This window comes from Streptomyces sp. NPDC088124, from assembly GCF_040685895.1.
Classification (GTDB): domain Bacteria; phylum Actinomycetota; class Actinomycetes; order Streptomycetales; family Streptomycetaceae; genus Streptomyces.
Map to the genome: position 1 here is coordinate 1 of NZ_JBFBJB010000015.1, position 57,671 is coordinate 57,671.

General features: G+C 69.9%; 43 protein-coding genes (1 of these 43 running past the window's edge). 14 read left to right on the top strand and 29 right to left on the bottom strand.

The window, feature by feature from the left end; genetic code table 11:
• The first annotated feature begins 224 nt into the window (after positions 1-224).
• From AB0P17_RS14370 to AB0P17_RS14385, 4 genes are all read left to right on the top strand, one after another.
• A complete protein-coding gene (locus AB0P17_RS14370) occupies positions 225-1,214 on the top strand; it encodes a hypothetical protein (protein ID WP_365810795.1) in 990 nt (329 codons plus the stop codon).
• Positions 1,215-1,762: 548 nt separating this feature from the next.
• Positions 1,763-2,662, top strand: coding sequence for a hypothetical protein (locus tag AB0P17_RS14375; protein ID WP_365810797.1), 900 nt, complete (start codon positions 1,763-1,765; stop codon positions 2,660-2,662).
• Positions 2,663-2,708: 46 nt separating this feature from the next.
• Positions 2,709-5,009: a hypothetical protein gene (locus AB0P17_RS14380; RefSeq protein ID WP_365810799.1), complete on the top strand. Its 2,301-nt coding sequence runs from the start codon at positions 2,709-2,711 to the stop codon at positions 5,007-5,009.
• Positions 5,010-5,053: 44 nt separating this feature from the next.
• Positions 5,054-8,419, top strand: coding sequence for a hypothetical protein (locus tag AB0P17_RS14385; RefSeq protein WP_365810801.1), 3,366 nt, complete (start codon positions 5,054-5,056; stop codon positions 8,417-8,419).
• A 528-nt stretch (positions 8,420-8,947) separates the two neighbouring features.
• Here AB0P17_RS14385 and AB0P17_RS14390 read toward each other — a convergent pair.
• Both AB0P17_RS14390 and AB0P17_RS14395 read right to left on the bottom strand, forming a co-directional pair.
• The gene (locus AB0P17_RS14390) at positions 8,948-9,406 is read right to left on the bottom strand and encodes a hypothetical protein (RefSeq protein ID WP_365810803.1); all 459 of its coding nucleotides are present in this window, start codon (positions 9,404-9,406) and stop codon (positions 8,948-8,950) included.
• Positions 9,407-9,538: 132 nt separating this feature from the next.
• Positions 9,539-10,099 carry a DNA-binding protein gene (locus AB0P17_RS14395; protein ID WP_365810804.1) on the bottom strand — a complete coding sequence of 187 codons (561 nt, stop codon included), beginning with the start codon at positions 10,097-10,099 and terminating at the stop codon, positions 9,539-9,541.
• Between the two features lie 555 nt (positions 10,100-10,654).
• On the opposite strand from AB0P17_RS14395, the gene AB0P17_RS14400 reads away from it, so the two are divergent.
• The 3 genes from AB0P17_RS14400 to AB0P17_RS14410 all read left to right on the top strand — a co-directional run bounded on the left by AB0P17_RS14400 (position 10,655) and on the right by AB0P17_RS14410 (position 12,939).
• Complete coding sequence (locus tag AB0P17_RS14400) at positions 10,655-10,972, top strand: hypothetical protein (protein ID WP_365810806.1); 318 nt, start codon at positions 10,655-10,657, stop codon at positions 10,970-10,972.
• Between the two features lie 1,228 nt (positions 10,973-12,200).
• On the top strand, positions 12,201-12,383 hold the full coding sequence (locus AB0P17_RS14405; protein ID WP_365810808.1) for a hypothetical protein: 183 nt from the start codon (positions 12,201-12,203) through the stop codon (positions 12,381-12,383).
• Between the two features lie 184 nt (positions 12,384-12,567).
• The gene (locus AB0P17_RS14410) at positions 12,568-12,939 is read left to right on the top strand and encodes a hypothetical protein (RefSeq protein WP_365810810.1); all 372 of its coding nucleotides are present in this window, start codon (positions 12,568-12,570) and stop codon (positions 12,937-12,939) included.
• 73 nt (positions 12,940-13,012) lie between these two features.
• Here AB0P17_RS14410 and AB0P17_RS14415 read toward each other — a convergent pair whose 3' ends face one another.
• On the bottom strand, positions 13,013-13,969 hold the full coding sequence (locus AB0P17_RS14415; RefSeq protein ID WP_365810812.1) for an ROK family protein: 957 nt from the start codon (positions 13,967-13,969) through the stop codon (positions 13,013-13,015).
• A gap of 188 nt (positions 13,970-14,157) precedes the next feature.
• Here AB0P17_RS14415 and AB0P17_RS14420 point away from each other — a divergent pair, with 188 nt between their 5' ends.
• Positions 14,158-15,201: a LacI family DNA-binding transcriptional regulator gene (locus AB0P17_RS14420; protein ID WP_365810814.1), complete on the top strand. Its 1,044-nt coding sequence runs from the start codon at positions 14,158-14,160 to the stop codon at positions 15,199-15,201.
• 12 nt (positions 15,202-15,213) lie between these two features.
• Here AB0P17_RS14420 and AB0P17_RS14425 read toward each other — a convergent pair whose 3' ends face one another.
• The 5 genes from AB0P17_RS14425 to AB0P17_RS14445 form a co-directional block, all read right to left on the bottom strand.
• Complete coding sequence (locus AB0P17_RS14425) at positions 15,214-16,521, bottom strand: aldolase/citrate lyase family protein (protein ID WP_365810816.1); 1,308 nt, start codon at positions 16,519-16,521, stop codon at positions 15,214-15,216.
• Between the two features lie 186 nt (positions 16,522-16,707).
• On the bottom strand, positions 16,708-17,670 hold the full coding sequence (locus tag AB0P17_RS14430; RefSeq protein WP_365810817.1) for an electron transfer flavoprotein subunit alpha/FixB family protein: 963 nt from the start codon (positions 17,668-17,670) through the stop codon (positions 16,708-16,710).
• Between the two features lie 124 nt (positions 17,671-17,794).
• Positions 17,795-18,598 carry an electron transfer flavoprotein subunit beta/FixA family protein gene (locus AB0P17_RS14435; RefSeq protein ID WP_365810819.1) on the bottom strand — a complete coding sequence of 268 codons (804 nt, stop codon included), beginning with the start codon at positions 18,596-18,598 and terminating at the stop codon, positions 17,795-17,797.
• Positions 18,599-18,821: 223 nt separating this feature from the next.
• Positions 18,822-19,328, bottom strand: coding sequence for a flavin reductase family protein (locus AB0P17_RS14440; protein WP_365810821.1), 507 nt, complete (start codon positions 19,326-19,328; stop codon positions 18,822-18,824).
• Between the two features lie 195 nt (positions 19,329-19,523).
• Complete coding sequence (locus AB0P17_RS14445) at positions 19,524-19,814, bottom strand: thioredoxin family protein (protein ID WP_365811024.1); 291 nt, start codon at positions 19,812-19,814, stop codon at positions 19,524-19,526.
• 440 nt (positions 19,815-20,254) lie between these two features.
• On the opposite strand from AB0P17_RS14445, the gene AB0P17_RS14450 reads away from it, so the two are divergent.
• From AB0P17_RS14450 to AB0P17_RS14460, 3 genes are all read left to right on the top strand, one after another.
• Positions 20,255-20,983 carry a lysophospholipid acyltransferase family protein gene (locus AB0P17_RS14450; RefSeq protein WP_365810823.1) on the top strand — a complete coding sequence of 243 codons (729 nt, stop codon included), beginning with the start codon at positions 20,255-20,257 and terminating at the stop codon, positions 20,981-20,983.
• An 831-nt stretch (positions 20,984-21,814) separates the two neighbouring features.
• On the top strand, positions 21,815-26,008 hold the full coding sequence (locus tag AB0P17_RS14455) for a hypothetical protein (protein WP_365810825.1): 4,194 nt from the start codon (positions 21,815-21,817) through the stop codon (positions 26,006-26,008).
• Between the two features lie 11 nt (positions 26,009-26,019).
• Complete coding sequence (locus AB0P17_RS14460) at positions 26,020-26,658, top strand: hypothetical protein (RefSeq protein ID WP_365810827.1); 639 nt, start codon at positions 26,020-26,022, stop codon at positions 26,656-26,658.
• Positions 26,659-26,884: 226 nt separating this feature from the next.
• Here the strand turns inward: AB0P17_RS14460 and AB0P17_RS14465 are convergent, their stop codons facing one another.
• Positions 26,885-27,811, bottom strand: coding sequence for a Scr1 family TA system antitoxin-like transcriptional regulator (locus AB0P17_RS14465; RefSeq protein WP_365810828.1), 927 nt, complete (start codon positions 27,809-27,811; stop codon positions 26,885-26,887).
• Between the two features lie 109 nt (positions 27,812-27,920).
• On the opposite strand from AB0P17_RS14465, the gene AB0P17_RS14470 reads away from it, so the two are divergent.
• The 3 genes from AB0P17_RS14470 to AB0P17_RS14480 all read left to right on the top strand — a co-directional run bounded on the left by AB0P17_RS14470 (position 27,921) and on the right by AB0P17_RS14480 (position 33,682).
• The gene (locus AB0P17_RS14470; protein WP_365810830.1) at positions 27,921-28,181 is read left to right on the top strand and encodes a hypothetical protein; all 261 of its coding nucleotides are present in this window, start codon (positions 27,921-27,923) and stop codon (positions 28,179-28,181) included.
• Between the two features lie 633 nt (positions 28,182-28,814).
• Positions 28,815-33,038 carry a hypothetical protein gene (locus AB0P17_RS14475; protein ID WP_365810832.1) on the top strand — a complete coding sequence of 1,408 codons (4,224 nt, stop codon included), beginning with the start codon at positions 28,815-28,817 and terminating at the stop codon, positions 33,036-33,038.
• Positions 33,035-33,682, top strand: a complete 648-nt coding sequence (locus AB0P17_RS14480) for a hypothetical protein (RefSeq protein WP_365810834.1) — start codon at positions 33,035-33,037, stop codon at positions 33,680-33,682. Before AB0P17_RS14475 ends, AB0P17_RS14480 begins: the two co-directional genes overlap by 4 nt.
• Here AB0P17_RS14480 and AB0P17_RS14485 read toward each other — a convergent pair.
• The 20 genes in view from AB0P17_RS14485 to AB0P17_RS14580 are tightly spaced (at most 27 nt apart) and all read right to left on the bottom strand, a layout consistent with a single transcriptional unit that may run on beyond the window.
• Positions 33,670-33,990 (bottom strand): hypothetical protein, encoded by a 321-nt coding sequence (locus AB0P17_RS14485; RefSeq protein ID WP_365810835.1) that lies wholly within the window; start codon positions 33,988-33,990, stop codon positions 33,670-33,672. The two genes, AB0P17_RS14480 and AB0P17_RS14485, sit on opposite strands and share 13 nt — an antisense overlap.
• A 6-nt stretch (positions 33,991-33,996) precedes the next feature.
• Entirely contained in the window at positions 33,997-36,153 is a 2,157-nt protein-coding gene (locus AB0P17_RS14490) for an AAA family ATPase (protein ID WP_365810837.1), read from the bottom strand.
• A gap of 5 nt (positions 36,154-36,158) precedes the next feature.
• Complete coding sequence (locus tag AB0P17_RS14495; RefSeq protein WP_365810838.1) at positions 36,159-38,006, bottom strand: hypothetical protein; 1,848 nt, start codon at positions 38,004-38,006, stop codon at positions 36,159-36,161.
• Positions 38,003-38,539 carry a hypothetical protein gene (locus AB0P17_RS14500; RefSeq protein WP_365810840.1) on the bottom strand — a complete coding sequence of 179 codons (537 nt, stop codon included), beginning with the start codon at positions 38,537-38,539 and terminating at the stop codon, positions 38,003-38,005. Before AB0P17_RS14500 ends, AB0P17_RS14495 begins: the two co-directional genes overlap by 4 nt.
• Positions 38,540-38,541: 2 nt before the next feature.
• On the bottom strand, positions 38,542-39,681 hold the full coding sequence (locus AB0P17_RS14505) for a hypothetical protein (RefSeq protein ID WP_365810842.1): 1,140 nt from the start codon (positions 39,679-39,681) through the stop codon (positions 38,542-38,544).
• The gene (locus tag AB0P17_RS14510) at positions 39,678-41,678 is read right to left on the bottom strand and encodes a hypothetical protein (protein WP_365810844.1); all 2,001 of its coding nucleotides are present in this window, start codon (positions 41,676-41,678) and stop codon (positions 39,678-39,680) included. Before AB0P17_RS14510 ends, AB0P17_RS14505 begins: the two co-directional genes overlap by 4 nt.
• Before the next feature lie 2 nt (positions 41,679-41,680).
• Positions 41,681-43,093 carry a hypothetical protein gene (locus AB0P17_RS14515; RefSeq protein WP_365810846.1) on the bottom strand — a complete coding sequence of 471 codons (1,413 nt, stop codon included), beginning with the start codon at positions 43,091-43,093 and terminating at the stop codon, positions 41,681-41,683.
• Between the two features lie 13 nt (positions 43,094-43,106).
• Entirely contained in the window at positions 43,107-45,101 is a 1,995-nt protein-coding gene (locus AB0P17_RS14520; RefSeq protein WP_365810848.1) for a phage tail protein, read from the bottom strand.
• The gene (locus tag AB0P17_RS14525) at positions 45,098-47,128 is read right to left on the bottom strand and encodes a putative baseplate assembly protein (RefSeq protein ID WP_365810850.1); all 2,031 of its coding nucleotides are present in this window, start codon (positions 47,126-47,128) and stop codon (positions 45,098-45,100) included. Before AB0P17_RS14525 ends, AB0P17_RS14520 begins: the two co-directional genes overlap by 4 nt.
• Positions 47,125-49,089, bottom strand: a complete 1,965-nt coding sequence (locus tag AB0P17_RS14530; RefSeq protein WP_365810852.1) for a putative baseplate assembly protein — start codon at positions 49,087-49,089, stop codon at positions 47,125-47,127. Before AB0P17_RS14530 ends, AB0P17_RS14525 begins: the two co-directional genes overlap by 4 nt.
• Positions 49,086-49,499, bottom strand: a complete 414-nt coding sequence (locus AB0P17_RS14535; protein ID WP_365810854.1) for a GPW/gp25 family protein — start codon at positions 49,497-49,499, stop codon at positions 49,086-49,088. Before AB0P17_RS14535 ends, AB0P17_RS14530 begins: the two co-directional genes overlap by 4 nt.
• A complete protein-coding gene (locus AB0P17_RS14540; protein WP_365810855.1) occupies positions 49,496-50,197 on the bottom strand; it encodes a phage baseplate assembly protein V in 702 nt (233 codons plus the stop codon). The genes AB0P17_RS14535 and AB0P17_RS14540 overlap by 4 nt, the downstream gene beginning before the upstream one ends.
• Entirely contained in the window at positions 50,194-51,375 is a 1,182-nt protein-coding gene (locus AB0P17_RS14545; RefSeq protein ID WP_365810857.1) for a type IV secretion protein Rhs, read from the bottom strand. Before AB0P17_RS14545 ends, AB0P17_RS14540 begins: the two co-directional genes overlap by 4 nt.
• Positions 51,376-51,385: 10 nt before the next feature.
• Positions 51,386-52,057, bottom strand: coding sequence for a LysM peptidoglycan-binding domain-containing protein (locus AB0P17_RS14550; RefSeq protein WP_365810858.1), 672 nt, complete (start codon positions 52,055-52,057; stop codon positions 51,386-51,388).
• A complete protein-coding gene (locus AB0P17_RS14555; protein ID WP_365810860.1) occupies positions 52,054-52,248 on the bottom strand; it encodes a putative phage tail protein in 195 nt (64 codons plus the stop codon). Before AB0P17_RS14555 ends, AB0P17_RS14550 begins: the two co-directional genes overlap by 4 nt.
• Entirely contained in the window at positions 52,245-52,775 is a 531-nt protein-coding gene (locus AB0P17_RS14560; RefSeq protein ID WP_365810862.1) for a phage tail protein, read from the bottom strand. The genes AB0P17_RS14555 and AB0P17_RS14560 overlap by 4 nt, the downstream gene beginning before the upstream one ends.
• Positions 52,772-54,265 carry a phage tail sheath subtilisin-like domain-containing protein gene (locus AB0P17_RS14565; protein ID WP_365810864.1) on the bottom strand — a complete coding sequence of 498 codons (1,494 nt, stop codon included), beginning with the start codon at positions 54,263-54,265 and terminating at the stop codon, positions 52,772-52,774. Before AB0P17_RS14565 ends, AB0P17_RS14560 begins: the two co-directional genes overlap by 4 nt.
• Before the next feature lies 1 nt (position 54,266).
• The gene (locus tag AB0P17_RS14570) at positions 54,267-54,722 is read right to left on the bottom strand and encodes a phage tail protein (RefSeq protein WP_365810865.1); all 456 of its coding nucleotides are present in this window, start codon (positions 54,720-54,722) and stop codon (positions 54,267-54,269) included.
• Positions 54,723-54,749: 27 nt separating this feature from the next.
• Positions 54,750-57,014 (bottom strand): phage tail sheath C-terminal domain-containing protein, encoded by a 2,265-nt coding sequence (locus AB0P17_RS14575; protein WP_365810867.1) that lies wholly within the window; start codon positions 57,012-57,014, stop codon positions 54,750-54,752.
• Between the two features lie 10 nt (positions 57,015-57,024).
• On the bottom strand, positions 57,025-57,671 hold the 3' portion of the coding sequence (locus AB0P17_RS14580) for a carboxypeptidase-like regulatory domain-containing protein (RefSeq protein WP_365810869.1). 82 nt of this gene lie beyond the right edge of the window; the window shows 647 of its 729 coding nt (coding positions 83-729); its start codon lies off the right edge, out of view; the stop codon is at positions 57,025-57,027.

The window sequence follows — 57,671 nt, forward strand, 5'->3', positions numbered from 1 at the left end:
GCAGCAGCGCCGAGGCGTCCACATCGGGCACCCCGGCGCCGGGCGACCAGCGCAGCACGGCTCGTACGGCCATGGCGTCGAGCGCAGCCGGACCCGGACCTCGGGGCTCGCTGCCGCCTTTTCACGACAGCGACAGTATGAGGACGCGATGGGGGCGACCGGAGTCGTCGTTCAGCCCATGCGGGCAGATCCGTTACCACACTTAGGATCGCTAGAGTTCTGGGGTGACGAATGCCCCGCACCGCCACTCGACCTGCTGTGGACCCGAGCGCCTGGCCCCGTGCGACGATGCCCACGACGCCTACCGGCAGCTCGCCGCCTGGACCGCCGTGGGGTCCCCGTACAAGCTGACCTCCGGCGGCTTCTCCGCCGAGGCCCGCCGCCACTACCGTGCCTACACCACGGCCTGGCTCAACTGGTGTGACCTCCGAGACAGACTCGACCCCTACGCCTGCGCACGGGCCAACATCGGGGTGTGGATCTCTGACGAGCACGAGAGCGCCACTCTTGCCACCCGGGCCGTGATGGCCTCCGCCGTCACGAGCTTCTACCAGCACCTGCTCGCTCTGGGCGTCACCGACGGGGTCGACACCGAACTCACCAGGGCCCGCCTCGCCGGGGCCCCTGTGCCGACCGACCCCAAGCGCACCGGCTTGAGGGGCGACGGCCCGAGGTGGATGATGCACGCTGCCGACCGTCTGACCGGCCGCGACGCACTGCGCGACCGAGCTCTGATCTACCTACTGCTCAACAGTTACTTCGGGCACGAAAAGCTGCGCCCGGGCACGATCCTCAGCCTCGACCTGGAAGACCGGGTCAACGAGGGCTTCCGAACCAGCTGGAAGGTGCGGCCCAAGAACGCCGAGGACACCGCCCTGACCACCGTCACCGTCAACCGGGACGCCGCCCGCGCGCTGGACGCCTACGTCGGGTGCACCGTCGCCGGGACGTACGAGCCCGACCCGCTCACCGGCCGTGTAATCAGCCCCGCCCACGGCACCTACCTCTCCCGGGGCGCGCTGCTGACCGGGTCTTCCAACCGGGCCCGGGGCGCTCGCCTGGCCCGCTCCGACACGATCAACCGGATCGTGCGCGCCGTGGTGGCCTCCCACGAGGAGTTGGCCCCCTACGCGGACGTGCTGAGTGCCGACTTCATCGCCGCGACCCCGCCACCGGGCAAGTACCCCAAGGACTGCGAGGGAGACAACGGGTAGGGAGGCCGGGGCCATTTGAGGCCGAGGGCGCCGGCGGCGTGCTGGGCATCGAAGTCGCGCCGGGCGATCAGCCGCCCCATGGTCATCTTTGGCCGGACCGGGGCCTCGGAGTTCGGCGGGGTGAGCCGCGTCGCCCACGGCTAGAACCTGCGGCCGTCATAGCCGGGCGGGGCGGACCTCTCCACCACTGACTTCCCCCAGGGATGCGCGACACCCCCAACAGACGCCCCTGCCGCCCCACCAAAAGACTCTCGACCAGGACGACTGAGCCGATGCACTGGCCGCGCTCACCCTGGACGACGACGTCCCGCGCTTCGAAGCGGTAGTGGTGGGCTGAGCACCTCAGCTCCCGCGGCGCGACTGGCCTGTCAGCCATCCGACGACTAGAACCCGTTAGTCTAACTGGCCACACATCGCTATTCTTGAGCCTTTAGTGCCCGATGAGAATAGCTTCTCTGAGATAAGATGCCATCCACGCGCCTCGCATTTGAGGTCTTTCGGATAGGGCGGTCACTGGTCATTGAGATCGCAGGGGAGATGAGAGGTTCATGGCGAAACTGTCCTACAAAGTGCCGAGTTCGCTGAACAGGAGCTTCCTCGACCACGAGATCACGCTGAGCAAGGGAGGTTGGGCGGCGAAGCCCTCGCCGATCAAGCAGCTGCTCTTCTTCGGCGGAGGCTTCCTCGCTCTTCTGTGGCTCAGCACGTCGACGTTCGTCGCGAGCTCGGGCCCAGTCGCCATCACGTTCTTTGTCCTCTGGGGACTGGCGGCGATCGTCTATTTCGGTGGGCTGATGGAGACGAAGGAGCTGCGCATCATGCGGGTGCCGGCCTTCCTGGCGTATCTGCCTCGCAAGGCCCGGCACGTCCTCGCCCGTCGTAGCTCGAACCCGACGGACTTCTACTCGATCGTCGGCATCGACGGGATCGACGAGGACGGGCTGATCCACTTCTCCGACGGCGGCCAAGGCCGGGTCTACGTGGTCGTCGGCTCGGCGAGCTATCTGCTCTTCGACGAGGACCGGATCGGGATCCTCGACCGGGTCGACTCCTTCTGGCGCAAGGTCGAGACGACCTGCGAGCACACCTTCATCACGACGAAGGAGCCGCAGCGGGTCTACCACCAGGTGGCGAACCTGGAGCGGCGCAACCAGGCGCTGGAAGTCCGTGACCCCGACCTGATCGAGCTGCAGAACGAACAGTACGACATCCTCACGCAGCACGTGGGCGGGAAGTTCCCCTCGATCCACCAGTACCTGCTACTCAAGGGCAAGAACGCCGATGCACTGCGAAAGGGGCACCAGGTCCTCCAGTCCGAGGTCGGCGGCTCCACTTTCATGATCAAGGAAGCCGCAAGGCTCGACCGCGAGGAGGCGGAGCCGATGCTGCGGGTCTTCTACCAGGGCATCGACGACGAACTGCCCAGTCTCAAGGTGTCGCTGAACTGAGCAGCGTCAGGCCGACCGACACGACCAGGAACGAACGAAGGACACCATGGCGCTGAAGACGAAGGTCCGGGCACAGCTCGGCATCCCGGGGAAGAAGCCTGAGGGGACGTACGACACCGCGGAGTCTGTGGTCGATGACCCGCGCGCGGACGGCGCTGCTGAGGCTGAGGGCGTGCGGGGCACTGAGGCAGCTGACGGCGTGGCCGATGAGGCCTCTGAACCGAAGAAGAACTGGTGGCAGCGCCGCCGGGAGGTCAAGCACCTCCAGGGCACGTTCGACGCCTATCCGCATCTGCTCGCGCTGAAGCCGAAGGAGAAGTACCTCTTCCGTTCCGACTACTTCGAGGTCGACAGCTCGGTCGCCTGCATCCTGGCGTACTTCCACGACGACGCCGCGCACGACAACTTCGCAGCCTTCTGGGGCATCGACCGGATCCCGGACGGCCTGGACGAGCGGGTCACCGCGATCATGCTCGAGCAGGTCAGGCGGATGGATGACAAGTGGATCGACGTGTATACGAAGCAGTCGGAGAAGCTGGAACGGCTCGATGCCAGCGAGCAGGAGGAGGCGGGCACGACCTCCTCCAAGCGCAAGGCCGCGAAGATCTCCGGTGACCTTGGGGTAACGATCGGAGAGCTCCAGGACGGCGCGAGCTATCTCTCCGTGCACAACCGGCTCTTCCTCAAAGCTCCCGACCTGGCGACCCTGGACGACACGGTCGACCGGGTCACGCGCCTGTACATCGACCGCTTCGGCACGCTCAAGGCTGCGCCCTATGCCGGCGAGCAGCGCCAGGAGCTCTCGGGCCTGTGGAAGAACAACGAGAAGAAGAAGGGCAAGGGCTTCCACTTCACCTCGGCCGAGCTGGCCGGCTCGTACTCGCTGGTGACCAACGGCCTCAACGACAAGGGCGGCGAGTACGTCGGCTACATGGTCGGCGACGTCAACAACAGCGCCGTGCTCATGGACGTCGATGCCTACGAACACCATGTGATCGTCGCCGACGCCACGCTCAGCGAGTACCTCGACCGCCAGCGGGTGGCCAACATGTGGTGCTCAAAGATCTCGCAGGCCACGCTGCTGAACAACGGCCAGGTCGTCCACCTCGTCCTCGACGGAGCGAACCTCGACAAGCTCGGCCCGACGTTCGAACGGCTCACCTCGCGCGTGGACCTGAACCAGGGCGATGTGAACATGTTCGAGATGTTCGGCGAGGAGGAGGACGAACTGACCGTCTTCTCCGCACAGATGGAGAAGCTCAAGCTGATGTTCGAGCAGCTCTACGAGACCACCGATGGTGCCGTCGGCTCAATCATCCGCAGTGCCCTTGAAGACACCGCCAGGGACTTCTACATCGAGCAGGGTATGTGGCGTCACAACGCCAAAGAGCAGCGTCACCGACTGCGTGTGGTGAACATCCCGCATACCCAGGTGCCGCGTCTTCAGATGTTCGTCTCCTACCTGGCGACCACGCACAAGGCACTGCTGAACTCCAGCAGGACCGACGCGGACCAACTGCGCGCGTACAACGTGCTCAAGGGCATCGCCAACGCGATGCTGAGCACGAACGGCGACCTCTTCAACAACCACACGGCCTCGGCTGTAGACGGGGTCCGGGACTCCCGGCGCGTGGTCTACGACTTCTCGCGGCTCATGCGCCGCGGCAAGGGCGTGGCGATGGCACAGCTGGTGAACATCGTCGGCTTCGCCGTCGGCAAGCTGGGACTCGGCGACACGGTGATCATCCACGGGACCGAGTACATCGACGACCGGGTGAAGAGGTACATCCAGGATCAGTTCGACCACATGCACGAGCGTGGCGGCCGGGTGGTCTACAGCTATAACGACGTCGACAAGATGCTGGCCGACAGCGACTTCAACAAGTTCGACGCCGCAGACTACACACTCTTCGGCCCGATGCGCGACGGAACGGTGGCGGAGTACCAGAAGCAGCTGCACCAGCGGATCCCGCCGGATCTCGCCCAGCTCATCACGACCAAGGGCGAAAACCTCACGTACCTGCGCCGGGGCGTCTCCAACGTGGTCTTCCACCTGGATCTGGCACTGGGGATCAATCCCTACCGCGAGGCCCAGCGCAGGCGGGTCTACCTGGAGGCAGCCAGGGCCGAAGAGGTGGCGCGGATGGACGTGATCATGCGCGACAAACCGGCACCGGGCGCGAACCTGACCAGCGTCCGGAAGCACAGCACGGGCGATGACGGTGAGGCTGCCGCAGGCCAGGACGACACGAGCAGGCGCAACGACGGCAAGAGCCTGCGGCAGCCCGAAAACGGCGCAAGGCGACCGGCGGAGGAGACCGGGCTGAAGAAGCTGGTCAAGACATGAGCGGGTTCAGCACTGATACGAGGGCGAGGAGCAAAGGAGCAACGATGAACGGGACGATCACGGTGGTGGCGCAGCTGCGTGCCTGGGCCGGCCACGGCGGTGGTGCAGCCCGCCCAGGTCGGCTCACACGCGGGCTCGCCCTCGTGCTCCTGGCGGCGCTGCTCGTGCCGGTCTTCGTGATGGCGGCCTCTTCGCCGGCGTCCGCAGATGACAAGAAGGAGCGCGACAACTACAGCCTCTACCAGCTGACCTCGAACGCGAGCTCGTACTTCAGCGAGAAGAACTCGCCGCAGAACGACAAGGGCATGCACGAGAACTGGAAGCCGGTCACGTCCAGCCCGGCCTCGGGCGGCTCCATGCTCGGCTACGCCGACCCGGAGTTCAGCCTGGGCAACATCGTGGGCTGGTTCTTCGCCGAGGTGTCAGGGTCCTCGCAGACCGTGACCTACGAGACCCTGGCCACGACGGATGACAAGGGCAACGCGAAGCACTCGGGCATGCTCGACTACGCGCACTTCGGGGCAGCGAACGCTGACCTCGGTCTGGACACGATGTCCTCAGGTATCAGCGGCCAGATCGTGAGCGTGATCGGAGGGTCGGTCATCTGGATCCTCTACGCCCTGGCACTGGCGGTCGGCACGCTGTTCTACGTCATCATCCAGTTCCTGAAGCTCATCAACCCCTTCATGTGGTTCTACAGCGCGGTGGCGGCGATCAGTCCGGCTCTTGCCGAGGGTATGACCGGAGGTGATACCGGAGGCGGCGCGCTCGCGGGTCTGCAGCACTGGATCAGCGGCTGGTACGGCCTGCTCGTCGACGTCGCGTGGCAGGCGCTCGTGCCGATCTTCATCGGCTTCCTGCTCATCGGCCTGGTCCTGTTCAAGAAGATGGACCGGGGCTCGGCGATCAAGAAGCTCATCGTGCGCGTCGTCTTCATCGGCGTCGGCCTGCCGCTCGTCGGCTCGATGTACTCCAGCGTGCTCGGAAAGTTCGACGACTCCGTTCTCGGTCAGCACGCTGGCCCGACGCGCGTAGTGCTGAGCACCTACGTCGACTTCGAGGCGTGGATGATGAATGACCGTCTCGGGATTCCGGACCGGGCCACTGTTTCCTGGAACGGCGACCAGGCGAGCCCGGACGCGATGATGTCGGTGCGCACGAGCGCGCTGGCGATCAACAAGCAGTCCCAAGGGTCGACGTTTAACGGCATCAGTATCGGAACGAAGGCCAACGACGCCGAATCGGCGTGGAAGGAGGGCACGGTCTCCGTCACTGGCGGCAGTGCCTCGGACGACTTCAAGGCTGTGTTCTCCACCTTCGGGATCGTCGGCAAGTACATCGCCAGCAGCGAGATAGCAGCCTCCGACTTCGAGTCGGGGATCAAGAGCTCGATCACGCAGCTGGACGAGAGCTCGGATGTCAAGAAGAGCTGGTTCGTCGACAAGAGCAGCTACGGCGACGTGGAGGAATTCGGTGAGGAAAAGGGGCCGAAGCCGGTCGATCACCCGGTGATCTCGACTGACAGCACGGGTCTGACCTCCTCTCGTCCCGGTAAGGACTCGACGGTCTTCACGACAACGGGGACGAAGGGCGGCTGCGGCTTCACGGTGGGCAAGACGCCCTCCTCGTGCAACCTGTCACCGCTGACGGCGTACAACTACCTCAACACCGGGTTCAGCTCCAGTTCGCTGACCATGTACTCGTCAAATAACGCCACCAGCGGGTTCACCCGCGAGAACCACATGGCCGTCAGCCAGGTGGGCACGGGGCCGGCGAAGTTCATGTACTGGAGCAACGCGGTCACGGTCCTGGGCTCCATCGTCCTGCTCGGCTTCTGGTACGCCATCGGTATGCTGGCAGGCTCGGTCAAGCGGATCTTCGGCTTGGTGGCCGCCGTGCCGTTCGCGACGCTGGGCGCGCTGCAGGCGATCGCCAGAGTGATCGTCTACTCCACGGCGCTGATCCTGGAGGTCCTCGTCACGCTGTTCATCTACCAGTTCGTCTCAGAGTTCCTGATCTCGGTCCCGGACATCATGGCTGGACCCGTGTCGAGTTTCATGAGCCCGGGCGGCTTGTGGGGCAGCGCTGCGCTCGGCGGGATCATCGTGGTGATCCTCACCCTGATCTCCTCGCTGGTGATCATGGGCATCACCTTCGCCCTGCTACGGGTGCGCAAGACTGTGCTGCAGGCGATGGACGAGGTGGTCACCAAGCTCGTGGACAAGTTCCTCGAGACAAACAGCACGCCGAAGCCGGACCAGGGCCGGCTAATGCCCGCCCTGGCCGCGGGTGTGGGGGCTGGGGCGGGCATGGCCATGGGCAACACGCTTGCCAACGGGTTCAACAGCCGGACCAGCGGTCCGGCGTCCCCCAGCACGGGCAAGCCCGCGGGCAAGACCGCGTCGACGAACGCCGGCGGCACGAACGGTGACACCATGGCGCTGACCGCTGGTCAGCAGCATCTGGCTCTCGGGGGTGACGGCCAGGATGGACCGGACAGCCCAGTGCTGGATGGTGGTCCCGGTGGTGGCTCCGGCGGCAGCAGTGACGAAGTCAAGGCTCTGCCGGGCGGCAGTGGTCCCGCCGGTACTCTGGGCGCGCTCGGTCAGGGCGATGGACACGACGACAAGGGTAGTCCACTGCATCTGACAAGTGGTGGAGCGGGCAGCTCTCACTCGGACAAGCAGATGGCGCAGGGGTTGAGCAACCAGGGCGGCCTGTCGAACCTCGGGTACACCTCAGACGGCAACAAGGTCATCCCCGGTGAGGTTCTGGCCTCGTCCACGGATCTGTCGAGCCCTCGCCGTGGCACTTCGGGTCAGAGCGGTGCGGGTAGCACCAACTCTGTTCCGACCAGCGCGGACCGTGAGGCTGTCGCCGGCCAGAAGGGCCCGACGCACTTCGGCACGGGTTCCCAGGGGGCGCAGCACCAGCAGGGCAGGAACCAGCCGACTGCGCCGCAGCGCTTCAGTGGCGGCGCTGCGCCTGCCCCCGCTCCTGCTTCCGGGCAGCCGGTCACCCCGAGCACGCGTCCGACGCGCCCCGCTCAGGGCACCGCTGTCCCGAAGCAGCCGGGAGCTGGCATGTCGGATACTCGCCCCATGGCCGCTCCGGCTTCGGGGCAGACTCCGGCCGCTCCTGGTGCGCGGACTCCGGCTCGGGCGCAAGCAGCGCATCAGCCGGGTTCGGTCGTGGTGTCGGCGGCGACGCCGCGCCAGACGCCCGCCCCGCAGGCGCAGGCTCCGCAGCCGCCGGCTCCTACACCGGATCCCTCACCGCGGCCCGCTCCTCCGCGTCCTCGATCGCGCTGGCTTGCCGATCCGTCCACTCAGAACGTGGAGACCCCTCAATCGCAGCAGTCGCCGGTGAGGCGTCCTCGCCAGGGCCGACGTGAGGAGCCGCAGGACTGATCGTCTGGTTGAGGGGGGGCGTGGAGAACTGGCGCACCCAGTGAGAACGCGATGATCGTTCTCACCGGGTGCGTCATTCCTTTGAACAGCACGAGGAGAACGAGGGGAGCATGAGCTCTCGTGCGCCATGCATCAGGACAGGCTCTGCGCAGCGGGGTTGCGGTTGCCCCCTTGGCGGCACAGTCGAAGCTGCCCGCGTTCTTCGCGACGGTGGACGGGCGCGCCGTACCGTTCATCGGTCTGTCGCAGTGATGGGTCCACCCATGGATAGGGCAGGCCCGCCGCGTGTCGTGGGCTACTCCGGTTCGGAGATGGTGCTGCGCGGAACCCTGGTGCAGTCCTTGTCCGGCGGCGCTGCCCCTGTGCGGCGCGGGGGCGGCAGCGGAAACGGCGCACGACACGGCAGGCCGTGTCGTGCGCCCTCCACGGTAACGGGTGCCGGGGGTCCGTGTCAGGCGAGACAGAACCCCGTGGACTCGATACCCACGGGATTCCGTCCTGCGCGGCTGGCCGAGTGAGGCGTCGGCGCTACTTCTGGCACTCGGCCTTGAAGCCGCCCAGCAGAGCCTTGCCGGCTTCAGAGTCGTCCCGTACGTACGCGCTACCGCTGATGCTGATCGAGGTGTCGCTGGTTGAGATGGACTCGCTGCCGGTCCGCTTGTTGCGACTGTCCGCTCCGGCGACCGTCCATATGATCTGGGACTGATCCTTGTTGAACTCGCCGGTGCTGGTCACGCCCGGCTTCTCGTAGACACCATCGCAGGTGTACTCATGATGCGAGGCACTGTTGCCCTTGACGACCAGTTGGCCGAGTTCGGACGTGCCGTTGACGTCCTTGACGTAGTAGGTACCGTCGAGCTTGCTCGCGCTTCCGCTACTTCCGCCGCTTCCGCCGCAGGCGGTGAGTACGAGTGAGCCTGCGGCCAGGGCCGCGACGGACACGGCGATCTTGGCCCGCGCCCTATGTGCGGTCCTGGTGATGCTCATGGCGATCCCCCTTCGTTCGTTCCCGACAGACAGTTCAAGATAGAAGGCCAGTCAAAATAGGCTATGTGTAGGTGACTTTGACGGACCGGGACCGTCCCTCAGGCGCCTTCCCGGAGGTTGTCGAGCCGATGCTCAGTCAGCGCTAGGGCGACCTCGGACTGACTGAGCGCGTGTTCGCCGTCCTGCAATGCGCCATCGCAGACGCTGCACGGGTGGGGCGCTTGCTTCTTGGACTGCCAGGTCGCCGAGTTCACGCAGCTCTGCGTACGCCCCCTGCAGCTGTTCCTCGTGGTGTGCAGACCGGACCCTGAGGCGGCCAGCCCGCTCTTCCCACCAGCGCAACCGCGACTCACGGTCGAGAGTCGTCTTCCCCTCGATCCAGGCGCGGAGCTCGGTTGGGTCGATGTCACTCGGGAGCCCGGTCGCGAAAGTCCCCTCGGGTGCCGGAATGTCGATAGGTATGTGCGACAAGAGCACCGCGGGGGTCGTGTCGAGCACGTAGGCGATCGCGACGAGATCGTCGACGATCACGGGGCGCGCACATCGCTCCATCTCCGCGAGGGCATCGGCTGAGATCGGGTGATCGAGCGTCCGGAGTACATAGGCCAGCTCGTCAACGGTGAGCTCGCGCAGTTGGCGGTAGTGGTTGATGGCGTCGGACACCGCAAGGGACGTGGGAAGGGGCGACGGCATGCATCGATCGTAGACGAGCGGAAAATGCGAGGCGGCCGCGCCTTCACGTCAAGACTCTGTCGTCACGCCAAGGAACCAAGAGGTTCAACGAGTCACCCATAGACGCCGACTGGACGACGAGTAGCGACACCAACCAAACCGCAAAGGGCATGATTGACTAGTATATAAGACTATCGATAGGATTCTAAGAAAGCTTTGATAGGTGAACTCGGGAGGTGCCACTCGCGCCTCACGCTTCCTGCCGTCAACGGCGCACCGGACGTCGTCCCCGTCGCATGGGCCGGGCACACCAACGCCACCTCACCAAGCCGAGGCACGTCCACCCGAGCCAGCCCGACCACTTCAACCAGCAATTGGAACCGCTGATCAGTGATCGATCCACCTACCAGAAAGGACATCACCGTGCCCGCTGTAACGTCGGAGGCCGACTCCGCTTCGCTCCCCGCGCCCGTAGCAGTACAGCCGACCCGAGGCACCTCCCGTACCTGGCTGAGGAAGATCTGGACCGGCGGTCAGATTACGGAAACGTGCCCGTCGTTCTGCACGGACAATCACTTGAACGACGACATCGGTGCACTTGACGACCTTCAGCATGGCATCGAGTTCGACGGCCAGGAACTGGCCGTCGAACTCGACATGGAGAACGGCGCTGCGAAGTGGGCAGTGTTGGCTGGGCGGATCAGCGTGGACCCGTACAACGAAGACGCGAAGAGGCGAGTTCCGCACGTGAATCTGAGCGTCTTCATGGATGAGGTAATGGAGTGCCTGTCGCCGGATGAGTTTGCGTCGATAATCGCGATGGTGCGGACGCATTGCAACAGGCTGGAGAAAGTGCACGCGCAACTACTGCAAGCGCGCGCCGAATATCACTAACCCTGGAAACACGGAAGGGCAGCCGCAGCGGTCATTCGAGCAGGAGTACCGCACCCCAATCAGGGCCTCCACCTGAGCCAGGAACGCCTGGGCATTGCGCCGCCGACGGAATCGGTCGTAGTCCGTCACTCAAGGGGCCACAGTCCCCCGGCATCTCCCGCCATTGGCTTTCGATACGGTACCGCCAGACCACGAACTCGAACTGACCTCGCCGCCGATAACCCGGCGGCCTGGCGGCGGCGAAGCGAGAATCTCGCCCACCAGTGCGCTGTGGATCTCGCGGGCGTTCGGGCGACAGCCGTGACGAACGGAGAATTTCAAGATCTCCCCGAACCGAAGTTGATCTCGACAAGATCCATGGTGTGGTGGACCCGTATCTGGCGCCGCCAGCGAACGCGGTGTCTTCGCGGTAGACGAGAAACTCCAGATCCGGGTATCGGAACGGACAGCGCCGGCGCTTTCGATGATGCCCGTTGCCTCTGAGCGTTGCAGCTTCGACTACGTCCGGCACAGCACCGTGGACCTGTTCGCCGCCCCGAACTCTGCTACCAGCAAAGCCGACGAGATCGACGGCCAGACCGTTCCCAACCTGGCCGTCGACGTAATCCGCGCCAACCACTCCGCCCACAGGGCCCGGTGGCACGCAAGTGGTCGCTTGGGCATCCCCGGTTCGAGTTGCACTTCACTCCGACCTACTCATCCTGGATCGATCAGGCCGAGAGGTTTTGCCGAACTGGAACGGCGCCGACTCGAACGCGGCGCGTTCAGTTCCCTCGAAGAACTGGAAGCAGCACTCGAAGGCTGATTCAAGACATGGAACGAAAACGCCCGGTCTTCCACATGGACCGAGACCCTGGCGCACGGGCACGCTCCCTGACCTCATGGGAGACGGATGGGAAAAAGATCTTACCCATCAAGACCAAGTAAAGCTAGATAAAGCTAACTAAGGCTAGATGTCTACAGGCCGTTCCAGCAGGTAAGTCGCCGACCAGCGACTTCCTGAATCTAGCCGTTGATCCAGACGATCACGGTTCCCCCTCTTCCGTAGGGCCCAGGTCGCGAGGGCCCCCAGTGGACTGCCCGCAACACCCTGCCACGGAAACCCCGTGCGGGATCAGAGCGCCGCTCCGGCCAACCGGCCGTGACCAACCCGTGCCGGGGCCGTAACACAAACCCGTGGCGCGTCGTTGGAATGCTCGATGTCGTCAACGGGCAAGGGGGGTACGCGATGCGCCGCACGGTGCTGGAGGAGTTTCCCGCGGGCGGGCCGCGCGGGAGCAGGCCCGCGGAGGAGTTCGCGCGGGCGCGGCGGGACGAGGGCACACCCGCCGAGGTCGTGATGGACCTCGACTCGGACGTCTTCCTGGTCGTCGTGCCGCAGCAGGGGACCGATCCCGACCCCTGCTCCTGAGACCGCCGGACCGGGCCCGCGCGAACGGGTCCGAAGTCCCACAGTGGGCGCGAAGTCCCGTGATGGGTGCGAAGTCCCATGGTGGGGCCGAGCGCCCTGGCGCCGCGGAGAGCCTGGCGGATCCCCAGTCCCCGGCGGGTCCGGGGACCCCGGCACCGCGAACCGTACGAGTGGAGAGCCCGAGATGCCCAGAACACCGGCCGCCCTGGCGCTGTGCCTCGTCCTGGCGGCGGTCGCCGTCCCGCTGAGCGCCACCCCCGCCGTCGCGGACAGCAGCGCCTGTACCCATCACTTCTCGGGGCCGCAGATCTGCATCCGGCTGGAGGGACGCGGCGCCAGGAACTCCGTCACGGGGATCTGGACCAACCCTCCGGAGGAGATCGCCTCCCGCCCGGTGTCCCTGCTGGCGAACGGGCGGCACGTCGGCACGGCCACGGCCGTCCGCTCCGGCAAGGCGCTGACACACACCTGGCCGCCCGGGGACACCGGCAGCGGTACGGAGCTGTGCGTACGGTTCCGGGGCAGCCAGCGGCTCGCCTGCCAGACCACCCGCTGACCGGCGGCCGGTTCGGGGCCGGGCCACCCCGCCGCCGGGCAACTGCGCTACGGGGCGCGGCCGCCGGGCGCCGTCAGCCGGCCATCGGCGCCGCGGTGTCCCGCCGCGTGAGCAGGGCCGCCGCCGCCGCGCCCACCAGCCCGGCGTCCGTGCCGGTCAGCGCCGGGGCCACCGTGAGCCGTTGGACGAACGAGAGCGTCGCGTACTCCCGCAGCGAGCGGCGCAGCGGCGCGAACAGGACCTCTCCGGCGCCCGCGACACCGCCGCCGATGACCGCGATGCGGATCTCGGTGAGCGTGGCCGTCGCGGCGATCCCGGCGGCCAGCGCACGCGCGGCCCGGTCGAAGGAGGCGATGGCGACCGGGTGCCCGGCCCGCGCGGCGGCGGCCACGGCGGCGGCCGAGGTGTCGCCGTCGGGGCCGGGCAGCCAGCCGCCCTCCAGCGCCCTGCGGGCGATGTTGGGGCCGCTCGCGATCCGCTCCACACAGCCCCGGGCGCCGCACGGACAGAGGTCGCCGTCCAGCTCCACGCTGATGTGCCCGATGTGGCCCGCGTTGCCGGTGGGGCCCGGGTGAACCTTCCCGCCCAGCACCAGCCCGCCGCCGACACCGGTGGAGACCACCATGCACAGCGCGTCGTCGTAACCGCGGGCCGCGCCCTGCCAGTGTTCCGCCGCGGCGATCGCGACGCCGTCCCCGACCAGGGTCACCGGCAGCCCGCCCGTGGCCGCCCGTACCCGCTCCACCAGCGGGAACGCCCGCCAGCCCGCCACGTTGACCGGGCTGACCGTGCCGGCCGAGGCGTCCACGGGGCCGGCGCTGCCGATGCCCATCGCCGTGGCCGTCGGCCACAGCGGCGAGGCGGCCACCTCGGCCAGGACCTCTTCGACGGCGCGCATCACCGTCTCGCCGTCCTCACGCGCCGGGGTCGGGCGCTGGGCCCGTACGAGGATTCTGCCGCCGCCGTCCACCAACGCCCCGGCGATCTTGGTGCCGCCGATGTCGAGTGCGGCAACGGAGTCGGTATGCATCGGTGTGGCATCTCCTGGAGATGAGGCGCATTCGAGGGAACCGCGCGGGTAGATGTCCTGGGTTTCGATGAACAGTTTCCATTCCCCTGACAACGTTGTCCAGGGCCTATGCTCGACCGCACGTCCCGGACGGCGCACGCCGCGCCCCCGGACGACCCGCCGACCGTACGACGACAGGACAGCGCACAGTGGCCGATACCGCCCGACGCCCCGAACCCCGCTACGGCAACCGGCCCACGATGAAGGACGTGGCCGCCCGGGCCGGGGTCGGACTCAAGACCGTCTCCCGCGTGGTCAACAGCGAGCCGGGGGTCACGGCGGACACCGAGCGGCGGGTGCAGGAGGCCATCGACGCGCTGGGGTTCCGCCGCAACGATTCGGCACGCGTGCTGCGCAAGGGCCGTACGGCGAGCATCGGACTGGTGCTGGAGGATCTGGCGGACCCGTTCTACGGTCCGCTGAACCGCGCCGTGGAGGAGGTGGCCCGCGCCCACGGCGCGCTGCTCATCAACGGCTCCAGCGCCGAGGACCCGGACCGCGAGCAGGAGTTGGTGCTGGCGCTCTGCGCGCGCCGGGTGGACGGGCTGATCGTGATCCCCGCCGGACAGGACCACCGCTATCTGGAGCCCGAGATAAAGGCCGGGGTGGCGACCGTCTTCGTGGACCGCCCGGCCGGCCGCATCGAGGCCGACGCGGTGCTCTCCGACAGCTTCGGCGGGGCCCGTTCGGGCACCGCCCACCTCATCGCGCACGGCCATCGCCGGATCGGCTTCATCGGCGACCAGCCCGGCATCCACACGGCGGGCGAGCGGCTGCGCGGCTACCGCACCGCGATGGCGGACGCCGGTCTCACGATCGACGAGGACTGGGTCTCGCTCGGCACGACGGCGCCGGGCCGGGTCCAGGAGGCGGTCGTCGCGATGCTCGGCGGCCCCGAGCCAGTCACGGCGATCTTCACCGGCAACAACCGGGTCACGGTGACGGTGGTACGGGTCCTGGCGGCCCATCACCGGCCGGTCGCGCTGGTCGGCTTCGACGACATCGAGCTGGCCGATCTGCTCGACCCGGGGCTCACGGTCGTCGCGCAGGACGCGGCGGCCCTGGGCCGCGCGGCGGCGCAGCGGCTCTTCCACCGGCTGGACGGCGCGGCAGACGCGCCGTCCCAGACGGTGCTGGCGACACGGCTGATCGCCCGGGGCTCCGGGGAGATCCCGCCGCCGGCGGACGGGTGAACCGGCGCCGGGTCACCGGCCGCCCGACACCTCCTCCGGGGCGCGCGGGAGGGTGAAGCCCTCCAGATCGGCGCGGGTGAGGCCGGTGAGGCGGGTGACCTCGTCGTGGTCGAGGGCGCCGCAGTCGAGTCCCCGCAGCAGATGGCCGCTGAGCGCCCTGGCGGTGGCGGGCTCGTCCATGACGGCGCCGCCCGCCTTGGCGACATAGGCGGCCAGCCGGGCGGCGGCCGGTGCCAGGCCCTCGCGGTAGAAGGCGTACACGGCGGCGTAACGGGTCGGGAGATGGCCCGGGTGCATGTCCCAGCCCTGGTAGTAGGCGCGGGCCAGGGCCCGCCGGGTGAGGCCGTAGTGCAGCCGCCACGCCTCGTGCACCTGCGGGGTCGGTCCGACCGGGAGGACGTTGGTGGAGCCGTCGCTGACCCGGACCCCGGTGCCGGCGGCGGCGACCTGCATGACGGCCTTGGCGTGGTCGGCGGCGGGGTGGTCGCTCGCCTGGTACGCGGCGCTGACGCCGACGCAGGCGCTGTAGTCGAAGGTGCCGTAGTGCAGCCCGGTGGCCCGGCCGTCCGCCGCGCCGATCATCCGGGCCACGGTCGCGGTGCCGTCGGCGGCGAGGATGGCCTGGCTGGTCTCGATCTGGATCTCGAAGCCGATCCGGCCGGGCTCCAGTCCGTGCGCCTTCTCGAACTCCCCGGCCAGCCGGGCCATCGCGGCGACCTGCTCGGCGTACGTCACCTTGGGCAGCGTCAGGACCAGCCCGTCCGGGAGTCCGCCCGCCGCCATCAGCCCGCTGAGGAAGATGTCCAGGGTCCGGACGGAGCGCTCGCGCACGGCCGCCTCCAGGCACTTCACACGGATGCCCGCGTACGGGGCCGTGGTGCCGGGGACGCCGCCGGCGTACGCCTCGTGGACGAGCCGGGCGGCGCGGGCGGCGGCCGCGTCCTCCTCGTCGTCCGGCCGGGGCCCGTAGCCGTCCTCGAAGTCGATCCGCAGGTCCTCGACGGGCTCCCGGGCCAGCTTGTCCCGTACGCGCTCGTGAACCGGACCGGCCAGCTCCGCGGAGAGGCCGAGGACGCGGGCCAGCGAGGCGGCGTCGGGGGCGTGTTCGTCAAGCGCGGCGAGCGCCTGGTCGCCCCAGGAGCGGACGGTGCCCGCACCGTAGGCGTCAGCGGGTACGTAGACGGTGTGGACGGGCTGGCGGGTGCCGGGGTCGCCCGGGTAGCGGCGGGCCAGCTCGGCGTCGACCCCCGCGAGGGAGGCGCCGACGGCCTCGGTGACCGCCGCCGGGAGGCTCGTGGCGATCTTCTCGTGCTGCCCCATTCCGGCACCCTTCTTCTTTCCGCCTTGCGGAATCAGTAATCCGTTGCCGAAGTTAAGCCGCAGGTCCGAGCCGCGTCAATGGCGACCCGGCCCTGGTCAGGAAACGACCTGGCCCGGCCCGGAAACGGCGCGGGGCCGCGCGGTGGAGTCCACCGCGCGGCCCCGGGGCGTACCGGAGGGGTCCGTTCAGCCCTTGCGCGCCTTCACCTCTTCGGTGAGCTGCGGGACGACCTCGAAGAGGTCGCCGACCACGCCGTAGTCCACGAGGTCGAAGATCGGGGCCTCGGCGTCCTTGTTGACGGCCACGATGGTCTTGGACGTCTGCATCCCGGCCCGGTGCTGGATCGCGCCGGAGATGCCGGAGGCGATGTAGAGCTGCGGTGAGACCGACTTGCCGGTCTGGCCGACCTGGTTGGAGTGCGGGTACCAGCCGGCGTCCACGGCGGCGCGCGAGGCGCCGACGGCCGCGCCGAGGGAGTCGGCGAGCGCCTCGATGACCGCGAAGTTCTCGGCGCCGTTGACACCGCGTCCACCGGAGACCACGATCGCGGCCTCGGTCAGCTCCGGACGGCCCGTGGACTCGCGCGGGGTACGGGAGACGATCTTCGTTCCGGTGGCGGTGGCGCCGAAGTTCACGGCGAGCGGTTCGACGGCGCCCGCGGCCGGAGCGGGCTCGACGGCCGCCGAGTTGGGCTTCACCGTGATGACCGGCGTGCCCTTGGAGACCCGGGACCGGGTGGAGTACGCGGCGGCGAACACCGACTGCGTGGCGACCGGGCCCTGGTCGTCGGCGGCCAGGTCGACGGCGTCGGTGATGAGACCGGAGCCGATACGGACCGCGAGACGCGCCGCGATCTCCTTGGCCTCGGCGGAGGACGGGAAGAGCACGGCGGCCGGCGCGACGGCGTCGTACGCGGCCTGCAGCGCGTCGACCTTCGGCACGACGAGATAGTCGGCGAACTCGGCGGCGTCGGCGGTGAGGACCTTCACCGCGCCGTGCTCGGCGAGCGCGGGCGCGGTGGCCTCGGCGCCGGTGCCGAGCGCGACGGCGACCGGCTCGCCGATCCGGCGGGCAAGCGTCAGCAGCTCCAGGGTGGGCTTGCGGACGGCGCCGTCCACGTGGTCGACATAGACGAGAACTTCAGCCATGGGATTGCACTCCTGCGGATGCGAGGGATCGTGAGGATCTGGTGCCCGCGGGGCACCGGAGGCGGTGTGACGGGGCTCGGACCGACCGGCGCACGGGGCGTCGCCCCGTATGTGCGCGTCGGTCTCAGATGAACTTCTGCTCCGCGAGGAAGGCGGCGAGCTGCTTGCCGCCCTCCCCCTCGTCCTTGACGATCGTGCCCGCCGTACGGGCCGGGCGCTCGTCCGCCGAGTCGACAGCGGTCCAGGCGCCCCCGAGGCCGACCTCGTCGGCGTCGATCTCCAGATCCTCCAGGTCCCAGGAGGTGACCGGCTTCTTCTTGGCGGCCATGATGCCCTTGAACGAGGGGTAACGCGCCTCGCCCGACTGGTCGGTCACCGACACGACGGCCGGCAGCGACGCCTCCAGCTGCTCGCTCGCGGTGTCGCCGTCGCGGCGGCCCCTGACCGTGCCGTCCGCGCCGCCCTCGACCGAGACCTCGGAGAGGAGGGTGACCTGCGGGACGCCGAGCCGCTCGGCGAGGATCGCGGGCAGCACGCCCATGGTGCCGTCCGTGGAGGCCATACCGCAGATGACGAGGTCGTAGCCGGTCTTCTCGATGGCCTTGGCGAGCACGAGGGACGTGCCGAGGGCGTCGGTGCCGTGCAGGTCGTCGTCCTCGACGTGGACGGCCTTGTCGGCACCCATGGAGAGCGCCTTGCGCAGCGCGTCCTTGGCGTCCTCGGGGCCGACGGTCAGCACGGTGATCTCCGCGTCGCCGTCACCGTCGTAGTCCCCGGCGATCTGAAGGGCCTGTTCGACCGCGTACTCGTCCAGCTCCGACAGCAGGCCGTCCACATCGTCCCGGTCGACGGTCAGGTCATCGGCGAAGTGCCGGTCACCGGTGGCGTCGGGCACGTACTTCACACAGACAACGATCCTCAGGCTCACGCCGGCTCTCCTACCGCATCGTCATTTCTGGCTGCCTTGTTGCACGCAGCATAGGCGCCCTGCCGGGCTCTTTCCGGTCGGTGGGACCGGAGCCACGCAGTTGATATTACTCGCCAGTACATCCAGAGCATGCCCACTGAGCAAGCGCTTGGAACTGTGACGTTCCCAACGCCCGGAAGGGGCCCCGCCAGGGAACTCCCGCCGCGAGGAAGCCGGAGAGCGCTCAGTCGCGCAGGGCGTTGAAGCGCCCTTGGTGGTAGAGGAGCGGGCGGCCGGCCCCCGTGGGGTCGCCGACGACGGCCTGGGCGACGACCAGCCGGTGGTCGGCGGCCGGGACCCGGGCGACGACCCGGCAGACCAGCCAGGCCAGTACCCCGTCGAGCAGCGGCACGCCCTCGGGGCCGGTCCGCCACGCGGTGGGCGGTGCGAAGCGGTCCGCTCCGCTGCGCGCGAACCGCGCGGCCAGTTCGGCCTGGTGCTCCCCCAGTATGTGGACGCCGACGTACGCGGACTCGGCGACGACCGGCCAGCTGGACGAGGAGACGCCGATGCTGAAGGAGACCAACGGCGGCTCCGCGGCGACGGAGTTGAGCGAGGTGGCAGTGAAGCCGACGGGGCGTTCACCGCGGGCGGTGATGACCGCGACGCCCGCGGCGTGCTGCCGGAAGACGGAGCGGAGCAGGTCGGGGGAGGCAAGCCGGTGTGTGCCGAGGTCGGGGGTCGCCGTCATGGCAAGGTCCTTCTACGAGGTGTGTCGAACGGGTCCGTGGCTGCTCAGAGAGCCGGACAGCGCGCGCTCGCGTTACGGGCCAGGTCCACATGGGCCCGCCCGAAGAGAAGGAGTTTCTGGGGCACTTCGCCAGGGTGACGATCGGTGGCATGCACAGTCAAGTACGTGGGTCACAGCGCCGCGTACCGTCCCGGGTCACACCGCCGCGCCCAGCGCGGCGATCACATCCACCGTACGGGGCTGCCCGGCGGCCCGGCGGACGATCCGTCCGCCGGCGTCCAGGACCAGCGTCGTCGGGGTCGTGACGATGCCCAGGTCCCGCACGAGCGCGAGCCGTTCCTCGGCGTCCACCTCCACGTGGGCGACCCCGTCGACCATCTTCGCCACCTCGGCGAGGGTGCGTCGGGTCGCCCGGCAGGGCTGACAGAACGCGGTGGAGAACTGGACCAGCGTGGCCCGCTCCCCCAACTCGGCACCGAGTTCCACCCGATCGAGCCGCCGCGCACCGCCACCGCCGCCGCTGTCCGCCCGGGCGTCCGCCGGCGCTCCGCCGTCGGTCCGCGTCCCGTCGTCCGTCCGCACGTACGGCCTCCCGTCGTCGCGGCGGCGCGCCCTGCCGCTCACCGCCACCGTCCCGGGCAGCGTCCGCGCGACCGGAAAATATTCCGCGACCGGGGCGTCTCCACCGCGCTCCGGCGCGTTCTCCCTGGCAGGCCCGGCCGCCCGGGTTTCCGGAAATGTTCCCGGAGATGTTCCGCCGGCGTTCCCCACGGTGTTCCCGGCGACGTGACGAGAATCTCGCTCTGTGCGTACACCAGGACTGGCCACAGCGCGTCTGATACGGCAACATCGGCGCAATGCCGAAAACCTACGGCTGCGTAACTTCCGCCGGGAGAACCTCCCCGGAACAGAAGGGTCCTCCCCAGATGGCAGAGCTCGTCTATCGGCCGGTCATCGGCGCCGCCCGCACCATGTTCAAGGCGCTGGACCTGAAGATCGACACGCAGGGTACCGAGCACATTCCGTCCACCGGCGGTGCCGTGCTCGTGAGCAACCACATCAGCTATCTGGACTTCGTCTTCGCGGGACTCGCGGCCCTCCCCCAGAAGCGGCTGGTGCGCTTCATGGCCAAGGACGCCGTGTTCAAGCACAAGGTCTCGGGCCCGCTGATGCGCGGCATGAAGCACATCCCGGTCGACCGCGACCAGGGGGAGCACGCGTACGCCCACGCCCTCGCCTCGCTGCGCGCCGGTGAGATCATCGGGATCTTCCCCGAGGCGACGATCTCGCAGTCCTTCACGCTGAAGAGCTTCAAGTCGGGCGCCGCCCGGCTGGCGCAGGAGGCGGGCGTTCCGCTGATCCCGGTGGCCCTGTGGGGCACCCAGCGGGTGTGGACCAAGGGCAGGCCGCGCAACTTCAAGCGCAGCCACATCCCCGTGACGATCCGGGTCGGTGAGCAGGTCGAGGCGCCGGCGGACCAGTACGCGGGCGCGATCACCCGGCGGCTGCGCGAGCGGGTGCAGGAGCTGCTGGAGGCGGCGCAGCGGGCCTATCCCGTACGCCCCAAGGACGCGAACGACACCTGGTGGGTGCCGGCTCACCTGGGCGGTACGGCGCCCACCCCGGCCGAGGCGCGCGCGGCCGAGGCACGCTGAGCGGAACGGGCGGGGAGGAAACGTCTCTTCGCCGCCCAGAAGCCACCCTCGTCCCGGCCCCGACCAGCTTGTGACCGGTCGGGGCCGAGGTGCGTCGTGCGCGGCCGTACGGCCCTCAGTGCGCGGGCCCGGACAGAGGTGGACGCGAGGGTGACGCCGAGGTGACGTCGGAGTCGCGGAGCTCTGACGCGCCGGATGGCATCGTGTTCGAGTCCCGATCGTAGGTGCGTCACCTGCTCGGGAGCGCGTCATGCCCCGCCTGCCGAGCAGAGGACTCGTCGGATGCCTCCGCCAGCAAAAACCCCCAGGCCGCCGTCGTCCGCGCCGGCTCTGGCGATGGCGCAACCGACGACGGACACGCGGCGGCCGGACGGGGCGCACACCTGGCGCCGCGGCGAACGGTACTCCCTTCCGGGAACGGCCGGTGGGGGGATGGCGCTGCCCCTGGCGGGGAACGCGGCCACGACGGCGGCCCTGGCCAACCTACCGCCGGGATTACCTGCGTTACCGGGCCAGGGCCCGCCGGACCTGCGAGGCCCGGCCGGTCAGGCGATGGTGGGGAACGCGGCGGTAGCCAGTGGTGCCGTCGCCGCACCTCGTGGGCCGGTGGCGCCCGGCGCGAGGCCGACAACAGCGGCGACACCCCGGCCGGCCGGACCGCGGCCGCCTCCGGTCAAGGCGAAGACTCCACTCGCGGCTCCCCGGGACGTACAGGAGCAGGGCCGAGCCGATACCTCCACCGAGCGGCCTGAGAAGACCAAGGGCAGAGCGGAGGCGGCAGGGCGCCGGTCGCCAGGGGCCGATCCCAAGTTCCAGTCGCTCACGAAGGATGTGGCCGCCAAGAAGCGGGTGGTGGGCACCAGTCATCCGCCCGCCCGGACCGAGGCGGTGGCGGCGCAGGCGGCGGCGGTGCCGCCGGTGGACGACCAGGAGGCGCGGGGCAAGGCGGCGCACGCCGAGGACATGGATGCCGCCCAGCCCAAGGAGTTCAGCAAAGAGACCTTCATCGCGGCGGTGGAGAAAGCCATCGCGGACCGTGCTCCCAAGAACCTTGACGAGGCCGACAAGTTCGGCACGTCGGACAAGGCCGAGGAAGTCAAACGGGAGGTCCAGGGCAAGGTCGGCGAAGGCAAGGAGACCGCCGCGCAGGAGATCGCCGACACCACCGCGCAACCACCACAGCCCGCGCCGGACGCCAAGACCGTGGTCCCCCTGGTGGCGGACCGGCCGCCGACCAAACCCGCAGGCCCCAACGTGAACCAGGCGGTGCCCGACCCACTGCCCGCCTCGGCCACCGACATGTCCGCCGGGCCCCAACAGGTCAACCGTCAAATGGCCGACGCGAAGGTCACCGAAAAGCAGCTGGCCCGCTCCAACGAACCCACCTTCAAAGCGGCGCTGGCCAGCAAGAAGACGATGGACAAGCATGCGGCCACCGCCCCCCGCGCGTTGCGCGGCGCCGAGGCCGAGGAACTCACATCGGTCAAGAACAACGCGGCGGCGATCGGACCGGCCGCCATGACCTCCATGGCCGGCACCCGAGTCGCGGCCGGGCAGCAGGTCGCCGCGGGCAAGACCCGAGCCAAGGGCAGCGACGAGGAAAAACGGACCACGGTCACCGCGCTGCTGCAGGAGGTGTTCGACAAGACCAAGACCGACGTCGAGAAGATCCTGACGGATCTGGACGCGACGATCGACACCGACTTCACCCGCGAAGAGAAACGCGCCCGCGACCAGTTCACCCGTGAACACACCCAGGGAATGGAGGACTACAAAGACCGGCGCTACTCCGGCTGGGCGGGCAAGGCGCGTTGGGTCAAGGACCTGTTCGCTGACCTGCCCGAGGAAGCGAACCGTATCTACGAGCGGGCGAAGGCCAACTACCTCACCGCGATGCGGCAGGTGATCACCGACATCGCCGGCACGGTGGAGCGCGAACTGCGCCGGGCCAAGGACCGTATCGCGGCCGGCCGCAAGGAACTCAAGGCGGCGGTGGACAAGCTGCCCGAAGACCTCCAGGCCATCGGCCGACAGGCCGCGGGCGAGTTCGCCGACAAGTTCGACGAGCTGCGCGACACCGTCAACGACAAGGGCACCGAACTCGTCGACACCCTCGCCACCAAGTACACCGACGCGGTCAAGGAGGTCGACAAGGAGATCGCCGCGGAGAAGGAGAAGAACAAGGGGTTGGTCAACAAGGCCAAGGACGCGATCGCCGGCGCCGTCCAGGCCATCAAGGAGCTCAAGAACCTCCTGATGGGCGTGTTGCGCAAGGCGGTACAGGCGATCGGGATGATCCTGGCCGACCCCATCGGCTTCCTCGGCAAACTGGTCACCGCCGTGGGCGGCGGACTGAAACTGTTCATGAAGAACATCGGCCGGCACATGCAGCAGGGCGTGCTGTCCTGGCTGCTGGGCGTCGGCTCCTCCGCGGGCGTGCAGATCCCCGCCACGTTCGACATCCGCGGCATCCTGCTGATGATCGCCTCGCTGCTCGGCATCAGCTGGCAGAACATCCGCTCACGCATCACCCGCAAGGTCCCCGAACAGGCCGTGACCGCGGCGGAAACCGCGGTGCCCCTGGTCGCCGCGGTCAAACGCCAGGGCGTGGCCGGCGCCTGGGACGACCTCAAGTCCCGCGTAGGCGACCTGAAAAAAGACCTGGTCGACCGGCTGATCACATACCTCACACCCACCATCGTCCTCGCGGGCATCACCTGGATCCTCTCCCTCCTCAACCCCGCCTCCGCGTTCGTCCGCGCAGTGAAGATGATCATCGACATCGTCCGCTTCATCGTCACCCAGGCCCGCCAGATCATCGACTTCGTCAACTCGGTCCTGGACGCGGTCATCGCCATCGCCCGCGGCGGCTCCGGCGGGGTCCCCGCGATGGTCGAACGCGCCCTGGCCCGCTCCATCCCCGTACTCATCGGCGCCCTGGCGGCGATCCTGGGCATCGGCGGCATCGCCGGCAAGGTCCGCCAGATCTTCCAGCAGTTGGCCCGCCCGGTGAACCGGGCCATCGACTGGGTCATCGACAAGATCGTCGGCCTGGTCAAGAAGCTCCGGTCCAAGCTGAAGTCGAAGTCGGACGCCAGGAAGAGGCTCACGAAACCCAGACGCAGACCGCACCAGAAGCGGCCCCTCCTGCGTCGGCCGCGCAAACGCCGCAGTGACAGGCACCCCCGGCGCAGGACCGCACCGGACCAGGTAAGGAAGCGCCTCGGCAAACGGTCCGACAAAGACAAGGAGCGCGCCCTCGACGCCGCAATCCGAGACGCCAACCAACTCATCGCCGCCGAGGATGCCACGGTCAATTCGGTGCGCAAGGGCCTCCCGCGTATCAAGCGCCGACACCGCCTTAAGTCGATACGACTGGTGGAGACCGGAGAGCTCTACATCATCAAGCTGTCCATCAATCCGAAGGGCCAGTCGAACCCGAAGAAGCTGGGTTTCCCAGGTTTCCCCTACGAGCTTCACCAATCCACTGCGTCGATCAACATGGAGGACGTCGACCAAGTGGAAAGCAACCTGCACCCGATCGAGAACTTCGTGAAGGAAAAACACCCGGCAGCCTTCGTAATCAACATGGTGGCCATCCCCAAGGAGATACAGAACAACCCGATGGTCGCCTCTCGATACCTCACCGAGGCGTGGCAAGGTTCGCCCGAACCGGAGGAGAAAGCGGCACACCTGAGAACCGCGGTCGTCATCGGTGTCAACTCCGTCGAGCGCCTGGCTCCAAAGGTCGGAGAAGGCAGGCAGGCGGTCATCGCCTCGGTGCGGTCCGTCAAGGGACCGTCGGGACCGCGGAAACTGCTCCTGGCGGTGTTCGGCTTCACCTGGACTCCCAGGTGGGTGGAGGCCAAGGGAGGGAATCCAGTACCGATCAGAACTGTGCGCACCGCGTACAACAAGCTAACGAAGGAGAGCAAGAAGAAGGAAGCTCAGCGCGCGGAAGAGGTAGGACTGAAGAATGCAGATCTACCCATCGGTCTCTTCCGGGGAAAGGTGTTCAAGTCCAGCTTCACCCGCCAGGCGAAGAACATTCTCAGCAAGGCCAACGAGCAGGTGCACGTCCTGACCCAGGATCCGGACAGCACCGCGACCGCCCCGAAGGGACGCGGTGTACTCGCCGCGTACAACGAGGTCCTGCGGACCATCAAAAGCGACCCAATAATGATCATCGGCGGCTACGACTTCGAACGGTTCGACTGGAGTACGACAGACGCAAATGCTCTCGAAGTTCAGTTGACGGTACTCTCCAACAGAATCGACCTCGCCATCCGGGTTGCCAGCGGCAAACGCCATCCCGGAATGCTGTATCCGTCTGAGCCGAGCACGCTGGTGAAGGTGTGGGACGAAGATGGCGCGTTCGATATTTTCGACTTCATGGACCTGATGGCCGTCGAAGGGGTCCGGGACGTTCTCCCATTCGACGTCGGCCCGTTGGAGGGTAAGTCCCTCAGGAATTGGCTGAAGAAGTTACTGGGGAACAACTTCTCGGTGCTGTACGACCCGCGCGCATCCGTCACCACTGACCCGACACGTTTTACGTTGCACGAGAAGAAAGAAGTGCAGCGAGCCATTGAGAGCAGAGGCAGAGCAACATACGCCTTGACCATGCAGGCCCAGACAACCGCGAACGCACGGAGGCTGGCCAGCGCAGTATACATGGCGAATACAAAAATCGGAGGGGCCGGGCAAGGAAAAGTACAGAAGGTGATCTTTAACCATGTCCAAAGAGTCGTCATTCTCATGTCGGAGAATCCAGAAATAACCGCCCGCGATCCCCGAATACGGAGCATTCTGCGAGAAATATCCGAGGCAGTGAAGGCGGAGGCAGGAACTTCGGAGGCGCATGCGAACAAGGAGCTCGGGGAAACCTTGGCATTGGCGCACGAGGTCGCACGTGACATCATCACCGCGCTAACGTCGAAGAAACTCAGGCAAACCTGGGCCGAACTACGCGTAGTACTGCGGGAGCTCGAACGCAGGAACAGGCCCGGACAGGGCGCAGAATAGGAGTTCACAAGATGGCCGACGAGTTCGAACAGTTAAGGATCGAGGCATCGAGCCGCAAGTACGGCCCGATGGCCCGCTTGGCCCGAGCGCTGTACGAGACCGGCTTGTCCCCTGAGCAGGTTCTGCGCGAGTGTTACGCAGTCGACTTTCCCAGAGAGGTCTTCGTGATCGCGGCGGCCGCCCCTTACACATTGGGCCTGTTGGCCAAGTGGGCCAACCAACCTTGGCAACTGGCCGTACCGCTGGACCGCGGTGGCCCGGCGTCCCGAGCCGACCCGTACGAGCCCAAGGAGCGACGCCTCAACGACCTCGACCCCGACCTACTTCCCCTGGTCTTCCTGATCCGTCCGGGCATCGACACCGAGGACGACGACCTGGTGCTCTGCTACCGGGTGACCGAACTGGCAGCAGGCAGATCAACGATCTACGGCGTCCACGAGGAAGCCGAAACCCCCGCCGCCACCCCACGCGACGACTCCCTGCTGGCCGGCCTGCACAAGCACCACACGAATTACCTGCGTGAACTGGAGGAGGAATCGGAAAACACAGAAGGCAAAGGGGAGTACGACTTGGTGCACCCGGAAGCGCTGAGAGAGGCCAGATCCCTTGTAGACCGGATAGAGACCTTTCAACACGCAGCAGGATCCTGACCGGCTCCCGCTGCGGGGGGGGCGCCGTCTACCTCGATTCGTCAGCGGCGATCGCTGCCGTGGGGGGCGAAGGTTCGCACCGTTCGTTCCCTCCGGTGTGGGGTGGGTGGGATCTTCACGTGTCACTGCGACTGCATCCGGATTCACCGCTCCGGATGGCAGCGACGGTTACTCCTTGGTGAGCGTGGTACGCCTTCTGCCCTCGCTGTCGAACTACTGGCCAAGCTCAAGTGCCTGGTGCCACTCTCGACAAGAAATCGCCTCTGAGCCCGGATATGTACACGCCCCATTCCTCTGAGGAGAACGCGAGAATTGCACCCTGGGGCGTCTTGCTGTCCCGCACGAGAACAGTGTCGGAGACACCATCGGCGATTTCGACACAGGCACCCTCGTGTCCGCTGTAGCTGGACTTGCGCCACGGCTGGATGGGCGGATCCTGGTTGACACTCATGCTATTAAGCGCCCTCACATGTACTCCTCGGCAATCTCTCGCACCATGTCGATCGATTCGTCTGGGCTCAGCGCAAGTGCCACCAGGTGCTCGAAAGCCACTGTGTGCGCTTCGATCTCCTGCCGCTTCGAGGTATGACGCGCCCGCGTGGTGTTGTACGTAGACCACTCCCGGATCCGTCGGCCGCGGGAAGCCGAGGATCTGGAACGGGCCTGCTGCTATTCCGGGATGGGCTCCGCACGCGAAGGGCATGACCTGAACGGTGATCTTCGGGTTGTGAGCCATCTCCGTCACGTGGACAAGCTGGTCCCTCATGGTAGTTGGGTTTCCAACGCTCGGCCGGCCCCCGGCGGGTGGTCGCGTCGGTGTACGCCCTGGTCTGCAGCAGGCCCGGCAACGGATCCTCACCGTAGCTTTCCCACCACCCCTTCTTCCGGGCGTCCGTGGCCGCGCGAAGGTACAACGGCCAACGTTCCTGCGGCACGTTGTACAGCGGGAGCAGCACTTCGTCCAGGTCCCGCAACACCACTGGCCGCTCCGCCGTCTCGCAGTACGAGACCTTGCCCACCGTGCACCGCAGGGCCTTGGCCACGTCCTCCTGGACCAGGGCCGCTTCCTTTCCGTAGCCGGGCCAGCTCGAACGCCGGCCAGCGCCGCTACACCGTCGGGCTGGATGCCTCCGTCATTCCTGCTTCTCCTCACATGCCGTCAGCACCTGCTTGCCGCACTTGGGCCCTGCACCGCAAGACCCGCGAGGGAGTTCATTCGTTTGGGCGGCTAGCAGCCTGTCGGATCAAGCCTGGAGACATAAGTGACCGAGGAGTTCAGCAAGATTATGGAGGAGATCGTGGCCGACACCGCGCCACGGCTGTTCGCGGTGTTCCACGAAGTGGGACAGGAAGATGACTGCTGGGTCGCCGCCTGGGGGCTTGCCTTCGATGACCGCGCCGAAGCTGTTACCCCTCCCGGCGCGCTTCGTGTCACTGCTTCGTCGCCCGAACAGACGGCCCGCCACTTCCCCCGTAGCAAGGGCCTGACCGCTCATCTCGTCTGGGTTGCTTCTGTCAACTGACTGAATCCAAGCCCGAGTGAAGACGGGATCGCACTCGCCTGGCGACGGTGCGGGCGAGTGTGGACTGCGTGCTCCGATGTGGTGCGCGACTGGTTGGCCGCAGCCTCGTAACTCGCGGGGCGGGTACGGAGACGCTTGGCGGAATGCGGCGGTGACGGTGGTGTCACGCCTGTGCTGGCACGGTGAGCGGAGTGTCCTGGGATACCTGGGTTTGTGTCGTCGCCGATGGGCCGTGTAGGGAGGTGGCGTCCGATGCCAGCACCGAAGGCGCTTGCGTTGCGGCCGGCGGTGTCGGCGAGCGTGGCCGTGCCTGTGAAGGAGCGGCCGGAGGCGGGTGGTCCGGCACGGCCGCAGGGGGTCACGTCCAACGCTGCGGTGGGGGCCGCGCTGGTGGGCGGGCGAGGAACCGTGCCGGGGCTGCCCTTGCCGGGGCGGGTGCCGCCTGGGGCACAGGACCGGGTGGGCAATGGCGCTGTCGCCGCGGCCGGACGTGGGGAGGTTGGGGCTGTCTCTGGGGCGACTGCTCTGCAGGAGGACGCGTCGGAGACGGCATCGAAGACTTCCGGTGGGCCGGACGTCAAGGCTCGGCCCGGGCCTGAGGCGGATCCGAAGTTCGCCGCGCTCAAGAAGGACGTGGGGCAGAAGAAGCGGGCGCTCGCCGCTTCGCATCCGCCGCCGAAGACGGAGGCCGTCGCCGCGCAGGACGCGGCCCGGCCGCCCAAGGACGATGAGGAAGCTCAGGGCAAGACCGCCAACGCGGAGAAGATGGACGAGGCCCAGCCCAAGGAGTTCGACAAGGACGCGTTCATCAAGGCGGTCGAGAAGGCGATCGCCGGCAAAGCGCCGAAAAACCTTGACGAGGCCGACAAGTTCGCCGACTCGGGCAAGGCCGAAGAGGTCCAGGCGGAGGTGCGCGGTCAGGTCGGCCAGGGCAAGGCGGGCTCGGCCGAGGAGATCGCCACCACGACCGCCGCCCCGCCCGACACCTCGGCCGCGGTGACCAAGAAGGTCGTACCCCTCACCGGGGACCGGCCGCCCGGTACGCCCGGGGCACCCGATCCGGCCGGTGCCGTGCCGGACACGTTGCCGGCCTCGGCCACCGATTTGTCCGCCGGGCCGGCCGAAGTCGAGCGTCGGATGTCGGACGCGCAGGTCACCGAAAAGCAGCTGGCCCGCTCCAACGAACCCTCCTTCAATACGGCGCTGGGCGAGAAGAAGACCGCCGAACGGCACTCCGCCGTGGCGCCCGGCCAGATGCGTAAGCATGAGGCGGGCGTGCTGCGGTCCACTACTGCGCAGGCCAGGCAGCTCGGTACCGCCGCGATGGGGGCGATGGGGGGCCAGCGGGTACGGACCGGGCAGCAGGTCGGCGCGGGCAAGGCCGGTGCCAAGAACCGGGACGAGGAGAAGCGGGCACAGGTCACCACGCTGCTGCAGGGCGTCTTCGACACGATGAAGAAGGACGTCGAGGCCATCCTGGATGGTTTGGACAAGCTGGTCGACGATGAGTTCACCCGGGGCGAGAGGCTTGCCCGGGAGGCTTTCACCGCCGAGCACGAGCGGAAGATGGAGGAGTACAAGGACCGCCGCTACTCCGGCGTGATCGGTAAGGCTCGGTGGGTGCGGGATCTTTTTGCCGGGCTGCCCGCCGAGGCCGATCAGATCTTCGACACCGCCCGCGATGGTTACATTCGCCGGATGCGGCAGGTCATCTCGGATGTCGCGACCACCATCGGCACCGAACTCAACCGGGCCAAACGCCGCGTCGCCCAGGGCCGCACCGAACTCAACGCCGCCGTCCACAAGCTCCCCGCCGACCTCCGCTCCATCGGCCGCGAGGCTGCCGCCGAGTTCAGCGACAAGTTCGACGAACTCACCCAGTCCGTGGACGACAAGGGCACCGCCCTGGTCGACACGCTGGCCACCAAATACTCCGAGGCCCTCAAGTCAGTCGACGAGGAAATCGCGGCCGAGAAGGAGAAGAACAAGGGGCTGGTCGCCAAGGCCGTCGACGCGGTCAAGGCCGTGATCAATACGATCCTTGAACTCAAACGTCTCCTTCTTGCTGTCCTGGCCAAGGCCGCTCAGGCGGTGCTGCTGATCCTCAAGGACCCGATCGGGTTCCTCCGTAACCTCGTGACCGCCATGGGCGCCGGGCTGCGCCAGTTCCTGCGCAACATCGGGACCCATCTGCAGCAGGGCATCATGTCCTGGCTCCTGGGCCGCACCGCCGAAGCCGGACTGCAACTCCCCGCGAAGTTCGACACCCAGGGCATCGTCTCGATGCTCGCCTCGCTGCTCGGTCTGACCTGGCAGAACATTCGCGCCCGGCTCACCCGTAAGGTCCCCGAGCAGGCCGTGGCCGCGGCCGAGACAGGGGTGTCCCTGGTCGTCCAGGTCCGCAAACAGGGCGTCGCCGGGATGTGGGAGGACCTCAAGTCCCGGGTCGGGGATCTGCGTAAGGACCTGATGGGGAAGGTCATCGCTTACGTCACGCCCACGATCGTCCAGGCCGGGATCATGTGGATCCTCTCGCTGCTGAACCCCGCCTCCGCGTTCGTCCGCGCGGTGAAGCTGATCATCGACATCGTCACCTTCATCGTGACCCGGGCCCGCCAGATCTTCGAGTTCGTCAACGCCGTCCTCGACGCCGTCATCGCCATCGCCCGCGGCGGCAGCGGTGGCGTCCCCGCCCTCATCGAACGGGCGCTGGCCCGCTCCATCCCCGTACTCCTCGGCTTCCTCGCCTCCCTGCTCGGTGTCGGCGGCATCGCCGCGAAGATCAAGCAGATCGTCCAGGCCCTTGCCAAGCCCGTCAACCGGGCCATCGACTGGGTCATCGACAAGATCGTCGGCCTCGTCAAGAAGCTCTGGTCCAAGATCAAGCCCAGGAAGAAGCCCGCAGCCACGCCTCGGGACTTGCCGGGGCGGAGGCGGCCCGGCAGGCGGCGCCCGGATCGGCGGCGCAAGCGCCGTAAGGACGGACGGCCCCAGCGCGTGGCCGGACCGGGCCGGAAGAGGAAGCGTCCCGACAAACGGTCCGAGCAGGACAAGAAACGCGCTCTCGACGCCGCCGTTCGCGACGCGACGCGTCTGCTCGACGGCGAAGGTGCGACGGTGAAATCCGTGCGGCGAGGGCTGCCGGGCATCAAGAAACGGCATGACCTCACGCGGATCCAGCTCAAGGGGGTCGCGGAGGGCAAGTACCGGATCAAGGTGACCATCAACCCGGAGGCGGAGACACCGGTCGAGGATCTGGGGGACAAGTTCCCGTACCACATCGGTCCGGCCGAGGGGAATTTCAAGATCAGGAAGCATGGAAAGGCGGTCGATCAGCTCAACAAGGTCAAGGTTCCGATGGAAGGGCTCGACCGGCGGACCGGCTTCGTCATCAACATGGCGGCCGTCCCCGGCGAGGTGAAGCAGAACCCGGACATGGCCGCCCGATACCTCCACAGCGCGTGGAAGAACCCCCGGACCAAGGAGCTCGCAGCGGCAAGGACCGCGGTGGTGATCGGGGTCAACACATTCGAGCACCTCGATCCGAAGAACGACAGCAGCGTCCTCAGCGGGGCCATCGACAGCGTCAAACGACCGCTCAAGCTCATCATGGCCGTGTTCGGCTTCGTCTGGACGCCCAGGTGGCTGAACAAGGAGAAGCGCGAAGTCCCCATGGCGGAGGTACGCAAGGCCTACCGGGAGCTGTCGGGCGCTGAGAAGACGCTCGCCGAATCCCACGAGAAGGGTCTGCGCGACAAGGGCGCGCTCCCCTACGGCCTCTTCCGGGAGGAGGTGCTCAACTCCTCGTACACCCGCGACGCGGTGGCCATCCTGTCGGCGGTGAACGACCAGGTCCATGTCGTGGGCCAGGATGCCGACACCGGTGTCGCGGTCTCCGAGACGTTGGGCGTCCTGGCCGCGTACAAGAAGGCACTGGACGAGATGGAGAAGCATCCGCTGATCACGATCGGCGGCTACCACTTCAACGACTTCGACTGGGGCGAGCACGGCGATCCGCGCGCGAAACAGCTCACACTGCTGGCCAACAAGCTGGACCGGGCGATCCGGGACGCCGTCGCCAAGCTTCATCCGCAGATGCTCTACCCGACCGAACCGAACATGCTCATCAAGGCGTGGGACCGTCACCAGGCGGACGGGATCTTCCAGAGCGAGCGTCTCCGCGCCCTGCGCGGCGTCCAGGGCGGTCTCTACGGCATACGCAGTGCGGAAGGACGCACCTTGCGGAACCGGTTGATGGAGGTCTTCGGCGAGGAGTTCACCGTCGCCTACACCCCGGAGGCGAGCACCACCACGAGCCCGCTGCCGGGCGACCGTGACCGGGGGCTCACCCGGACACCGGAGGACGTTCAGCTGGCCGGTCAGGGCCTGATGCGGAAGAAGGGCGGTGGGGAGGCCACTGTTCGCGTCAGCCACCGGATGTACGCGCTCATCATCCAGTCGCAGTCGTACGCCAGCGCCCGGACCCTGGCCAGGGAGTTCGTCTACGCCAACCCCGGGCTGAACAACCGCGTCCAGAGGCGTCTGGAGGGCAAGATTTTCATCCACGTCGAGAACGTCGCCATGCTGATGGCCGACAACCCGAGGCTGACCGTGAACAGCTGGGAGATCAAAGCGGCCCTCAAAGAACTCAGCGACGACGTCAATGCCCTGATCGGTGAGAGAAGACAGGGACCGAACGGGGAACAGGCCCAGCAGTCCTTCCGGAAGGCGGAAGCGATCACGCGGGAGATCGTCTCGGCGATGACCGCCACCGAACTCCAGGAACACTGGGAACGTATCCGGACACTCCTGGACGACATCATGAGGGATGCGCCATCGGAGCAAGGAGAATCATGATGCCCCCGGAGGCCCTCGACCGACTGCGTGCGGAGGCGTCACGCGCCGATTACGCGTCGATGGCCCGCCTGGCGCGGGCGTTGTACGAGGACGGGCTCGGCCCGCGCGAGGTGCTGCGCGAGTGTTACGGCACCGCCTTTCCCGAGGAGCTCTTCGTCGTCGTCGACGCCGGACCGTGGGAACTGGACCTGTTGGCGAGCTTCACCAACCAGCCCTGGCAGCTGGCCCTCCCGCTCGATCGGGGAGGTCCTGATGCCACGCCCGACACCTTGGCCGGCACCGAACAGCGGATTCTGGCCCGCGATCCCGACCTGATGCCGCTCATGGTCATCCCCGGCACCGCTGCCGGGCAGGAGGACCTGATCGTGTGCTATCGGCTCAGTGAGCTGCGGGTGGGCCGCCCGACGGCCTTCTGCCTCCGCCGGGCTACCGGGTCCGGGGAAGCCGTGCGCTGCGGTGAGTCCATGCTCGCGGTCCTGTACGACGAGCACGCCGAGTCCCTCCGCCTGCTCAAGGAGGAATTCCGCCAGCCATCGAACCGGGGCGCCGGTTCGGTGGACGGTTCGCAGGTGGAGGAGGCGGGCGAGTCCCTGGAGCTGGTCCGGGAACTCCAGCGGCTGGCGGCCTCCCGTCAGGGCGACTGAACGGCCTTCGGTTTCGGTACGGACGCCGGGGCCGGGGCCGGAACCGCGGCCACGACCAGCAGCGGGGGCGGGTCGGGGGTCGTGCGGGCCGCCGCGCCCGCTACCGCCGCGTTGCCCACCTGGTTCTGGCCGACCAGCAGCATGTGTTCGAGGGCGGTCGGCGGCTTCGTGGGGACCGGCACGAGCGTGGCCTCGGCCGCGGGCCGCCGCTGAGCGGTGGCGGCCGCGGTCCCGCTGTCCTGGACCCGGGCCGGTGGGGTCGGCGCCACCAGGCGGTGGAGGGAGAGTGGGGGTTCGGTGGGCAGCATGGGCGGTTACCCCTGTGTTCCGTCGTCGAGCAGATGGGCGTGCGGGCCTAGTTCGGAGGGGCGGAGCAGACGGGCCTCGCGCTGGTACTGGCGGGTCACGCCGCGCACGATGTGGCGCATGCCGATCGCGTCGGCGTCGGCGTCCGCCGCGGAGAGCGCGGCGGTGCGGGCGGCGGCGGTGATGGCCGCGCCCGTCATGTCCAGGCGGGCCAGGACGTCCAGGTCCGCGTCGGGGCCGAGCGGGGCCTCGTCCGGGAAGGCCAGGCGCCAGAGTCTGCGGCGTTCCGGGACGGCCGGGCGGGGGAAGTGGACGACGAAGTGGAAGCGGCGCGTGAACGCCGGGTCGATGTTGTCCTTGAGGTTGCTCGTCAGGATCACCAGCCCGTCGCTGGCCTCCAGGCGCTGCAGCAGGTAGCCGACCTCCAGGTTGGCGTACCGGTCCGTGCCCTGCTTGACCTCGCCGCGCTTGCCGAACAGGGCGTCGGCCTCGTCGAACAGCAGGACCGCGTGGCTCTCCTCGGCCTGCCGGAACGCCTCCTCCATGTTCTTCTCCGTCTCCCCGACCCACTTCGAGACCACCTGCGCCAGGTCCACCTTGAGCAGCTCCAGGCCGAGCATGCCGGTGACGATCTCCGCGGACATGGTCTTGCCCGTCCCGGGCTCGCCCGTGAACAGCGCCTTCACCCCGCCGTGCGCGGAGCGGCGGGCGAATCCCCATTCCTCGGCGACCCGTGGCCACGCCCGGGCGGCCGACGCGATCTCCAGGATCTGGTGGAACTGCACATCGGGCAGGACCAGATCGTCGGCCGTCCGGCGGGGCACGATCGACTGGACGCTGCTGCCGCCGCGGCCCCTGGTCACCGTGGCGATGGCGGGGTGGACATGGTCGGCGACGGGTTCCGGCCGGCCGTTGCCGGCGAGGCGGGCGCCGGCGTCCGCGACCGAGGCCACGGCGCGCAGTTCGCCGCCGCTCATCCGGTACCGGATGGCGAGGTCCTCCAGAAGGGTTCCGTTCAGGTCCGGGAGCGCGGCCGACCACATCGCCCGCCGGTCGGGCAGATCCGGTACGGGGACGGTGAGTTCGGCGTAGGACCGTACGGCGAGCAGGCCCGCGGGGCGCCATGGTTTGAGGCCGGTCAGACAGACCGGCGCCCGCGACCGGAGCAGTACGGCGCAGACCGCGTCGGCCACCCGCTGCCGCGTCTCGCCTTGCAGGTCGTCGGTGGGGATCCAGAGCACGGTGCCCAGCGCCGCGGCCGTCCGCAGATCGGCCTCGGGGTCGGACGTCAGGGTCCGCAGCGGCCTGCCCGCCGCCCGGGCCAGTGCCTGTACGGCGTCGAGCTGACCGTCGGGCGGGCATCCCCACAGCCCGGCCAGGTCGATGTCGCCCGAGCCCAGCGCGCGGCCCAGTCGTACGAGCCGGCCGGAGGACAGATACGGGGAGAGCACGCGCCGTTCCGGCTGGACGATCTCGCCGGGGTCGTGGCCGAGGAGGCCCACGTCTCCGCCCCAGCCGAGCAGGAACTCCAGTACCCCCGGCCCCAGGACCAGTTCCTGGGCGAGTTCGACCGCGGCCTCGCCGTGCGGGCGCAGCAGGCCGTAGCGGCGCAGCGGTCCGGCGGGGCCGAGGGCGCGGCGCCGGGCCAGCCGCCGCGCCGCGTTGTCGGCGCCGACCGTCACCAGCAACTCCACGCAGGGCAGCCGCCGGTTGAGGTTGTCCACGATGTACGCGTAGATCCGCTCGTAACCGCGGTCCAGTTCGGGCGCGGCGGCGAGCAGCAGGGCGTCCTGGTCGGCGCGGGTCAGACCGAAGCGGGTGGCGAGCGCGTCCAGCGGCAGGGTCAGGCCGTCGGCTGCCGCGCGCCGCCGCAGGTCGCGTTCGGTGTCCGGCTCCGGCTGCTCCGGTACGTACGGCCCGGTCATGGTGTCGGTGAAGGCGTGCACCTCGCCGAGCAGTACGTCGACCTGTTCGTCGGTCACGCAGTAGGGCGTGAGGTCGGGCCGGGTGAGCAGCCCGGCGATCCGTGACTGCCGCTCGACGGCGGTGCGCAGCGCGCGGTGTACGCCGGCCAGGCGCAGCCGCAGGTGCTCCACCGCCGGTTCTCCCGCGCCGCTCTCGCCGCTCTCGCCGTTCGTACCGCTCACGCCGCTCGTGTCACTCATGCAGCTCACCCGCCTGAGAAGGTCAGGGTCCGGCCGCCCAGCCACACCACGTCGGGAACGTCGGCGAGCAGTCCGCCGCGCAGCAGGTCCGTATGGCGCCGGCCCAAGGGGACCCGTACCCGGACGGCTGTGGGCTCGAACCGGACGGTGGCGTCCAGGTCGGCGAACCGTCTCAGGGCCAGCAGCGGATCCGGTGTCTCCCGGTCGCGCCAGAGCGTCCAGGCGAGGGTGCTCAGGCCGAGTGCCGCGGCGAGGGTGACGGTGCGTTCGAGGCCGCCGTCGCGGGCGAGCGGTGCCGCCCGGCGCTCGGCGACGAGGGCGGTGATCAGGTCGGCGAGGCGGGCGGTGTGGCCGGGCAGTTCCGCGGCCAGCCGTGCGTCCGGGGGCGCGCCCGGTGCGGTCCACAGAGGGGTGCGCCAGGGCAGCCGCGTCACCGGGTCGCCGCGCAGGGGCCGGATGCCGGTCAGGAACGGTACGTCCGCCGCGGCGAGTTCGCGCAGGGATCCGGGGGGCAGGGGGCCGTCGCAGATCAGTACGTGCGGTCGGCCGCAGGACTGCCAGTACGGCAGCAGTGCGCGGATGGTGGCGGCCCAGGCGATCGGGAACATCCCCTGGGCGTCGACGAGGAGCAGCCGGTCCTCGGCCCCGGTGATCAGCAGGGGGGCGGCGGGGTCGTGGCCGCGGCACACCGAGAGCGCCAGGACGCCGTCCAGTACGGGGAACGCGGGCGCCGCGGTCCGGGCGAAGTCGGTCAGCCGGTCCTCGGGTACGGGCGGGCCGAGACCGGCGAAGGCCGCCGCGGCCTCGCTGTCCTCTCGGGTCCGGTGCCAGCCGCGTCCGGTGACGCCCAGGACCTTGTAGGCCAGCGCCGCCGCGAACAGGGGTGACTCCTCGGTGAGTTCGAGGCCGGCCAGGGCGGGTCCGATCGCGTCGAGGTACCCGATACGGGCCAGCGGTCCGGCGAGCAGGAAGGGCAGCGCGGACCAGACCCGTACCTCGCCGGTCGTACGGGGTGGAACGGCGCCGCCCGCGGCCGGGGGCGGTTCCTCGGCCCGGGAGCCGGACCGGCCGGAGCGGCCGGACGGGGAAGACGGTTCGGGCGGGGCGGACGTGAGGTGCTCGGTCAGCAGCCGGGCCAGGGCCGTGGTGTCACCGCTCGGAAGGTCCCCGGGCGGAAGCCCGCGCGGTGCGGCGGGCAGCGCCTCGGCCGGTGGCTCCGGGAGGGCGGCGCGGCCGGCGAGCTCCGCGAGCAGCCGGCCGGCCGTCGTGTCACGGTCACCGGGGGCACCGCCGTCGTCGGGACGGTCGCCCTGGCCCGCACCGAGCAGGGCGAGCAGATAGACCCGGAGGGAGTGGTCCGGGAGCAGTGCGAGGAGCGCGTCCAGTTCGTTCCGCTCGGCGAGCTCCGCGAAGAGCGCGGCGACCGGGGGCACGGGCCGTGGGGACCCGGCCGCCTCGAAGGACTCCTCGAAGGATCGCCCAGGGGACGCGTCGGACGGCCCTGTGCCGACGGCGGACGTGCCGACGGCGGACACGTCCGCGGGAATCTCCACCATCTCCGCCGGTGCGAAGTGGACCTCGACGGGCATCCCGCCAGGACCGGTCCGGCCGGTCCGGCCGCGCCCGCCCGGCCGGACGGTGACGGTCATCGGCTCGGTGATCTCCACGTCCGGGCCGTCGCCCGCCAGTTGGTCCGCGAAGTGGTCGGCCAGCAACTCCGGGAGGCTGTCGATCACTTCGTCGACCAGGCCGCGCGGATCTGGTCCCCAGCTCCACCCGCCGCGGCGGACCACCGTGACGGTGCACCGATGCACCGTGATCTCTCCGGAGGTCCGCGCGGTGGGCGTGTTCACAGCACCTTCGCCTTCTCCAGGCGGCCTGCCCAGCCGCCCACCAGCACCAGCACACCGTGTTCGCTCGCCGCGGCGAGGGTCACCGGCAGCTTGACCTCGGTGTCCCCCGCCGGGATCTCTCCGGCGAGCACATGGGTGTCCTGCTCGTCGGAGATCAGCGCGACCACTTTGGTCAGGCCGCTCCTGGCGACGGGCACGGTGATGGTGAGGCCGTCCGTCGCCAGTGCCAGTCCGTCCTTCCACGTCGCCAGGCGCAGCAGCGTGGGTTTGGGTTTGGGGACCACTTCGGCGGTCAGCTCGACCGCGTAGGCGAGCGGATCGGCGAGGGCGCCCGGTTCGTCGTCCGCCGCCGCCACGCCGAGTTCGCGGGCGTTCAGCGGAAGGGTCGCGGTTCTGCCCGGGCCGAGGGAGACGCGCAGCGGCAGTGCGGGTCCGACGAGTGAGGCCACATCGGGGAGGGTGCTCGCGCCGGTCAGTGCGAGCGCGCCCACCACATGGCCGGTGCCGGCCGCGTACACCACGGAGAGAGCCATGGTCAGCCACCTCCGTTCGTCGCGGCGACCGTGGCCAGGACGAGGAAGTCGACCGTGCCCGGCCGTTCGACGACTTCGCCCGGGGCCATGACCGGGTCGTACAGGCGTGCCCGGCAGCGGATCCGCCGGTCACGGTCCACGGTGGCCTCGACCGGGCTGTACAGCGTCGTGTCCGCCGAGGCCGGGGGCGTGCGCGGGGTCAGGTGGACATGGACGACGACCCGGCCGTCGGCGACCTGTTCCGCGCTGACTCCGGAAGGCAGTGGCAGCAGCATGCCGTCGGTGGCCGTCCCGGAGGTGACCAGTGTGGTGCCCGCCGAGATCCGGCCGCTGAAGCTGCCCTCGATGGTCAGATTGCCGTTGGCCGCCACGGTCATCAGCGGGGCGACCGTGCCGCCGCCCTGGTACAGGCCGAAGACCAGGCTGGGCGGATCGCCGCCGGTCAGCACCATCACCGGTCCGCCCTCCTGGACGGACTGGCTCGTCCGCAGGGTCAGCGCGCCCGACCGGGCCGAGACGGTGTCCGCGCGGACACCCGCGAAGCGCACCCCGACCCCGCGGGCCTTGGTCTCGATGCCGCTGAAGTGGCCGTCCGTCCAGCGGACATAGCCGAGCAGGACGAGCCAGCGGGCCGGTGGGTCGGCCGGTGGGGCGCCGGTCGCGGGCGGCTGCTGGTCGGCGACCAGCAGTTCGTCGCCGAGGCGTCCGAAGAGGATCTGGTACGACTCCTCCACCCGGGTCTTCGTGGCGGTGCCCGCGCACGAGTCCGGCCGGGGGGACGCGGCCGGTTCCCGGTCGGCCGCGGTGAGGAAGACCGGGTAGGGGTCGTCCGTCGGCTGGTCCGCGCCGTTGACCTCTTCGAAGCCGCTCTCGCGCAGGACGACCGGTTCGCTGAGAACGACCTCGCGTCCCGTCCCGTCGATCGCGACGCCCGGCTCCACGCTCACCTCGACGAAGCGGGCGTTGGTCCCCGGGTCGGTGCGGTTCTCGGTGACCAGGCCGAGGCCTTCGGCGATGCCCCACTCGTGCAGGTGCCGTGCGTGCCGGGTGGCCAGTCCTCGCGCGTACTCCACCGAGGCCGACAGGTCCGCGGCGGCCAGCACCTGCCCTTCGTGGAAGGCGGGGCGCAGTGGGCCGGTCATGGCGTCTCACCGGGCTTCTGGGTCCGGGAGGACCGGGCGCGCTTGGCCGCGGGGGGCTTGGCGGGTTCGGCCGCGGGTGGTTCGGCGGGTTCGGCCGCTTGATCCCGCGGCGCGCCTTCGAGTTCCGCGAGGCGGGATCCGAGCCGTTCCGGGACTTGCTCCTCCAGTCGGTTCATCTGTGTTTGAGCAGTGCCGAGTTGGGCGCGCAGCCCTTCCAGGACGGCGGTCAGGTCGGCCACTTGCGTTCTGAGCATGCCCATTTCCTGCATGCTGTCGGTCACTTCGCTGGGTGTGGTGTAGACCTGCTCGTGCAGGGCTTTGGGGGGTGTCTCACCGGGTGCGGGAGTGAGCAGCAGGGACAACATCTCCTCCAGGTCGCCGGTGCGCGGCCAGTCGGCGAGGAGCCCGTCGGCGTACGGGCGGGACACCGGGCCCTCCGCCGGTAGGTCCGGCCGCTGGTGGCCCGGCAGGGGGCGGCAGCAGACGCGCTCGGCGAGTTCGCGCAGCCGGTAGAGCTTGGGCAGCCACTCGCCGTACGCGGAGCCGCCCGGCAGGACCTGTTCCCGGGTGGCGGAGCAGATCCGTACGACGTCGCAGCCGTCCAGTTCCACCTCGGCGAGCAGGACATCGGTGTCGGTGCAGTCGTTGCACGGCGGGTTGAGCGTGGCGCATGCCGCGTCGGTGACGAACCGGCGTACGGCGAGGGAGAGTTTCTCGGCCGCTTCGGCGATCTGCCGCAGGTCGGCGAGGGTCGTGCGTTCCACGCTGTCCGCCGGTGGGGGCGGCAGGAGCGGCGGTACGTCGATGGCGGCGACGTCCCGGCGCAGCGCGCAGTCGGCGAGCCCGGTGGCCTGGTCGAGGCGGCCGAGCAGCCACTCGCGCAGCAGTCCGAGGTCGGCGCGGAACTCCACCTGGAGCGCGTGGCTGAGCGGCGTTCCCTGGGCCAGCATGCGTACTTCGAGCTGCGCGTCCGGGGCTCCCCGTTCGGGTACGACGCGGGCCGCGGTCTCGGTGACGACCGCGCGGGCGATCGTACGGCGCAGCGGGTCCGGCCACGCCGCCGCCATGTCGGCTCCGGCGAGGCGTCCGCACACCGCCCCCAGCACACCGCGGGCGTCCTGGACCTCGGTGAGACGCGGGTAGTCCCTCTTCAGCCGGTCCTGCCCGGCGGCGTCGTGGGTGTCGAACCGGGCGACGGCACTGGCCAGTGCGCGCACGTGGTCGGTCATCCCGGGGACGGTCCCCGGCGGGGGCGGGCCCTCTCCGCCCGCGTTCTGACGCAGCCAGTCGAGGCTGTCGGTGAACCGTTTGTTGTCGGGGGCCTCGAAGCCGATGGTCCGGCCCGTGGAGGCCGACGCGACGAACAGGGCGTCGAGGTGGTGTCCGAGCCGCCGGTCGCGGGTCCGGGCCTGGTCGGCCCGGGTGAGGCTGCCGAGATTGGCCAGGAGGGTGGTGCCGGGATTGTGCCGGTGGTCCTCGAAGTCACCGTGCTTGACGAGGAATCGGTACCCTTCCCGGATCCGTGACGGCACGCACCCCGGCGTGGGGCAGGGCTCTTCCGTGGCGTACGGCGCCACCGGGTCGACGGGGAGTTCCTGGTAGCGCACGAAGAGGCCGTAGCGGCGCTCGCCGTCGTCGTCACAGGGGTCACCGCAGTCCACGCCGAGGCCGCTGAGGCGCTGTTCCTGTACGAGTGCCCGCACATCGACCCGTTCGGTGCAGGACACCACGATGTCGTTACCCGCACAGTCGAACGCGTGCCCGGGATGCACCGTCACGGTGCCGCCGCCGCAGGGGTCGCAGGTGACACCGAGGCCGCAGACGACGCCCGGCCCGGACAGGGAGCGGTTGTGCAGTCTGCCCTTTGCCGTCACATAGTCGACCAGCAGGCCGAGATCGTCCTCGGTCAGCAGTTGGCCGGCGAAGAAGCGGGGGCGTACGAAGGCGGAGGTGCGGGTGGCGTCACCACCACAGCCGCAGCCGCAGTCTGTTGCCATGATCAGCGCTCCTTCACGAAGAACCAGCTCTCGAAGACGTCTCCGCCCGAGCCGGTGCCGGACGTCCAGGGCCCGATGCCGGACGGCGGGAGGTCGCAGCCGCCCCGCCGCTCCGACCCGGTCGCCCCGGCGTCGATGGTCGGTACGCGTCCGCCTACATGAGTGCCGTCGACCGGGCGGCAGCAGCGGTCGAGGAGGAACGCGGCGCGGACGGTGACGAGTACGCGGTCGCCGTCCTGGAGCGTCTCGCGTGTGGTCTGGCGGTAGCGGAACTCCCGGGTGAACCGGGGTGATCCGGCCGACCCGGTAGCCGCCTCGGCCCCCGGTTCCCCGGGGTCGGCTGCTGCCGCGGGGGCGGACCCGGTGACGGATTCGACGTCGGGGTCGGCGAACGCGCCGCCCATGTACCAGCTGGAGGCGTTGCGTCCGCTGCCGCCCTCGATCACCTGGAGTTCGACCACGCCGCGTCGCAGTGTGTCGGTACGGACGCCGGAGGAGAACCGCACGACCAGCCCGCCGTCCTCGTCCTGGGTGCCGAGCAGGGCTTTGGCCTCGTCGACCGTGTAGGTGTGTCCGTGGATCCAGTTGATGCCGGTGATCACCGTGGGCACGTGCCTGCCGAACGGGCGGCGGACGTTCATATGGATCTGGTCCTCGCGCACCGGCTCGTACCAGTCCACGCAGTCGATCCTGGCCAGCCACAGCACCTTGTGCTCGCATCGGGAACAGCAGGTGTCGCAGCGTTCGTCCGCCGGCGGCTCACAGCCGGTGACGCGTACCGTCCAGCACTCCTCCGTCCAGCCGTACTCGCAGTCGGGGGTCTCCGCGCAGGCGTCGTTGTAGACGGAGCGGGTGGGTTCGACGGGCCGCTCGGCGTACTCGACGCCGATCCAGACCGTGTCCGTGTCCCGTTCGTCCCGCGGCAGGGCCTTCCACAGGTCGATCACGCAGCCGCCACGGACGACGACCTCGTTGCCGTCGCAGTCCACGGCGAGACCGGAGGTGAGTCTCACCTCGGCCCTGCGCCGCCGGTACTCCGTGCCCTCCGCGCTCTCGGCGTCCTGGGTGGTCCCGGTGGTCGCAGTGTTCTCTGCGCTCTCGGCGTCCTCGGGGTTCTCGGGGTTCTCGGGGTTCTCCGCATGTTCCGGACGCGCGGATCCGCCGGCCGCCGCGGACCCGTGGTGGTCCGGCGGACAGTCGTCGTCATGACGCCGCACCGGCCGCACGTACAGGCCGCACACCACCCCGTAGCCGAGCAGGGAGCGCATGCGCAGCTTCAACTTCTCGCGGACATACTCCTGTTCACGCTGAAAGTCCCTGGCGCTCAGATTCTGGCCGTGGAAGTACCGCAGCCTGCGCAGGGGCGGTGCGTCGAACGCCCCCGTCGATCCCGGCCCTGACCCTGTCTCCGTCATCGCACTGTCCCCTTCACCACACTCGCGTATGCACGCCGACGGCGGAGACGACTCCCACTCCGACCCCCCGGCGCCATCCTCTTGGTCCTGGCCTGAGCACCCCGTCGCGGTTCAGCCGCAACGGGTGTTCGCCGCCCAGCACGGGCGGCGGCAGCGGGACGAACGCGGTGTCCACGCCCACCGTGGAGCGCGAGCCGACCACGAAGCCCGCGCCGCCGGTCCGTACCGACCCCACCGTGTGCGCGGGCGCCTGCCGCTCCACCAGCCGCCCCAGCGCGCTCTCGTCCGCCGCACCGGCGGGCAGGAGCACCCGGAAGCGGTGCGCGTGCGCGGTGAGCGGGTCGTTGTCCGGGTCGCCGAACGCGCGCAGCGGCGCCGCGCCCAGTTCCGAGCCGCCGACCCGGAACCGGCTCGCCGACCGGCCGAACAGCCGTACGGAGCCGAGTCCGGGACCCGCGCCGCCGACGGTGTCGCGAAGGTGAGCCCAGCGGCGGTCCCCCGCCAGTTCGTCGATCACCGGGTCCACCCCGAACACGATGCGTACGGCCTCGCGCAGCGCCCACGGCGTACCACGGCGCCGGTACAGCTCCGGGGCCGCGGCCAGCAGTTCGCGCCGGGTCCTCGCGTCCCAGCCGGCCTCGAACGACAGACCCAGCAGACCGGCCAGCCACGGCAGCACCCGGTCCGGGACGCCGGCCGGGTCGAGCAGCGCCGGATACCGCTCGATGACCCGGTCGAGATCGGCGAGCGAAGAATCGAACAGCGAGAGGAAACGCTCGGTGAAGTCGTCGGCCGCGGGATCCTGGCGGAAGGCCGGGGGCAGCAGGTCGGCGCTGGTGGCCCGGGGGAAGTCCAGCCGGATCCGGTGGACGACCGGGGTCGTGGCGCCGTCGCCCGACAGCCGCAGCCGCAGCCGCAGGAAGCGGCCGGGCGGCTGGTCGACGAGGAAGTCCGTGGCTCCGGGGGCCGCTGTCTGCCAGTCGGTCTCGTCGTACCGCCGGTCCTCGGAGACCACGATCCGGACGGCGACGGCCGTGCCGGTGGGGACGTCGGCCTCCACTCGTACGCGGTGCCAGCGGCAGCGCGAGAGGCCACTGTCGATCAGGGTGGTGACATAGGACCCGTCGGTCACATAAGGGGTGGTCACCGGCGGTGTGGTCGTACGTACCAGGCCCTGCCACGAGAAGCAGTCGGTCACCTCGGCGTCCGGCCCCGGGTCGCGCAGGCAGAACCCGTCCTCGTCCACCGAGGCGAGCGCGCTCGGAGACAGGGCCGCGGCCAGTTCGTCGAAGGTGGCGGTACGGAAGGAGCCGTGGCGGCCGCCCCGGTGGATCAGCAGTTGTTCACCGTCGTCGGTGAGCAGCCAGATCGTGCGGTCCGGTCCGGTGCGCAGTCCGATGATCTCGCCGGGCGCCCCGGTGCGGAGCACGCCGCGGAAGCCGCCCGCCGAGTCGTACCGGCGCAGGTCGGTGGTGTCCCGGCAGGCCACCAGAACCTCGTCGTCGGGGGCCGGGGCGGCCAGGCTCGGCCGGCGGACCCTGATCACACCGGAGAGCTGTTCGCCGTCGCGGCGCCACACCAGCACCCGGCCCGACTCGACAACGGCGAGCCGGTGTCCGCGCGCCGCGACCGAGACGGGCGCGCGCAGCAGACCGGGGTCGCAGCCGGCCGGCCATACGGGAACCCAGTCGCCGGTACAGCCGTCACGGCGCAGCAGCCGCGGCGCGCCGGCCGGTGATCCGGGGACCAGCAGGTACCAGGCGCACGGCCCGCACCCCGGCGCGAGGCGGGGGTCGGGGAACCACGGCAGCAGCCGGTCCCTGGTGGGGCCTTCCGGCGCGGAGCCCCGGAAGGCCAGCCGGATGCCGGCCGGGTCCTCGAACCCGACGATGCCCTCGGTCCCCGGCTCGTCGTCCCCGCCGGTGAGTGCGTCCCCGCCGGTGAGTTCGTCCCAGCCGACGTGGGCGTCCAGCAGGCGGAAGGTCGCGTTGTGCGGTGCGCACGTCATGGCCGGTCTCCTACGGGGATCAGCAGCGGGCGTTCCGGCCAGACGAGGGTGTGGGGGCCGATCGTGTGGTCGGTGCAGGGCGGCAGCCGCACTCCGTCGACGGTGAGCGAGAGCTGGGACACGGCCAGAACCCCGTCGACCGCCAGCAGCCGCCGGACCAGGGCCGAGTGCCGCAGCGCGCCGCCGAACGGCCAGCCGGCGCCGCTCTCCCCGCCGGTCAGCGGATCCAGGTAGGTGCGTACCGCGTCGCCCGCGGCGGCCAGGACGGTGGCGCGGTCGAGGTCCGGGTCGAGGGTGACCCATGACTCCAGGGCGACCCGTCGGTACCGCGCGGGGGCGGCGACCACCGTCACCCCGGCGGGGGCGGCCTCGCGGGTCAGGAAGTCGGCGACGGCGCGCAGGGTCGCGGCGGTGGGCACCGGCGGTTCGCCGCTGTCGTCGCCCGGCGCCGCGGCCGGTACGACCAGGACTCCCACGACGCCGGGGATGGACACCCCGGCGAAATCGGGGTGCAGCCCGGGCACTCCCTGGGCGCGGGCCACGGACGCGCCGGGCGCCCGGAGGGCCAGCAGTCCGTAGTCGGCGGGCGCCACGGCCCGGCCGCGGGCGCGGAGTTCACCGACGCCGCGGCGGATCGTGTCGGCGTCGGGCTCCGCGTCCGTTCCTCCGGAGGCCGGGAAGGGGTTGTTGACGCCGGTGACGTACGGCAGCGCGGTCACCACCCCATTGACGGCGCCGGCGCGTGCGGCACCGGCGCTGCCGCCGCCGACGCGGTACCGGACGGCGCGGACGTTACGGAAGCCGGGCGGCACGGCGGTGCCGTTGACGCCGTCCCCGAAGGTCACCTCGCCCGTCGTGTGGTCCACGGTGAACACCCGGTCGTCGGCGCCGTACGCGGCGAGGCTCTCCACCTCCCGCCAGGGGGACGACGAACCGGCCGAGGTGCCGAACACGTCGCCGCCCGTGTCGTCGTCGACCTCGATGACCACGGTGCCGGCGAGGATGGGCAGCTGACTGAGCCTCATGCGGCTGCCGCCGGTCGGCCCCGGGTCCTGGATCGGCTGGAGCGGTTCGTCCCTGACCGTGCGGGCGGCCGTGGCCGCGACCGTGTTCAGCCGCAGTCCGGACAGCACGGGCGCCGGTCCGGTGAAGGTCCCGTGCGCGATCTGGAGGCGCAGCCAGCGCAGCGGGGGGCCCGGCCGGAAGCCGGGCGGGCTGCCGGGCGCCCACGAGCGCGGGACCCGCAGCTCGACGGTCCCGCCGGCGCGGAGTCCGGCCGTGGAGTCACGCATCACTTCGGCGCGTACGAGCCGGCTGCCGTCCAGCACGTCCCAGCGCAGCAGCGGTACGGACACCAGCTCGCCGGAGCCCGCCGGCGCCGGGGGCATCGCGACGACCACGAAGCCCAGGGACAGCCGGGGGTAGGCGGCGGCCGGCCCGGCGAGTCCGATCCACAGTCCGCTGCCCGGCGCGGGGTCCCGGCCGAACGGCGCGAAGGGGCGGCTCGGTCCCGCGGGTCCCAGCGGCAGGGTCTCCAGCGTTCCGGCCTCCTGTACGGCCAGGGCGGCGAGCGTGGCCGGTGTGGCGTACAGGTCCTCGTCGGTCTCGTAGATCACCTGCCCCGCCGGGCTCGACGCCCCGCTCTGGAAACCGGCCGGGACGAGCACGGAGCCGCCGTCCGGCGGGTTCACGGTGAATTCGAGGAGCGTGGCCGCCGCACCGGCCGGGCGCCGTCGTACGCCCGCCGTCGCCAGATGCTCGGCCAGCACCTTCTCCGGCAGCCGGTTGACGCGGCCGAGCACGGGTTCGAGCTGGGTGCCGAAGAGACGTACGAGGGCGACGCCCGCGTCCTGGCGGTCGGGATCGGTCCAGTCCGGGGTGTAACCCGCGATCCGGCCGCTCACATCGGCGCGTACCGCCTCGCGGGTCGCCTCGGTCAGCTCCGGCTCGACGCCGGACGGTCCGGGACCCGGTACGAGCCGGCCCTCGCCCCGCGCGTCCCGCTCCCACCACACCTCGCCGGTCACAGCAGCCCCTCCCCCGGTTCGACGGCGGGCACCGTCCGGATCCGGACCGCCCGCAGAACGGGCAGTTCACCGGCGCGCAGCTCCACTTCGTCGCAGTCCTCGGCGGCGTCGGCCCCGTCGAGGCCGATCGCCACGGCGGCGACGTCCGCGAGGTCTCCCAGCGCGAGTTGCGCGGCCCGCAGCAGGGCCGAAGGGCGCAGCGCCTCCCCGAACGGCCAGCCGTCCTGTTCCGCGCCGCCGACGAGCGGGTCGAGGTAGCGGCGCAGGGCGGTGGTGACCACGGTGGACACGCGGGCCCGGTCGGCCGGGCCGCCCGACAGGTCGACGCGCAGCGTCACCCCGCGGTAGGCGGGCGCGCGGACGAAGACCTCGGAGGTGAGCAGCCGCCCGCACGCCAGCCGGGCGGAGACCGCCGACAGCGTGCCCGGGTCGGGCCGGGGCGCGACGACGAAGTCCTCCCGGGCGAAGTCGTCCCGTGGCACCGAGGGAACGAGGTGGACGGTCACCGCGCCGGGCACCGTGGAGCAGGGGAATCCGGGGTGCTCCCCGAGGGACGCGTACGCGCGGGCGACGGCGACGCCCGGTGTCGTACGGGCGAGGGTGACGAAGTCGTCGGCGGTGACCGCACGGGTCACCTCCCCCAGGGACGCCGCGGCGCGCCGGCGCGCCGCGGTGACGGTCTCCGGGTCCTCGCCGCCCTCGGCCGGTACGAGGTTGGCCGCCGAGATCGCGCCCGGCTCCGCCGGGGAGTCCCAGGCCGGCCGCCAGTTCGCGGTGAGCCCGCCGTTGCCGGACCGGCCGCCGCCGAGTGTGTAGTCGACCGTCACGTAGTCGTCGGTCACGTCCGGGACGGGCCGGGGGATGCGCCCGGTGAGTCCGTCGCCGAACACCACCGCGCCCTCCTCCCGGTCGATCAGGAAGGTCCGGTCGGCCGACGCCCCGAAGGTGAAGTCCGACACCGGCAGCCACTCGTCGCCCGCCAGGCGCACGCTCGCCTCCAGCAGGAGGCCGGCGGCTTCGGGCAGGACGAGGTGCTGGCCGGGCAGCTTGAGCCAGGCGGTGATCTGCTCCGCCAGATCGGTGCCGCGCGCGGTGCGCCGCAGGCGGTGGTGCGCGGTGGACACGTTGAGGGCGAGTTGACGGAGGCGGGGCGGGGCGGCGTAGGTCGCCGCGGGGGTCGACACCAGCAGCCCGGTGTCGCGGGTGGACCAGCCGGGCGGCGGGTACAGCCGGACCACGCCGGACCGCCGCAGCCCGGCCGTGCCGTCCTCGACCTTCTCGAACGCGCCCGACACGTCGGAGTCCGGCCGGAACCACGACCAGGTCAGTTCCGCGGGCGGCGCCACCCCGTCGGTCGCCCCGGGCAGCCACGACGGCACGCACGCCGCGGGCGCGGCCAGTTCGAGGAGCAGACTGAGCGGGCCGGACGCGGGCAGCTCCCCGGTGAGCGGCAGGGTGAAACGGGCCTGGGCCGGCCCGCCGTCGCTCGCCAGGAGGGTGACGTCCCTGCGGGCCCGCAGGTCCGCCGTACGGTCGCGGTCGGTCCATACGGTGGCCGCACCGCCCTCGGCGAGCGGGAAGACGGCGATCTCGTCGTCGAGAGTGAAGAGGACGCTGCCCATGAGGTCGCGGGAGAGGGCCGTTCCCGCGGGGACGACCGGGACGGCGGCCGGGTCCGTCGGGGCGGCCAGCCGCAGGACCGTGGCCGCGGGGCGGGCGGGGCGCGGAGTGTCGAGGCCGAGCAGCCGCAGTACGGCGACCACGAGCGCGTCCGGCGCCTGGTCGAGCCAGTACAGCCGCTGTTCGAGGAGGTAGGCGAAGAGTTCGAGGAGGGTGACGCCGGGGTCGGCGGGGGCGTGCAGCGTCCAGGTGCCGTCCGACTCGGCGGGGATCCGGCGGCGGATGGCCGCCATCATGTCGTCCCAGGTGAGGTCGTCCAGCCGGGGCACGGGCACGGTCATGCCGTCCCCCCGGTGGGACCGGTGAGGCCGACGTAGAACGGGAAGACCAGGTTGGCCTTGGTGTTGCTGCGGCGGATGCGGTAGACGACCGAGACGGTGACCCGCGACTCGTCGGCCGGGTCGGCCTCCGCGCGGACCTCCTCCAGCGCCACCCTGGGTTCGTGGGTACGGACGGCCTCGGCGACCGAGTTCTCCAGGTCGCGCAGGTTCTGGGCGCTGCCGGGCGCGAACACCAGTTCCTGGGCGCGGGTTCCGAATCCGGGCCGCATGACGCGTTCACCGGTGCCGGTGAGCAGGAGCGCCCGCAGACAGTGCTCGATGCTCTCCTCGCCGACGGCGTATCCGAGCCGCCCGGTCTCGTCGGGCAGGACCGGGAACCGCCAGCCGGTTCCGAGGAAGTCCTCGCTCATGCCGTCCTCGCCTTCTCGGCCAGTACGGTGCCGTCGAGCTGCGGGACCGGCGGGAGGCTCGTCCCGGCGGGGCAGGCGTGGGTGTGGCTGTTGAACAGCCCGACCAGCATGTTGCCGAGCACGAGTTGCTGGGTGGCTCCGGCGCCCAGCTCGATGGCGGAGGAATCGACCGTGACCTTCGGAGCCTTGAGGGTGATCTCGCCCCGCGCGGACACCGTCACACTGCCGCCCTCGGCCGCCGTGATGCGAATCTCCTTGCCCTCGTCGTCCAGTTCCACCACATGTCCCGCGGCGGACCTGATCCGTACGGCGGCCTGGGACTCCGTGTCGTCGAGCAGCACCTCGTGGCCGTGCCTGGTCCGGATGATCTTCTCGTCGCGCCCCTCCGTGCGGGCGGCCGGCGGCTTGTCCTGGCCGTTGTACAGACCGCCCAGGACGATCGGGAACCGCATGTCGCCGTGGACGAAGGCGACCAGCACCTCGTCGCCCTTCTCCGGGACGAAGACCGAGCCGTAGCCGTTGCCCGCGTACAGCTGGCTGACCCGGCACCAGTCGGTGACCGTGGTCTGGTCGAACCACGGGAACCGGAGCTTGACCCGCGCCTCGTCGTCGCCGTCGTTCTCCACGACAAGCGCTTCCACGACGCCGTAGTACCGCTTGTCGGTGGAGCGGGCGCGTGGCGTGGTCCTGGTGGTCACTGGTCCCCCTGGTGGATCCGCCGGCCGGTGAACTGGGTGAAGAATCCGCTGGTGTTGAGGGTGTGCTCGACCCGCTTGACGAAGTACGTGCCGGAGAACCGCTGCCCGAGGCCGTAGATCTCCAGGTTGTCGCCGGGGCTGAGTTCGGGGAGTCCCGCCACCCGGCCGGTCGCCGTGATGAACTCGTAGGCACGCTCGCGCAGCAGACTGATCGCCAGCTCACGGGCCTCCTGATCGCTGGTGACCGGCGCGTCGACCAGGACGTCCTGGCGGCCCCCCAGCGTGGACTCGGCGGCCTCGGGACCACTCTGCCCGTCGGCGGTGTTCTGCCCGGCCGGCAGGTTCTCGGCGGTCGCGGTGAACGCGATCGGCTGTTTGGTGCGGGGGTCCCAGCCGCGCACGGTGACCTTGCCGACCTGCTGGGACACCGTCAGCGTGGGCGTGAAATCGAGCAGGTTGGGGATCAGTCCCTCGGGCTGGGCGGAGGGTCCGGTGGACAGTCCCGGCGCGTAGGCCAGCCGGTACACCCGGATCGGGCGACCGTCACGGCCGTCCGTGGGTCTGATGAAGTACAGCGTGTCCTCGCCGGACTGGGGGTCGGGCAGGATGTAGCAGTCGAAGTCGAGCCGCTTGGCGCGTTCCATGAGGAAGGTCGCGTCGTCCTGGTTCTTCTGCACCACCTGGTCATGGGTCGGCCCTTCCCTGGTGACTTCGATCCGCAGGTGGTTGCGCTGGGCGATCTGCTCCGCGATCCGCCAGTCGGGCAGATTGCGGTAGATCTTGGTCTCGTTCTCGGTGGGCTTGCGGTCCTTGAGCCGCAGCAGCCCGTCCACCCCGCTGACCTGGACGGTGGGCGACGCGCTGTCGGGGAACTTCGGGCTGAGCGTGCTGATGGTCCCGGTGGCGACGGTGAGCAGCTTGTCGGCGTAGCCGAGCCGCACCGAGACCCGGCCGCCGAGCTTGAGCCGCGGCGAGTCGCTGTGCTTGAACTTCAGGTTGACGTCGTCCCAGTTGTTCAGCGTGAGGTCGAAGCCCGACATCTCGTCGATGTCCCGGTTCACCTTGACGTCGATGATGTCGTTCTTGGTGCTCGGATCCATCTCCAGGCCCTCGATACGGACCTCGAACTCGGGCGCGTACCGGTCGGGGGAGGCCACTTCCGGGGTGGGGGTGCTCATCAGGCGCTCCTCACGGCAGCCGGGGCACGGTCAGTACCCGGCCCGGCCGCAGGTCCCGGGGATCGGTGATCCCGTTGGCGCGCGCCAGTTCCCGCCAGGCGTCGGGCCGCCGGTAGAGCGCGGCGGAGATGGAACTGAGCGTGTCGCCGCGGCGCACCACATAGCTCTTCTCCACCGTGGGCGACGAGCGCGGGGTCTCGGCGACCTGTGCGGCGGCGGTGCGGTACTCCTTGAGCGACAGGTCGAGCATGGCTCGCAGGGGCACACCGTCCGGGCGGAACAGCTGGTAGTTGACGTCCAGTTTCTCCACGACACCGGTGAAGACCTCCTCGTCCCAGACGAACCGGACGATCGGCGGCGCGTGTTCGCGGCTGTCGGGGCGCAGCAGGTTGCGCAGGGCGTCGACGTAGGCGGTCCGGACGTTCTCCAGTGTGTCGGAGGTGTCGACCAGCGCCTGGACGGTGAGTGTCTCCGTGCCGCCGCGGACGTACTGGAGCGGAGGTGTCTCCAGGCCGGGGATGGTGATCTCGGCGAAGGTGTTGGACTTGCTCAGTTTGTAGTCGGTCGGGTTGAAGCGCAGCGGGATACGCCGCTTCCGCTCGTCGGCGATCACCGGCCGGACGATCTCCAGTCGGGCCTGGGCTCCGGCCTGGCGGGCGAAGGACACGGGTGTCACGCTCACGGCCGGCCCTCCCTGTCACCGAAGCCGCGTTCGGCCGCGGTGCGCTGCGTCCGGGCGCACTCGTCCTCGTACAGCTTCGCCCAGGCCTGGATGTGCTTGTTGAACAGGCGGGTGAAGACCGCGCCGTCGTCGCCGTCCACCTGCATGCGGACTTCGAGGTTGTGAATGATCACCTTCGGCACGCCGGTCACCTTCCTCCTTGGTTCAGCCGCTCCGTGGCGGACAGCGCGTCCGCCGCGGTGTCCTGCGGAACTCTCGTGAGCCCCTCGTGTGCGATCTCCAGCGACTCGACGGCGATCGCGTTCTGTTCGGCGTGCAGGTCGGGGCCGCTCCATTTGGCGGCGAGGCCGCCGTGGAACGCCCATGCCGCCCCGGGCACCCCGTCCGGGCCGAGGACGATCACCGCGCCGTCGCGGCGGGCGCCGAGCGAGTCGGCCAGTCCGGCCTGGTACCAGGCCCACAGCCCGGGATCCCGTACGACTCCGCGTTTGAGGGTGATCCGGTTCCACGAGTGGCGCAGCGGCAGTTGGTGGACGGAGTCGTTACGGCCGCCCTCCGGGTAGCTCGTCACCTCCAGCTGTGCGCCGAGCCCGGCGACTTCCTGGAACGCGCCGGAGGCGACCAGCGGCAGCAGGAGTGCCTGCGCGGACGGCAGATACGCGTCGCCGGGGTCGAGGGTGACGAGGAAGCGGTACTTGGGCAGTGGATCCAGGGTCATGCCTCGATCACCTCCAGGGCGCGGTCCTGGCCGAGTACGAGACGCAGCAGGATGAATTCCATGGGGACGGCCGGGGCGACCTCGATCTCGCAGACCAGCTGTCCCGGGTCCTGTTCCGGTGGGTTGTTGGTGTCGTCGCACACCACCCGGAACGCCTGCTCGGGCCGCGCGCCGGCGAGCGCGCCGGCCCGGAAGGCCGACAGCAGCACGGAGGTCACCGCCCGTACCAGGGTCAGTCGCAGTTCGGGCGAGTTGACGTCGAACACGAGGGGGCTCGCCGCCCGCCGGATGGCGCGCACCAGCAGGTGGACGAGTCGGCGGTGCGCGATGTAGCGGGTACGGGGATCGGCGGACAGGGTGCGCCCGCCCCACACCGTCAGTCCGCGACCGCGGGTGCAGCGGATCAGGTCGATGCCCGCGTCGAACAGCCGGACCTGCTGCGGCTCGGGGAACGCGGCCGCGAGGTCGACCGCCTCCAGGACCGTGGCGTTGGCCGGGGTGTGGTGCGCGCCGCGTTCGCCGTCCAGCCGGGCGATGACGCCCAGGACGTGCCCGGACGACGGGACGGTCCGCAGCGCGGGCCCGTCGGGCGTCCGCAGCGGCGGATGGTAGACGGCGGCGGTGCTCAGCAGGCGGTTGTCGCCGGTGGCGGCCAGGGACCCCACCCACTCCGCCGCGTCGTCCACGGAGGACAGCTGGGGTGGTACGTCCAGGAGAACGAGGCGGTCGAGCAGTGGTCCGACGGTCCGCAGCACCTCCATCACCATGTCGGTGTGTGTGGTCCCCGACAGGTCGGCGCCGAGGTCCGGCAGTGCCAGCAGGGCCGGTTCCGGGAGGTCGGCCTGTACGGCCACGGCGTCGGAGTACTCGCGCCGCCCCGGTGCCTCGTCGGTGCCGCCGAGGAGCGTCAGGTCCCAGGACGTCGAGATCGGGCCGGTCGCTCCCGGCGGTGGTGCGGGCCGGTCGGCGACCAGCCGGATGAAGCGGGACCCGGCCAGTCCCCCGGCCACTTCGGCGGCCGGCAGACCGGAGAACATCTCGGGCGGCTCGCCGGGCACCGTGATCCGTACGTCCACGGTTGGCGGCCCGGCGACCGTGCTGGTCCGGTGGCGGATGGCGACGCGCGCGCCGTTGGCCCAGGCTCCCGGGCTGGTGGCGGACACCTGGTAGCGCGCCGCGGGGAAGCCGCCGACGTCCCCGACCGTCCACCGGGTCCGTGCGGTGGCGGCCGGTCCGGACACCCGCAGCACCCAGGCCGTGCGGCCGCCGTTCTCGAAGAAACCGCGCAGTGCGTACGGTGCGGCGGAGTCACCGGAGGGCGGGCCGAAGGCGCCCACGACGTCGTTCCAGTTCTCCACCCGTACCGGCGTGGCGACCGGGCCCCGGCGGAACCGGCCGACGAACGCCGCCACGTCGGTACGCAGCGGCTCCTCGTCCGGGCCGCGGGGAGCGAACGTCAGGGATACGCCGGGGAGCGCTTCAGCGGCCATGTCAGGCGTCGATCTCCAGCTTCTCGACCGCCAGTACGAGAGTCTCCATGGCGATCTCGTTCTTGGTCGAGCTGAGCGTCGGGCCGGTGTACTTGGTCGGCCAGCCGCGGTCGAAGTTCCAGCGCATGGCCTCCTGGCGGTTCTCGTCCAGCATCACGATCGAACCGGAGGCACGCCGCACCTTGCCGTTGAGCGCCTCGACCACCCAGTTCCAGAAGCCGACATGGCCGGTGATGCCGCGCTTGAGGGTGAGGTTGGTGAACTTCTTCAGCCCCGGGATCTTACGGACGGTGATGTCCTCGCTCCCGTTGCGGTACTCGATCGGTGGGATCTCCAGCTCCAGCCCGCTGACCTCGGTGAAGGAGCCGCTCACCGCGACGCCGTCGTCACTGACGTTGGTCACGATGATCAGGAAGTTGTAGGACGCGTATGGATCGTCCCTGGTCACGGGTGGCATAGTGCCCCCTTCTCAGTCGGGTGCCGCTCAGGCGAGCTGGGTCTCGCGGGTCTTCTGCTGGATCCGGAAGATCACGAATTCGGCCGGGAAGACCGGCGCGACGCCGATGACGCAGATGAGCCGGCCGTTGGCCAGGTCGTCCTCGGTCATCGTGGTGCGGTCGCAGGCGACGAAGAACGCCTCGTCGGCGGTCGTGCCGGCGAGCGCGCCGCTGCGCCAGACCGTGGTGAGGAAGTTGGTGACCGTCTGGCGGACCAGGGCCCACAGCGCCTCGTCGTTGGGTTCGAAGACCACCCACTGGGTGCCTTCGTCGATCGACTCCTCCAGGAAGAGGAACAGCCGCCGGACGTTGATGTACTTCCACGAGCTGTCCGAGGAGAGCGTGCGCGCGCCCCACACCCGGTGGCCGAGTCCGGGGAAGAACCGCAGCGCGTTGATCCCCTTGGGGTTGAGCAGGTCCTGGTGGCGTTTGGTGATGTCCTGGGCGATGCCGTCGGTCCCCCGGATGCCCCTGATGACGACGTTGGCCGGTGCCTTGTGCACGCCGCGCTCCACGTCCACGCGGGCGTAGATCCCCGCCATGTGCCCGGACGGCGGCACTTCGACATCGCGGTTGGCCGACGGGTCCCGGGTGACCAGCCACGGGTAGTAGAGCGCCGCGTACTTGGTGTCGAACGGCTCGCGGAACGCCTGGATGCCTTCGATGTCCAGGCCGTCGCGCGGGTCGAGGATCGCGAACCGGTCCCTGAGGAGTTCGCAGTGGGTGACGAGGGCGGATTCGACGGTGCCCGACCACATGCCGGGGACCGCGCAGACCGCGATCTCGTCGATGTCCTCCAGCGCGACGATGCCGGTACGGCGGCCGCTGCCGCCGTCGGTGCCGACGAAGTCGGCCACGGTCAGGGTCCCGGACGCGTCGTCACCGTCCGCCAGCGTCAGCCAGGACCCGACCGCGGGCATCGGGAACCGTGCGGGATCGGTGGTCAGACCGGGCAGCGGCGTGGCCCGGACCAGCTGGGAGCGGCTCTCCAGGGCGGTCGCCAGGTTCGCCGGACCGTCGCCGGTGAGCCGGAGGTTGCTGAAGGTCTCGGTCACCGCCGCGCCGCCCGGATCCGTGAACCGGGTGGAGACCTCGGCCTCGATCAGGTGGATCCGGTCGGTCTCGAAGAACTCGCCGGGCAGGTCCTGATCGAAGGTGACGACATCGTCGGTCACCGAGTCGACCTTGACGGCCGTGAGGGCGGTGCCGTCGTCGAGCTGGACGACCGCGCCCGGGTAGAGGCGGCTCGCACCGCCGACGCGCAGGGTCGGCACCGTCCCGATGCTGCCCCGGCGCACCCGGCGCACGGTCAGCCCGGTCTCCCACGCCGGGTGGGTCGTGCCCTCCGGGAAGGTCAGCGTGACCTTCCCGTCCGCCGGCTCTCCCACCTCGACCTCGAACCGGCCGGTGCCGATCTGCGCCCAGACCCGGTCGGGCAGGCCGTCGCGGTCGAGCCCGTTCACCACGGCCACCTCGACCGTTCCGCTGTCCGCCACCGCGTCCGTGACGAGCCGGCTGATGAACAGCGCGCCCTCCCGCGGATCGGGCGACACGGGCAGCGCGGCACCGACCATGGGCCGGACCCGGACCTGGACGGCCCCGCCCCATGAGCCGGGACTCACGGCGGACAGCCGCAGCGTCTCCTCGTCGGAGCGGCCCCCGGCCTGTACGTAGTCCCCGCGGGCCGACCTGACCTCGGCGGGCAGGGCCGGGTCCAGCGTGATCCGGCGAGCGGTCATGTCGTAGCGGGTGACCGTGGCGGTGTGGATCTCCTGCTGGTCGTCGCCCCGTACGATCCTGATCTGCTGGCCCACCCCGTCGAAACCGATCAGATGGCCGAGTTGCACGCTCGTCGCGCCCCGCGCCGCATCGCCGGCGACGGCGCTCACCAGTCCGCCGACGAGCGCGCCCGACGCCGGCGTGGCCTGCGCCGCGGCGACCCGCTTGATGTACAGCCGCTGGCCGCCGTTGTCGAAGAAGCCCTTGACCGCCAGCGGGAACAGCCACCAGCGTCCCCCTTCGGCGGGGTCGTTCGCCCAGGTGTCCCGTACGGTCGTCTCCGGCTCGGGCAGGAATCCGCCGAAGGTGTTCTGGAACTCCAGGAAGTTCGTCACCAGTTTGGGTTTGCCGGTGTACGGGCCGCGGGCGGTGACCCCGACCATGCCGGCCGTGCTCGTACTCACACCCGCGATCGGCCGCGGTCCGGCATCGATCTCCTCGATGTAGACCCCGGGGCTCAGATACTCAGCCATGGACGGCTCCTCAACTCTGCTCACGGATCTCGATGACGTGCCGACGCGCGGTGTCCTGGGGCAGCCGCACGACAAGCTCCCCGCTCCGGCCCGGCTCTTCGACCGCCTGCAAGCGGAACGTCTCCTCGTCGGCCTCCAGGTCGGCCTTCTCGCCCTCCCACCGCAGGGCGAGCCGGAAGGCGCCGGTGGCGTCGGACAGGGTGCGTTCGTGCCAGGGCATCAGGTCGCCGCTCGTCCGTCCCCGGGCCTCGACGAGCGCGTTCGTGACGGGTGCCCGCGTGGCGGCGTCGACCACGACTCCGTGGACCGTGCGCAGGCCCGGCGGATAGGGGAAGGTGACGCCCGGCAGGAACCGGACCAGCCTCGGGGCGGTCGGCCCGGCCGGCGGGTGGGTGTCGTTGTACGGATGGACCAGGAACTCGACGCCGGCGAGAGCGGCCGAGAAGGGCTCGCCGTCGGCCGGGTACAGCGGCTGGTGTCCGGCGGCCGAGAAGCGGGCCCGGTGGCGCTCGGGCCGGGCCGCCCACGGCTCCCCGCGTCTGCCCAGGCCGGGAAAGGCCAGGGCCCCGCTGGGCGTGCGTACGGCCTTGTCGTCCAGCGGCAGCCAGCCGCCGTCCTGGAACCGGTCCAGCCGGATGTCCACACCGAGGGTGCGCA

Bases quoted from the DNA above. Each gene is read 5' to 3' on its own strand.
- AB0P17_RS14505 (WP_365810842.1), bottom strand. From the start codon at position 39,681: ATGACCGGCCCACTGCGCCCCGCCTTCCACGAAGGGCAGGTGCTGGCC.
- AB0P17_RS14530 (WP_365810852.1), bottom strand. From the start codon at position 49,089: ATGACCGTGCCCGTGCCCCGGCTGGACGACCTCACCTGGGACGACATG.
- AB0P17_RS14480 (WP_365810834.1), top strand. From the start codon at position 33,035: ATGATGCCCCCGGAGGCCCTCGACCGACTGCGTGCGGAGGCGTCACGC.
- AB0P17_RS14520 (WP_365810848.1), bottom strand. From the start codon at position 45,101: ATGACGTGCGCACCGCACAACGCGACCTTCCGCCTGCTGGACGCCCAC.
- AB0P17_RS14460 (WP_365810827.1), top strand. From the start codon at position 26,020: ATGGCCGACGAGTTCGAACAGTTAAGGATCGAGGCATCGAGCCGCAAG.
- AB0P17_RS14500 (WP_365810840.1), bottom strand. From the start codon at position 38,539: ATGGCTCTCTCCGTGGTGTACGCGGCCGGCACCGGCCATGTGGTGGGC.
- AB0P17_RS14515 (WP_365810846.1), bottom strand. From the start codon at position 43,093: ATGACGGAGACAGGGTCAGGGCCGGGATCGACGGGGGCGTTCGACGCA.
- AB0P17_RS14510 (WP_365810844.1), bottom strand. From the start codon at position 41,678: ATGGCAACAGACTGCGGCTGCGGCTGTGGTGGTGACGCCACCCGCACC.
- AB0P17_RS14375 (WP_365810797.1), top strand. From the start codon at position 1,763: ATGGCGAAACTGTCCTACAAAGTGCCGAGTTCGCTGAACAGGAGCTTC.
- AB0P17_RS14485 (WP_365810835.1), bottom strand. From the start codon at position 33,990: ATGCTGCCCACCGAACCCCCACTCTCCCTCCACCGCCTGGTGGCGCCG.
- AB0P17_RS14390 (WP_365810803.1), bottom strand. From the start codon at position 9,406: ATGAGCATCACCAGGACCGCACATAGGGCGCGGGCCAAGATCGCCGTG.
- AB0P17_RS14535 (WP_365810854.1), bottom strand. From the start codon at position 49,499: ATGAGCGAGGACTTCCTCGGAACCGGCTGGCGGTTCCCGGTCCTGCCC.
- AB0P17_RS14395 (WP_365810804.1), bottom strand. From the start codon at position 10,099: ATGCCGTCGCCCCTTCCCACGTCCCTTGCGGTGTCCGACGCCATCAAC.
- AB0P17_RS14490 (WP_365810837.1), bottom strand. From the start codon at position 36,153: ATGAGTGACACGAGCGGCGTGAGCGGTACGAACGGCGAGAGCGGCGAG.
- AB0P17_RS14440 (WP_365810821.1), bottom strand. From the start codon at position 19,328: ATGACGGCGACCCCCGACCTCGGCACACACCGGCTTGCCTCCCCCGAC.
- AB0P17_RS14405 (WP_365810808.1), top strand. From the start codon at position 12,201: ATGCGCCGCACGGTGCTGGAGGAGTTTCCCGCGGGCGGGCCGCGCGGG.
- AB0P17_RS14560 (WP_365810862.1), bottom strand. From the start codon at position 52,775: ATGACCCTGGATCCACTGCCCAAGTACCGCTTCCTCGTCACCCTCGAC.
- AB0P17_RS14380 (WP_365810799.1), top strand. From the start codon at position 2,709: ATGGCGCTGAAGACGAAGGTCCGGGCACAGCTCGGCATCCCGGGGAAG.
- AB0P17_RS14425 (WP_365810816.1), bottom strand. From the start codon at position 16,521: ATGGGGCAGCACGAGAAGATCGCCACGAGCCTCCCGGCGGCGGTCACC.
- AB0P17_RS14430 (WP_365810817.1), bottom strand. From the start codon at position 17,670: ATGGCTGAAGTTCTCGTCTATGTCGACCACGTGGACGGCGCCGTCCGC.
- AB0P17_RS14410 (WP_365810810.1), top strand. From the start codon at position 12,568: ATGCCCAGAACACCGGCCGCCCTGGCGCTGTGCCTCGTCCTGGCGGCG.
- AB0P17_RS14575 (WP_365810867.1), bottom strand. From the start codon at position 57,014: ATGGCTGAGTATCTGAGCCCCGGGGTCTACATCGAGGAGATCGATGCC.
- AB0P17_RS14385 (WP_365810801.1), top strand. From the start codon at position 5,054: ATGAACGGGACGATCACGGTGGTGGCGCAGCTGCGTGCCTGGGCCGGC.
- AB0P17_RS14450 (WP_365810823.1), top strand. From the start codon at position 20,255: ATGGCAGAGCTCGTCTATCGGCCGGTCATCGGCGCCGCCCGCACCATG.
- AB0P17_RS14570 (WP_365810865.1), bottom strand. From the start codon at position 54,722: ATGCCACCCGTGACCAGGGACGATCCATACGCGTCCTACAACTTCCTG.
- AB0P17_RS14545 (WP_365810857.1), bottom strand. From the start codon at position 51,375: ATGAGCACCCCCACCCCGGAAGTGGCCTCCCCCGACCGGTACGCGCCC.
- AB0P17_RS14565 (WP_365810864.1), bottom strand. From the start codon at position 54,265: ATGGCCGCTGAAGCGCTCCCCGGCGTATCCCTGACGTTCGCTCCCCGC.
- AB0P17_RS14415 (WP_365810812.1), bottom strand. From the start codon at position 13,969: ATGCATACCGACTCCGTTGCCGCACTCGACATCGGCGGCACCAAGATC.